Consider the following 57,671-nt stretch of genomic DNA (forward strand, 5'->3'; position numbering starts at 1 on the left):
AAGATAATAAAGGCAGCGGGTGTCGCCCCATTTCACTACGAATCAAGTCAGTACGAAGCCAAGCATAGTGCCATAACCAAGCAGGGATCGAGCTATTTAAGAAAGACGTTATATCAGATTATTGTGCCGGTCATAAGATACAACAAGGTCTTCAAGGATGACTATGACCTTAAACGCTCACAGGGAAAAAGTCATCGCTGTGCGCAGGGACATTGCATCAGGAAGCTGTTGAGGGTCATCTATCATCTGGTAACGACAAATCAGCAGTTTGATGCATCGTTACTGAGATAGAAAGAAAATGAAACCGCATTCAAAAAAGTCTATTCCATAGGCTGTTTTCGTCATGTCCAAAAATACAAATCATATTCACATTTCAAAGATCTTACATATTGATGAGCTACCATAATCAAATCATTTAACATTTTAAAACTTTTTCATCAAATGACTTGATTTTTATATAGTTAGCTCCTCGTTTATTGATTCGTTCATGCTATGCGTACTGTTGATTTTCTGAAAAACATCTATCCAATGAATATATAGAATGAATTGCTTTTAATTAAAATGGATATCATACATATCAAAGGAGCTAAAATTTAGAAATAATAAGGTTAAAAAGATATTCTGTTTACTGATCAGGATTGCCGTATCACCCTGTTTGATTCCGTCTTTCTTAATATCATCGCCCCGCATACATATATTTCGTAGAGTATTCTACTCTAAGTATTACGTATTCCTTAAAAATAAACAATAATATATATATTTAGTATATAAAATAAAGCATCGTTTGTCAAGAAGGGGCAACTCTAATAAGCGCATATTATCTGAACTTTTTGAGGATTAATAGTATTGTTTCTTTATCACCGTCAAAATAATAGTCGAAAGGAGGGAACTTTCATGCCAAGAAAAGGAGAAAATATTTATAAAAGAAAAGACGGAAGATGGGAAGCTCGATATATTAAAAGTCATGATATCTCAGGAAGAGCAAAATATGGGTATGTTTACGGAAAATCTTATCGGGAAGCAAAGCAAAAACAACATAATGCGCTGGCGAAGCTAGAGGATTCCCTTGATACTGGAAATAATCAAGTCTTTTTATACAAGAGTGATGTCAAAGCGTTATCCGTTTGCTGGCTTACTTCAATAGAACCACAGATTAAACAATCTACATTCAATAAATATAATAATTTGCTGGCTTCTTATATAGTGCCATATTTAGGAGACATTGTCTTCGCGATTAAGGGAGAGAGCTTCCGGGGAAAGCGACTGGAAACCATCTCCCTGCGGATGACCGCTGCTGTGGCCACCGCCCATGCCGAAAGCAGAAACAAAGATTAATTCACATTTCAAGTGAGGGTTGGCTACGCTTTCTTAACTTGGATTGGTTATTTTCAGTGGACTAAAATTGGTTGTTTTCGATGGACCCGGAGTGGTTGATTTCGCCGGACCCGAACACCTATGCTAGTAGCTAAATGGGTCTTTCCTACACCACTAGGACCTAAGAACACTATGTTCTCTGCTTTATCTAAAAATCCTAAGCTTTCAAGCTCCAAGATCTGTTGTTTGTTTATAGAAGGTTGAAATTCAAAATCAAAATCTTTTATCTCTTTCATAAACGGAAATGCTCCAACCTTAACCATGGATCTTATTGCATTTTCTTTTCTATGATCGATTTCAACGTTTGTTAGTTTCAACAATCCTTCTGTAAAGCTTATATTATTAGCTGTGACTTGATCTATGATCTCATCTAGTCTTCTAGATATCTCAAAGAGCTTCAATTGTTCTAAATTTGTTCTAAGTTGCATATAAACACTTGTCATTTATATAGTTCTCCAATCTGCTTTAAATTTTGTTCTGCTATTTTTTTGATCTTATCATCATCAGTATCAAAGGACATTTTTAATGTTTCGATATAATGATCGATATGATAATTTCTTTTTGTTGATGAACATACTTTATTCGGTTTTCAAAGTACAAGTGAAAGGCTTCCGTTTTCGTGGTTCGGAATTAACCCCTTCACTTGTTTGAAATGGGAGAGCGTTTTTGGGGGGTGTTTTTTCAAAATTTCTTAAATTTTTTTCTGAACGCAAAAAAGCCGCCTATTTTCCTCTTAATGAGGTCAATAGACGGCTTTTTACTTTTCGTTATTATTTAAATGTATTCTATTTTAATTTTTCTTTTCTTAGATGATAGTACCTTGCAAAGAACATCATCTACTACGTCAGTGTATCTGCCTTGTGCTATCAGGCTGTTTTTCAAACGGATAAGTGATTGCAAAACTCTCCTGTATTCTTCATCGGAAAGATATAAATGATATTTCTGTTCTTTCAATACAACCACCTCCTGTTGCTACAATTATATAATAGGAAAAGGCATAGAGGTAGTGTGCGATTGTCGCTCGCCACCCCTAAATGAACAAATTAACAGGGTAACGACCGCCTTGTCCATTAGCAAGAATTTTGCTCGAATTTTTCTGCCATTAGCAGAGAGGGCATTTTCATTAGCAAAACACCGATTTTTTTGCTAATTTTTATTAGCAAGCCGTCCACCTGAAAGGCGGACGACATTAGTCCTAATTTCCATTAGCTGACGGAAGATTTGCTAATGAAAATCAATGAATTTCACGATTTTTCTCTTTTACCGAAAAAATGAAAAAACGCCGGAAACCCTTGATTTTACTGGGTTTTCCGGCGGAGTTTTTGGCGTTCCCGAGGTGATTCGAACACCCGACCTACCGCTTAGGAGGCGGTCGCTCTATCCAGCTGAGCTACGGAAACATCTTTGAAATCTATTCAATTTTAGGCTTAGATTAACTCGTTGTCAATCACTTTTCCCCAAAAGGCGGTCGTTATAACATATTCTTAGGAGGCGGTCGCTCTATCCAACTGAGCTATAGCGACATTTGGAAAATCTATATTTAATTTTACTTGCTACCTTTTCCTTTGTCCTCCGAAGTATATGTTATAGCACTTTCTTAGGAGGCAGTTGCATTATCCAGCTGTGCTACGTGGACATTTCAACTTTTAACATGCTTTATTCTAACATGTTATATACTTGAATTCAATCATTGAATAGACATTCGATACTGATTCCATCTTTTCAGCAATATTTCAATATAATAAATCGTCATTTTTTCATACCACTCACCTGTTTTTAAATCTACTAAGCAATATAAATGATTTTCTCTCTTTAATAAACCCAAATCATAATAATATAAAGCTGCCTGTATCTCAATAGACATCAATAAAACCTCCTATTTCATTTTTATGAAGCAGGAGGTTTTTTATGAATAAAATACAAATAAATGAATTCATCTCATACAAAAACAATACTATAAGTTATCATATAGCATCATAGTTTATAATGCTTTATCTACCCTTTCTCCATTTTCCTTTACAATTCTGCCAGGAATACCAATAACTGTACAATTAGCTGGCACATCTTTTAATACTACTGAAGAAGCCCCAATAATGCTATTATCACCAATCGTGACATCCCCAATGACTTTGGCCCCAGCTGATACCATGACATTATTTTTTAAAGTCGGATGTCTTTTAACTTTATGTTCACCAGTTCCAACTCCCCCTAATGTCACACCCTGATATAAAGTACAATCATCTCCAATGATTGTTGTTTCACCAATAACGACTCCCATTCCATGATCAATAAAGAAACGTTTTCCAATAGTTGCTCCAGGATGAATTTCAATCCCTGTTAAAAAACGCGCAATTTGACTCAATAGACGTGCAATGAGCTTGAAGTGACATTTCCATAAAAAATGATAAATACGATATAAAAACATAGCATGTAATCCAGGATAGTTCACAATGACATTCAAAGGATGTCGTGCTGCCGGATCCATTTCTAATATTCTACCAATTAATGTTTTTTCCATATTCTTCACCTTCTCTTTTTCTTTATATTTAACCATAAAATACCCCTATACACAAATCATATTATCATTTTTATATTATCATATGTGAATTTAATCTATTTGTATTGACTTTTATCATATTAAAAAAAAGTTTCTCTACTTGAGAGAAACACGTTTTTCTATCTGAAAAATATCTTTTTTATAAATCAGAATATATAAAATAATAGCCAATAATATTGCTGCCACAGCATCCAATATAGAATGCTGTTTAATAAACATCGTTGATAAAGTAATCATAATAGCTGAAAGAGATGCAAATATTTTTATACCTTTAGATTGTTTAAAATCTGGACACAATATCAAAGCCAATGCACATCCAATAGAATTATAGACATGAATACTAGGAAATACATTTTGACTCTTATCAGCATGATAAATAAACTGAACAAGATTCATAGATAAAGAATTCTGTTCAATCACAGGACGATGATCAAAACTTGTTGGATATATTGTAAAAATAATCAAACAGATGGTCATTCCTATAAACAAAAATGCAACACATTTATAAAAATCACGACGATGTGTAAAAAACAAATAGGCAATTGTCCCTGCTACAAAAAGGAACCAGTAAATATAAGGATAAATAAACCATGAAACAAAAGGTATACATGCATCTATACTTGTATAAACATCATGAAAAGAAATATCCCTTAACTGTAATCCAAAATACCATGGTAAATAAAGAATAAAATATGTAAATACCCATGCATGACGATAACGATATAACAAATTCTTCATTAATTAAATCCAAACAGCTTTCTAGAAATAGCATATCCTGTTGTAATCATTTTCTTACCAACATGTCCATCCATTTCCATCATAGAACCTAAAAATGTATGTTTAACAGCTTTATAAAGTTCAGGATTTTTATTTTTTAAATACTGCCATAATTCATTTTTCTTTTGTAAATGTTCAGGTGTTCCTGATTTAATCAGTAAAACTGTTGATACAGTTGTAATCATCGTTAAATATTTCACCATATAGTTTCTCAGTTTACGACTCTTTAATTTCATCACATCACAACAATCAATCATCATCTTATTGACTTTAATCTGTTGATCAATACGTGAAATCATCACTTTTTCATTAACAGACTGATCTTCCCTACCAATATAGTAACGATATAAATCAACATTTAAATAATACAGTGTATTGACATAAGGTAAAGGCTGATAAACAAATAAATTATCAACATAAAATGTATGTTTTGGCAATTGTAAATTACAATTTCTTAATAACTGTGTACGATAAATAACACTATGCATTAATAAATTCTGTTGTGGGTAAAAATGTTTTAAATCATACCATCTGAATGTTCTATTTTGTGGCAATGCATTTGTATATTTAATCACACTAGATTTATTGGCACTTGGTTTTTCATATACATAATTTGCAATGAACATATCGACATCTTGATCTTTTTGATGTAACTGTTTAATTGTTTCTATCACTTTAACAAGTGAAGACTGGTCAAACCAATCATCACTATCCAAAACTTTAAAATAAAGTCCTGTTGCATTTTTTAAACCTGTATTTACAGCTTGACCATGTCCCCCATTTTCCTGATGTATACATTTGATTGTATCAGGATATAAAGAGGCATAGTCATCACCAATCTGGGCTGTTCTATCTTTAGAACCATCATCAACAATAATAATTTCTACATCATCTTTTAAAATTAAACATGATTCAATCGCTTTATCCATATAATCTTGTGAGTTATAACATGGAATCGCAATACTTAAATATTTCATAACATCCTCCTACAATGTTTTAACAAGTTTTAAAGCTTCTTCTACAATGCCATCAATATTATAATATTTATATTGTGCTAAACGCCCTAACAAGTAAAAGTGAGAAAATGGTTTGACATAATCCACATATTTTTGATACATCATTAAGTTTTCTGGAGATAAAATAGCATAATAAGGAACTTGAGTTTCATCACGATATATTTCTGGATATTCTTTAACAATAGTTGTTCCAGAAATCTCTTGACCTGTTAAATATTTAAATTCTGTAATACGTGTAAAATCTTCACTGACGGTATAATTGACAACACCATGACTTTGATAGTGATCTTCAGGATAATGTTCATACTCAAAGCGTAATGAACGATATGGCAATCTTCCTAAACAATGATCAAAGAAATCATCAATTGCACCTGTAAAAATAATTTTTCCCTGCCACAGTTGTCCCTGATAATAAACCTGATGTGTTTGCATATCAAAAGATAAATCTTCCTTGGCATCCTTATTTAATTCAATTTCTATGTTTTCATGATTCAACATATTTTCAAATAACTTTGTATATCCTTCTAATGGCATTCCCTGATATTGATCTTGAAAATAACGATTATCATAAGAAATCAAAACCGGTACTCTGGCAGTGACGCTTTGATCAACTTCTTCAGGTTTTTGATTCCATTGTTTCATTGTATATTTCAAAAAGATATTTTCATAAACATACTGTGCCACTTCCTGAATTCCTGAAGATGGATTCTTCTGTAATTCTAAAATAGGAACTCTTGCATTTTCACCATAAGCATCAATCAATTCCTGTTTTAAACGTTCACCTTTTTCTTGGCCAAAAACAATCATTAATGTATTCAAGTTAAATGGAATTGGAATAATCTTTCCATAAACATTTCCAACAACTTCATGACGGTAATCATACCATTTTGTAAAACGTGATAAAAAATCATAAACGTCTTTATTATTTGTATGAAAGATATGAGGTCCATATTTATGAACCAGAACACCATATTCATCATATTCATCATAACAATTTCCACCTATATGATCTCTTTTTTCAATAATCTTGACTTTTTCACCACGCTGGGCTAAAACTCTCGCCACAACACTTCCAGCAAAACCACTTCCGATAATTAATGTATCCATTTTTTCACCTCATTTTATTTATCATAACATAAACCTAGACATGATTCAATTTGTTGAAGGGATAGCTTCGAAAAAGGAATAAAAGATTCTACATGACGAGGATCTCCAATAGCTTTTTCCATCCAGATGACATCATGCCATTGTTTGGCTTTATATCCCGCACGATGAAAACATCCCACATACTGAAACTGTAATGATTCATGAAATCTTTCACTTTTGACATTGGGATGAGTAATACAGGCATAGACATTTTGAATATGCATGCACTTTAACAGTGCCAATAAAACCTGATAAAGTTTTTTTCCAATCGCCTGTCCATGATAATGCTGATCTAAATAAATAGATAATTCACTCCCCCATTGATAAGCAGCTCGACTATGAAAAGAAGAGGCATAAGCATAACCAACAATCTGACCTTGAACTTCTGCAACTAAATAAGGATATGAATCTAATGTTTGACAAATACGATTTGTCATATCTTCTAAAGAAGGAACATCATATTCAAAAGTAATATTGGTCGATAGAACATAAGGGGCATAAATATCTAAAATAGCACGCGCATCTTCTTTTTTAGCCACTCTTATATTTACAGACATTCTTTTCTCCCCTCTAAAAGCTTTAAATATTCTTTTTCATGAATAATTCTTAAATCTTGTCCCTGTTTCATTAACTGTAAAGCTTTCTGAACTTTTTTATTGTCTTTGCCAAAACGTACTTTATGATAACCTTTACCACCAATAACCAGATAATTGGTTTGGGTACTGACCTGATTGGTTGATAAGGCACAGACTTCTTTTGTTTTTTCTTCCAATAATTCTCGAGGCATAGATAATTTACCAGTAAAACAGATTGATTGATGATACAACAAAGCATCTTCTTTTTGATTCATTTCTAATAATTGCGTTGCTGATTCAGCTGACATAATATTTCGATAATAGTTTTCCTTCATCTCACCAAATTCTAAATGATACTTCTGATGCAAAGCATATAAACTGTCTACATCTTCACGTTCCATCATTTGAATCAACAGATAAGCACAAGCTTTCGCATCTTCTAAAGCATGATGAGCCTGAAATGCAAAACCATTCATTTGAGATAGATCTTTAAGATTATATTTTTGAAGATTTGGATAAACAAGATGTGCCAAAACATTTGTACAGGACATAAGTAATCGTGGATATGGAATATGATTCTGTTTCAAGGCTGCCCTTAAATTCATCATATCACCTTGAATATCATGAGAAACAACAATCGTATTTTCAAAATAATGATGAATGTCTTTCCATACTTCTACAAATGTTTTTTCTTTATACAATGATTGAGGTCTAATTTGATGTATTTTATAGCGATAGCTATCAAAACTTAAATTTTTAGGTTTCACTAAGGCATAATATGTTGAAATGACTTCTTGATTTTGAATTTCTACAATACCAATGGCACATAAACTCGCGGGATCCTGATTTAAAACTTCAATATCAAAAACAGTTATTTTTTCACTCATGCTATACCTACTGCTTTTTTAGCCAACTGATCGGCCATCTCATTATAGAAGTCCCCACTATGTGCCAAAACTTTTATAAAGCGAATATCAATCTTTTGACGACTGGCATCAATAAATGACTGATAAGCCTTTGTTCCAGGGCGATTGGCCTGCCATTGATGATTGGCCCATTTTTCTATACCTTCATAATCATAATAGATACAAATCATAGGATAGCAATGTTCAATCGCATAACAGATTGCCTGATGTGCACCCGCAATTTCACCAGCCACATTACGCATACTGACATAATCAGGATGGCTGCCTTTACCATTGACTTTCAAAATCACTTTTTGGCCTTCAAGTAAGATACAACCATAACCATATTCTCGTGTCTTTTGATTATAACTGCCATCTACATATGCAATCAGTCCATAACCATCAAAAGATTGAGGCTGTTCATCTAAATACGCCTGAGCTTCATTGAATGTAGGAAATGATTTATATACTGCTCCCTTGAAACCATTCACCATTGACTGACATTCTTCCCATGTCGAAAAAATACCAGTTTTTCTTCCTTTTTTCACTGCATAATATTTTGCCATCTTTTTAACCTCCGCTCCCTATTATAATCATATTCATGACATTTGGCTAGTAAAAAATATGATTCCTATGATATAATCATGATAAAGAGAGAAGGTTATGAAAAATGAAAATAGAAAACAGATTTTTAAAATATGTCAGTTTCCCAACACAATCTGATCCATATTCAACCACTTCACCTTCTTCTGCCAATCAAAAAGAATTTGCTCAATTTTTAATAGAAGAAATGCGTATTTTAGGATTGGTTGATGTGGAAATGAGTGAATATGGTGTTGTTTATGGAAAGATTCCATCTAACAATGATCATCAAGGTGATGTTATAGGCTTTATTGCCCATATGGATACTTCCCCTGATGCCAGTGGTGAACATATTCATCCCCAAATCATTCGTCATTACAAAGGACAAGACATTCCTTTTCAAAATGACCGTTTATTATCCCCAAGAGAATTCCCTGATTTGAATAAAGTGATTGGACATGATCTGATTACAACTGATGGAACAACACTTTTAGGTGGTGATGATAAGGCTGGAATTGCGATTATTATGAGTATGGCGGAATATATGTATAAACATCCTGAATTTAAACATAATGATATTATGATTGCCTTTACTCCTGATGAAGAAGTCGGACGTGGCACTGAACATTTTGATCTTGATATTTTTCAGGCTGACTATGCCTATACAATTGATGGTGGCGATATTAATGAATTTCACTTTGAAAACTTTAATGCCTATCAGGTACTTGTTGAAATCAATGGAAAAAGCATTCACCCTGGTAGTGCCAAAGACAAAATGGTGAATTCACAGGAAGTGGCTATGGAATTTCACCACATGTTACCATCTGGGCAGAAACCTCAATTCACTGAAGGATATGAAGGATTCCATCATTTAACACATATGCAGGGAAATTGTGAACAGACACGATTAGAATATATTGTACGTAACCATGATTATTTAAAACTGAAACAACAGCTTAATGATTTTTCGCGTATCCAAGCTTATTTGAATAGTTTTTATGGCTATGAAGCTATTCATATCACGATGCATGAACAATATCTCAATATGAAAGATGTTATCAAAGATCATCCTCATATTGTAGAACAGGTTGAAATCGCTATGCAGGATATTGGCTTACAGCCTCGTATTACACCTATTCGTGGTGGAACAGATGGTGCCCGTCTTTCATTTTCAGGACTTCCTTGTCCTAACCTTGGAACAGGTGGCTTCTATTGTCATGGTCCTTATGAATTTGTTTCTATTCATATGATGAAAAAAGGTGTTGAACTTTTATTAAGACTAATCCGTAATAATGTCTATGCGAAAGAAGATATTCCATTTTAGGTTTATCTTCTTTTTGATTAATGGTAAAATAAAAATAAGGAGTGTTCATTATGAAATGTTTATTTATCATTAATCCCAGTGCCGGCACAAAGACAATTCAAAAAAAACTGGATCAGATCATTGGTCAAATGATTTTAAAAAAGCTGGTTTCTACAATTGATGTCTTCTATACGGAAAAGAAAGATGATGCTTATCAGTATTGTTTAAAATTAAAAGATGATGATTATGATTTTGTGGTCAGTGTTGGTGGTGATGGCACAGTCAATGAAATCATTAATGGTTTTATTGAAAACCATTTACAGACTCCTCTTGCGATATTACCAGGAGGAACAGTGAATGACTTTGCCAACCATTTACATTTACCTCATGATACTGATGATTTTATTCAAATGATTGAAGATTTTCAGACAATGAAAGTAGATATTGGAAAAGTGAATGAACATTATTTTGCAAATGTGATTGCTGGAGGCATGTTTAGTGATATTAGTTTTCAAGTTTCAAAAGCTGATAAAGAAAGATTTGGTCCTTTAGCTTATTATATCAGTGGTATAAGACAATTACCTACCCAACTGCATACTTCATTGCATTTAAAAATCACTGCTGATGATCAAACTTTTGAAGAAGATGCCAAACTGTTTATTATTACAAACACTTCACAGGTAGGTGGCTTTAAAGACATTACACCTCATGCGAATGTTCAAGATGGTCAATTAGATTTATTAATTATTAAAAACTGTTCTACTACGGATTTAATTTCTTTATTTAAAGATTATAAATTAAACAGTCATGAAAAGAGTCCTTTTATTACTTATGTACAAGCTAAAGAATTAACTATTGAATGTGATAAGGATATTATATACGATGTTGATGGAGAAAAAGGAACAACCTTTCCAATTCATGTCAGTGTTAAAAAACAATCCTTATGTGTCATCATTCCACATCATTTCAATTATCAAGGAGAATCATTATGACAACACGTTATCAGGTACAACTCACTCAAGACGATGATATCAAAAGTGCTTATGAATTATTACTTTGGGATCATAGTCACATATATTTTCAAGACTATTCCATTGCATTTCAGGATATCCAGGAAATCAATATTTCCATGTGCTCTATGATGCAAATGTTAAACATTTTAAGCATCTATATGAATTACTATGTGGATATCAATATCATCACACCCAAAGAAGAATATGCTTTTCAAATCATGAATCATGATACCCTTCTTTCATTTTTCAAGACAGTTTCATCTTTTCCTATCCCAATCAATGATCCTTTGCATATTCTTCAATTATATACAGATATGCCAGATAACTATGCACGTACCAAATATTTAGATCGTCATTTTAAAAAATGGGCACAACAATATCATCTGGATAACCCTCGTGGAAAATGTATTCCCACACAGTTTTCTTTTCATAGAAAATCATAAAGTCAAAACAGATCTGATATATTATTTTTATAGATATCCTTGAGGATATCTTTTTTTATCAAATAAAAAACAATAAGATAGAATACCTTATTGTTAAAAGTGAAATCAATCCTATTATTGATATGGATTTTTAGGGATAATAACAGCACCTATTAAATAAGCAAATAGACCTGTACCCCAACTTAAAATAAGCGCAACTGCAACTAATCTGACAATTGTAGGATCAATGTCAAAATATTCAGCAATTCCACCACAGACACCACATACCATGACATCGCGTTTTGATCTATATAATTTTTTACTCATTTGATTTCCTCCATTTTCTTATTCTATACTTTATAACCGGAAAAATATGCTGTCAAGTCTTAAAAACAAGAAAAAGGGGATGAACTCCCTTATCTTTCGTTAGCCATTTTTGCAAGTGCTAATGCACCACAAACACCTGCATTATCTCCTAATCCTGGATATACAACATAATCCTGAATAGCATCTGTTGTAATTTCATCTTTTTGAACATAACCATTTAATCTTTCTTGAAGATATTTATGAATCATTGGGAATAATTGTTTTTGATGCATAACTCCTCCACCTAAAATAATCTTCTTTGGTGAAATTGTTAAAACATAAATTGCTAATGCCTGAGCAATATACCATGCTTCTAAATCCCATGCAGGGTGATCTTCAGGTAATTCACTTCCCTTTATTCCCCATCTTTCTTCAATGGCTGGTCCTGCTGCTAAACCTTCAAAGCAAGTTCCATGATATGGACATTTTCCTTTATAAGTATCGTCTTCTCTTTGTTCTAGAATCATGTGTCCCATTTCTGGATGTAGTAAACCATGAACAAGGTTTCCTTCCACAATGGCTCCTCCACCAATTCCAGTTCCAATTGTTAAATATAAAGCACTATCTAATCCTTTGGCTGCACCAAAATATGCTTCACCAAGTGCTGCACCATTCACATCTGTATCAAAACCAATTGGCAAATCTGGATAATGTTCCTGTAAAGCTCCTACAATATTATAGTTTGTCCATCCTGGTTTAGGTGTTGTTGTAATATATCCATATGTTGGACTCTTTAAATCAGGATCAATAGGTCCAAAACATCCTAATCCTAAAGCTTCAATGTCCTTTCCATCAAAAAATTTAAAAATATTTTCAACTGTTTCTTGTGGTGTTGTTGTTGGAAAAGAATCTCTTTCTAAAACATTTCCATTTTCATCTCCAATAGCAACAACAAACTTTGTTCCACCGGCTTCAATTGCACCTAATCTCATTTTCTTCCTCCTTATTATCTTCTTTTATTTTATCACAACTTGTTTCTATTCAAAAGTTATTTCTTCATTGTAAGTGATAATTGTAATGACTGTGAAGATTCTGTTTCCTTTAACATACTTTCTAAATACTGTTGATAAAAACTTAAATCTTCATTTTGTAAATATTGATAACCATCGCTAGAGCGAAGTTCATCTACATATTGATTGATGTTACCAGTAAAATAGTAACGATTGGCTTTCACTAATACATCTTGAATCGCTGTTCTTTTTTGAGTATCTGATATTCCCTGTAAAGATTTACCAAATTTATTTGCAGAAACTGTATCAAAATACTCATCTGCATTGACTGAAATTGATAATGACTGGGTATGATAGTTCATTTGATCCTGATTCAATTCAATAATGCCATATTGAAGTGGAGCATCCAATAATGATGAAGACGCAATATCATAGATTCCTTGAATCGTTTTGATATTTTGACAATGTATATGTCCACTTAATACAAATGGAACATGATATTGAGAAAACAGTTTTGCAATCTTCTCATGATCATTAATGGTAAATCCATTATTTAACAATTCATTGTGAATTGCTAAATTATGATGCATCGCAACGAGTGGCGTTTTGCCATCTTTTTGAATATCCTGAAGCTGCTTTTCTAACCATTGCATAGTTGAATCTGTAAAAAATCCACTTGCTCCTAGCATCATTTCTGTTTGTTCATGTGCATTCGAATCCATCATCAACAAGGCAAAATCAGGATTCAAATCAATACGATAACTCAAAGATTCATCATGTTTCGAAGTTGCCAGACGATAACCTAGATTTTGATAAATATCCTGAAAATCCTTAGCATTAATATTATCCACATCAAAATAATCATCTTGACCATAACCTTTTGTATAGATATTATCAATATCATGATTTCCTGGTATAACAGCAACCTGAATGTTCTTTTCTCTTAATTGTTCTAGTTTTTGAGCTAACTTCTGATGACTGCCTTTTTCCCCATTAAAGCTTAAATCACCTGTCAAAACAACAAGATCAGGCTTTTCCTGGATAACCGCCTGTACAAAAGCATCTACAATCTCATCGCCATAAGTGACCATCTTGCCATCACCATATAACATGGAATCTTCAAACCATTCACAATCCTGATAATAATCCTTTAAAAAATAATGTATATCACTTGCGACAATGATTTTTAAATCTTCTTTTTCACTTAATGTTTTTGATTGACATCCCATCAGACAAAGACAAAAAATAAGACAATAAATAATCTTTTTCATAACACATCTAAAAAGAATGGATAGCTAAGCTATTCATTCTTGATTATCCCTATTATTTTTGACAAGCATCATATGCCATATCAAAAATCTTTTGTGCATTGAAATTCTTAAAATCATCATCGCTAATTAAAATGACTGGTTTATCAGGGTTGTCTGCTTTGATTTTTTCATATGATCCTTTTAATTGAGGTTCTACAAGAATAACATCAGCAAGATTACTTGAATATTCTACTGCATGTTCTGAAGCGGACCAAACTGTTGCGTCAACTCTCTTTCTTGAAGCAGCATCTTTTAATTTTGAAGCAAACAAAGTAGATGTTACACCAGCCAAACAACACAATAAGATTTTCATGATTATATTCCTCCTTTTTAGTTCCCTACTATTATTTTATCACATTTTGATATTGACTTCTATTTCTTTTCACTATCCATTATAAATTTATTTGCATCTTCTAAAGAGGCATAGCCATAAGCTTTTACTGTATTCATTAATATTTTTTCAATTAAATTTTCATTCTTTTGAACCATATCCAAAACCATTTGACCATATAAATATAATGTTTCATCACTATAAGTCATTAATTCACCTCTTAAATAAGTTTCAAATGAGGTATCATCTTTTTCATCTTCCAAAGAATGAGTGAAACGGGCTTGAGATAATAAATAAGGATATTGATCATTCATATCTTCACGCATTGATACTTCAATATCACATAAAGCATTAATAAAGTCTTTCTTTTGTTGATCAACAGCAGGTAACTGATCTCGAATCGTATTAAAATATTCTGGATCCGTACTTTCCATCATATAGGCATATTTTTCCATGACTGGATTTCTCCCTATTTGTTGAGCTAGTTTTAAATCTTGTAGACAAGCTTTTTGAACATTTTGATAAAAAGCTTCAAACTGACTTTTTCTTTGTAGATAAAATGTTTCAAAATCATCCTGACAACTGGCACGGCCATCAATATGATGAACCTGTTGAAAAAAATCCCATTCTAATTGTACAATTTCATCAACCATTTTCTATCCCTCCATAACATGTTTCATGCGTATACAATCATCTTGAATATGTGACATGACTTCCATTGTGTGATTGTCTAAAAAATCATCATCACTTGTCGATAAGCCTTGTCGATGAAGTTCACCAATGACTAACTGACATATTTTTTCAATCAGCACAACTTTTTGATCATCAGTATTAATAATATTGTTCTTTTGAGGCCAATGTTGCTTTTGAGATGGCAATTGAACCAATTGTAAAAGCAGTGGTGTGACTGCCTGTAAACATGTACAATCTTTTAATCCATAATAACTCCATTTATAATAAGGCTTATATTTTTTATTCAGTAAATAGAGAAGAGATAATGTCTGATCTATAAACTCATTCAATGCCAGCGTCGCAGCAACTTCATCTTCTCTTTGCATACATCTGGCATAATTATATTGACCAGATTGTGCCATTTTAGCTAAACAACGGGCTATTTTTTTAATACGGATATCTTCTGGATAATAACTTAAATATTGTCTGATTTGAGTCACTTGACCATAATTGTCTTCAAAAATACGTCCATTTGTACAAGCTAAAAGAGCATTTTCATCAGCATATAACCAATCATCTAAAGTTTGTGGTATATGTCTTAAAAACTGTTTAAAAAAGCTTTCAGTTTCAAAAACACCGACTCTTCCATTTCCATGAGCTGAGGTTAATCTTTGAATACCCATGAATTCTTGTGGTAGCTTTTGATAACTGGCCTGTATTTGTTTATAATACTGCTGATAAATATCATGAGGAAGCAAAATACAAAAACCAGGTCCAAAATCATGGTCATGAGAAATCTCATCATCATAGCCCAGACAATCTGATCCCATCCCCAATAATCCAACCGCCATATATGGTTTAATTTCTGAAAACTCTTCTTCTATCATGTTTCTGCCATATTGTTGATAAAAAGCTTCACACAAATCTAAACCTTTGATTGTTTTCATTTCTTTTTGAATTCTGTCAATATTCTTTTGAATTGTCTGATAATCTTTATTTTGTCCATAGACACTCTCTATGAAATGTAAGACACGCTGATAAATATCTAAAGCTTTTACATAATCTTTTTGCATATAATGGCTTTGCGCTAAAGTCGCTAACGAAGCAAAGTAGTGTGGATCATGAGGTCCATATTGTTGAAAAAGAGAGATCGCCTGATGTAAACATTTTTGAGCTTCATCATTTTGATTGATACTGAGATACATTTGTGAAAGATTTGTATAAGTAATGGCTTCTTCAATTCTATAATCATCCAGTTGTTCAACTATCGCCAATGCTTTCTTTTGCATGTCAATAGCTTGCTGATAATCACCCATTTCCTGATATAACAGGCTTAAATTATTATAAAAGGCACTATAAAGTTCATCCTGTGGTTCTAATTCATGATGATAAATCTTTTCTGTCTTTTGATAAAGCGATAAAGCTTCCTGATATTTTCCCTGTACACGATAAAAAGTCGCTATATTGATATATGATGTAGCACCATCAATCGTTTCTTCAAGTCCACACATGTCAAGAATTTTAAATATCTGTAAAGCAATCTGATTTCCAGATTGAAATTGTGAAGTAACACGAAAGTAACCTATCATTTCATTAAGCAAAAACAAAATCGTTGCATTATCCTGTCTTTGAACAGCAAGATTGACTTGTTCAACTAAAAAAGCATAAGCTTCATCCAATTCATTATTGGCATACATTTTATCTAATTGTTTCTGTAATTCCTGTATAGTCATGAATATTCTCCTTTAAAAATAAATAGACACATGGGTGTCTATTTATGATTGAGTGCATCTTTCATACCTTTTAAAACAACTTCTCTTGCTGTGATGGCATCTTTTTTATCTAATGGTGGAATACCTTCCAATGGATAATCAATACCTAAGTTCTTATATTTAGCAACACCCATAGTATGATATGGTAAAACATCTAGAGCTTTGACATGTTTAAGGGTTGCGATAAATTGACCTAAACGATATAAATATTCATCATTTTGTGTAATTGTTGGAACAACAACATGTCTGATCCATAAATCAATACCCTTATCATCTACATATTTAGCAAATTTTAATATCATATCATTAGGTTGTGCAGTTAACTTTTTGTGTTCTTCAGGATCAATATGTTTAATATCTAACATAATTAAATTTGTTGAAGCTAACAAACGATCTAATTTCTTTAAGTATTCAGGATTTTCATGAAAAGTAATCCCTGACGTATCTAGACATGTGTGAATATTTTCTTCACGACATCTTTCAAATAATTCTATCAAGAAATCTAATTGCATCATGGGTTCTCCACCTGTACAAGTGATTCCTCCATTTTTATAAAACTCTTTCTTTGTATTAAATTCTTTGAGAATTTCATCAACTGTCATCTGTGTTCCCGTATTTGGTTTCCATGTATCAGGGTTATGACAGTATAAACAACGCATTGGACAACCTTGAAAAAAGACTACAAAACGGATTCCAGGACCATCAACAGTTCCACAACTTTCTAAAGAATGAATATATCCTTTCATTATCTCACCAACTTTCTTTATTATTTTAACATATTTTCTATAAAATATCATTTCATATGTTTTATTTTTCAAACAAAAAGTAACAAAATGTAACATTATCGTAAGCGTAGAATAAAATTTGTTAACTTAAACAATGATAATATAACTACTTTTAAACATGTAAATAATATACTCATCATTATCAGTTAAAAAAATAATATTTAATTCTATTAAATAGGATTAAATATTATTTCAATTTTACTGATGAGTTTAAATAAGCAATATCTTCAATAACAACAATCTTATTATCTTCAAAAATAATATATAGTATTTCTAAATTTCTATTTGGTATTTTTACAACTCTACAATTTTTATTACTAACTCCATGACGATTATATAGTGGATACATATATGGAAATTTTTCGATATTGTCTTTTATATGTTCCAATATATCAGATATAACTATATGATTTTCCTGAGCAAATATAAATATACTTTCATTATATTTGATATTATACATACTATAATCCTTCTTTTTTTAATATAGCAATCATTTCTTCATGAGTATAACTTTTTCTCTTATCTAATACAATTTCTTCTGCCTCTTTTACATGCTTTTTTATATATTCATTAGATTTATAATAATCGATTAATTCATTTAAAATATTCTTTGGAACTATGCAAACGTCATTTAAACTTGGAAAATCTTTTATATCTATTTTTTGATTTAAATCCATTACAATCACTCCTTTTTTTAATTATACCATTTATATACCAAATTTAAAACATTCTTATCCATATATTATATTTATAAGGGTAGGTCAAATGACCTACCTATTATTTCCAAACAGAATAGATAGCATCTCATTGATTCTATTAATATGTTGGTTATCTAATAAAACAAAGAAATTATTTTCGAAACGATCAACACAGAATATCATGACATATAAGATTTCTAGCCTTGTTAATACTTAGGTATTATCTTCGCTATCATATTTTACGATAATGGCAGAGCCAACTAAAGGATTTTAGAATGCATTACTTTCCAAATCTAATACATGAAATGTGATAGAAAATCTTTTTAGTAAAAACTCATTATCAACAATTATTTCAAACTTATAATCTTTAAAACCATACATATGAAACATAAGTAATCATACCACCTATTAAATTCCTCATTGTTTCATAATCAATCATTTCCTTTTCATAAGGAAGACTTCAAAACATTTTTTAGTCCACTTAAAGATAAAATTTTCTTTACAATATCAAATATTCAATCAGTTTCATCATACCACATAATATCATCACATATATAGGATCCATCTTTTTATACTGTAATAATATCATTCCAATTGCAAATATGATCATCATATCAATGCGCATAGATGATAAAGTATGGACTGTATTTTCTCCAAAAAAAGCACTGACTAATATAGACACACCCGCAGTTGCAATCATCGCAATAACAGCTGGTCTTAACGTTTCTAATATACCCTGTAACATTGATAATTTTCTATATTTTAAATAGAAATAAGCTAACAAAGAAACAATGATGCATGATGGGAGTATACATCCAATGGTTGCAAATATAGCTCCCCATATACCAGCAATTTTTTGACCAACAAATGTAGCAGAATTAATCGCAATAGGACCAGGTGTCATTTGAGAAATTGTGACCAAATCAGTAAACTCACTCAGTGATAACCAAGGATGTAATGTCACCACCTGATTTTGAATCAATGGCAAGGCTGCATATCCACCACCAAAACTAAACAATCCCACCTGTAAAAAGCTCAAAAAAAGTTCCAGCAAAATCATCCATGATCACTTCCTTTATGATAAAACGTTCTGACAACCCCTATAGCAATACAAATCAATATCACATAAATCACATTGACATTAAAGAAACATGTGACAACAAATGCAATCATCATAATAGCATTGTTCATCCAACTCTTTGTTTTGATAAGATCTTTTGACATATCATAAACAACAGAACAAATCACTGCACCTACACCTGCCTGCATTCCATCCAATATCAATTTAACATAAATATTGGATTGAAATATTTCATAAAACACAGAAATGGCGGATATAATGATAAATGGCGGAATAATTGTTCCTAATATAGAAACCAATAATCCTGGTATACCTGCTATTTTATATCCAACAACAATGGCTCCATTCACCGCAATAGCCCCTGGTGATGATTGTGCTATAGCCACTAAATCTAACATTTCATCTTGATCAATCCAATGAAGTGTATCTACAAACTTCTTTTTCATCAATGTCACAATGACATATCCTCCACCAAAAGTAAAGGCACTTAAATAAAGTGTAGATACAAATAATTGTATTAATTTATTATTCTTCATCTCATCACTTCTTTCTTGAACTTCATTAAAGCAAACGATCAGTTTGATTTTCTATAACTTGTAAATATAAGAATCAGCTCATTACAATAAATGATTTTTTATTCATTATATATAATTTTCATAAATAATCATTTTCCTATGTCTATTGACATCATAGAAATTTGTTTTATTGATGCAATTCAAAAATCCCACTAAAAATAAGTTTCATTCATTCTTTTATAACATCAAAAAAGGTGCTTAACTCAGCACCTTTTTCATCCTCATTACATTGCTTCGTGGAATGTACGAGAAATAACATCATCTTGTTGTTCTTTTGTTAATTTAACAAAGTTAACAGCATATCCAGAAACACGAATAGTTAATTGTGGATATTTTTCAGGATGTTTTTGAGCATCAATTAATGTATCTCTGTTTAAAACATTAACATTTAAATGATGTCCTCCTTTTGAAGCATATGCATCTAACATTCCAACTAAATTTTCAACTTGTTGTTCACTTGCAGCCATGATTTTCTCCTCCTTTAAAATTCATCATCGTCATCCATTGGTAAATTTGGAATTTTACAAGCAGTATCACCACTATCACAATCCATCTTTGACACAACAGTGACTTCTTCCATTTCAATATGAGCATCTTCATTCACTTTGACATTAACATGTCCTGAACCAGAGCTCATGCGACCATCTAACATTTTGACTAGTTCATCAATTTCTTTTTGAGTGGCCATGTTTTCACTTCTTTCTATTAATCAAGATTTCCGTTTTTAATTGATTCGATATCTAAGTCACCAGCGAAAACTTGGTCGTCTTTTCCTAAAGCACCAGGGATGACAGTAAATGTATTTGAAATACCATCTTGTGCATCTTTGAATGGTAATTTAGCAACTGATGATAATGAAGAAATAGCACCATGAGAATCTCTACCATGCATTGGGTTAGCACCTGGAGCAAATGGTTGACCAGCTTTTCTACCATCAGGAGTATTACCTGTAGCTTTACCATATACAACGTTAGAAGTAATTGTTAAGATTGAAGTTGTAGGATAAGAATTTCTATAAGTATGATGAGAACGTACCATTGCCATGAAAGTTTCAACTAACCAAGTTGCAATTTCATCAACTCTGTCATCATCGTTACCATATTTAGGGAAATCTCCTTCTACTTCGTAATCAACAACAACTCCATCTTCATCTCTAATACATTTAACTTTAGCATATTTAATAGCTGATAAAGAGTCAGCAACGACTGATAATCCAGCAATACCTGTTGCGAAATAACGTTTAACTTCTCTATCATGTAATGCCATTTGAATTCTTTCATAAGCATATTTATCATGCATATAATGAATGATATTTAACGCATTAACATAGACACCAGCTAACCAAGACATCATATCTACAAATTTAGCTTTAACATCTTCGTAATCTAAGTAATCACCTTCAACTGGTCTATATTTTGGTCCAACTTGTTTCTTAGTTTTTTCATCTACACCACCGTTGATAGCGTATAATAAACATTTAGCTAAGTTAGCACGTGCACCAAAGAATTGCATTTCTTTTCCAACTCTCATTGAAGATACACAACATGCAATTGCATAGTCGTCACCATGAGTTACTCTCATTAAGTCATCGTTTTCATATTGAATTGATGAAGTTTCAATTGAAGTTTTTGCACAGAATGCTTTGAAGTTTTCTGGTAAACGAGTTGACCATAAAACTGTCATATTTGGTTCAGGAGCTGTTCCTAAGTTAGATAATGTATGTAAATATCTAAATGAAGTCTTAGTAACCATATGACGTCCGTCAACACCAACACCACCGATTGATTCAGTTACCCAAGTTGGATCTCCTGCGAAAATTGAGTTATATTCTGGAGTTCTTGCGAATTTAACAATTCTTAATTTCATAATGAAATGATCAATAAATTCTTGGACTTCTTCTTCAGTGAATAATCCTTTCTTTAAATCTCTTTCTACATAGATATCAATAAATGTAGAAGTACGTCCTAAAGACATTGCTGCACCATTTTGTTCTTTAACTGCACCTAAATATCCAAAGTATAACCATTGAATAGCTTCTTGGCAGTTAGTTGCTGGTTTAGAAATATCAAAACCATATTTTGCAGCCATTTCTTTTAATTCACTTAAAGCTCTAATTTGTTCACTTAATTCTTCACGTAATTGAATAACTTTAGAAGTCATTCTCTTTTCAGTTGTCGCAAATTGATTTTTCTTATCTTCAATTAATTTATCTACACCATAAAGTGCAACTCTACGGTAGTCACCAATAATACGTCCACGTCCATATCCATCTGGTAAACCAGTGATAATATGTGAAGAACGACAAGCTCTAATTTCTGGAGTATAAACATCAAATACACCTTGGTTATGTGTTTTTCTGTATTCTCTGAAAATATAAGAAACTTCTGGATCCACTTTATATCCATTTGTTTCACAAGCTTGTTCAGCAATACGGATACCACCAAATGGTTGTAAAGATCTTTTGAAAGGTTTATCAGTTTGAACACCAACAATTTTTTCTTTAGATCTGTCTAAATAACCAGCATCATGTGAAGTTAATGTTGATACAACTTTTGTATCCATATCTAAAACTCCACCAGCTTCTCTTTCTTGCTTAGTTAAATCCATAACTTGTGCCCATAAATCTTTTGTGTTTTGAGTAGGACCAGCCAAGAAAGAATCATCACCATCATATGGTGTGTAGTTTAATTGAATGAAATCTCTTAAATTCACTTCCTTGTTCCATTTCCCTGCTTGGAAACCATCCCAAGCATCATTCCATTTTTCTTTAAATGTCATTTTCTAAACCCCCTGTTTGTTTATTTCTCATTCATTATAGCACTAATATACTATTGAAACAATAAAATAACTTGTTTTTTTTCGCAATTTTCTGCCATAAAATGAGTCGCTGGAACTTGACAACTACAATATAACAGATTCTTTTTTTTAATGCTATTTATATGCTTCAAAAATTGATTTTTTTTACAAAATCTTTACAAAAAAAAGATATACAGGTTATCCTATATATCTCTTCATATCAGCTTCTATATTTTCTGACTGTCTACCAAAAATCATTGATAAACTGTCTTTTCCTTCAACAATTCCACTTGCTCCTAAAGATCTGATTTTTTCAATATCGACAAGCTGTTGATTATCCAATACAACTGTAACTTTAGAAGCACTGCTACGTACTTCTTTAATATTGTTTTTCCCACCAAGGGCTTGTAATAATTCTTCAATTGGTAATGTTGATTTCATTTCCTGATCTAAACGTTTATTCTTAATAAAATGAATAAATCCAAAATAAAGTAAAATCAAAGCCAAAATAATCGCAATCACAACAAAAATATATTCAACATCCATATTTTCACATCCTTTTTTAATTGAAGTATTTCTTTTTTATAGTATACTATAAGAAGATAAAAAAAGAAAGGAGCAATGTCATGGAACAAATCAAAAAACTCTGTCGTGAACAACCATTGATTTGTATCATTTGTATTCTGGCATTGATTAGCTGTTTTGCTATTTTAAGTGCTACGCCTATGATTTCTAATAAAGTTGGAAATCCTGAAACATTATGGTTAAAACAAGGCGCTTTTTATATAATTTCTGCAGTTATGGTTTTTATTATATATAAAATAGGGAAAGATCAGATTTATGATAAAATCTGGATCATCTATTGGATATTGATGGTTCTCTTAATTATTTTGGCTATCGAGCATTTCATTTATACAAGATTATGGCCTGGTCATCATATTATTCCTCTGGTCAATACGGCTGGGGGTGCAACCTCATGGTTTAACTTTCCTTTTTTAAGTATACAACCATCAGAATTTATGAAAATTGCCATCGTTATCGCCTTAGCGAGAATCACAAAAGAGCATAATGATTATTATCTCATTCATACGACAGAAACAGAAATCAAATATATCTGGAAATGTATGAAAGTCGTCATTCCCCCTGCTTTACTTGTTTTACTTCAAAATGATACGGGTGTTGTTTTGATTTTATTAGTTGGTGCTGCTTTTGTTATTTTTTCCAGTGGTCTTAGAAAGCAATGGTTCATTTTTGGTTTTGGCTTGATTGGTATTATATTGTTGATAGGAGTCTATCTCTTTGTTTATCAACCTGAGATTTTTGAAAAGCTTTTAAGTTCCCATCAAGTTGATCGTTTTTATGGATGGCTTGATCCTGAAGGCACATACAACAAAGAAGGATATCAATTGTTTAATTCTTTACTTTCTTATGGAAGTGCCGGATGGTTTGGACATGGTTTCCAATCTGTCATTAAAGTCTTTCCAGAAGCGCAGACCGATTTTATCTTTGCTGTTATTTTAACAAATTATGGTTTTGTTGGTGGTTTGATTACCGTTGGGGCTATTGTTGCTTTTGATATCATCATTTTAAAGATTGGGCTTGATTCTACCAATCAGCAAGATAAGTTCATGACCATTGGTATCATTGGCATGCTGTTGTTTCAGCAGATATGGAATATGGGTATGATTTTAGGTCTATTACCTATTACAGGTATTACATTGCCATTTATTTCTTATGGTGGGTCTTCACTTTTATCTTACATGATTGCAGTTGCATTATTTATTGATATCAACACTCAAAATAATATTATGAAAAACAGATCTGTGATTCAATAACAGACCTGTTTTTTTGTTATAACAATCTTTTGTTTTGTAACTGGATGAACAAATCCAACCATATAACTATCTAAATCAAAATTGCCCTGACCATCACCATATAGACAATCACCAATCAAAGGATGATTGATAGCTGCCATATGAACTCTAATCTGATGTGTTCTCCCTGTTTCAAGTTTCATTTCTAATAGGGTTCTATCATGTTTTATAGCTTTGACAGTATAGTGCGTACAAGAATCTTTCCCACGTTTATCAATCATACGCTTCATTTGGAATTCCTCTTTATAAATAGGCAAACGAATCGTTCCACCCTCTTTGACTATCCCTTTGACATGAGCACGATAACGTCTATCAATATGCTGGAGATCTTTCATGATTTTATCATGAATATAACGATATTTTGCAACAATCATTAATCCGCTGGTATCTTTATCTAAACGATTAACAAGATGAATGGTTGAATTCAAATGAATTTGCTGATAATAAAAAGTTAAAGCATTCGCTAAAGTATAATAGGGATGCTGACGAGTTGGAATCGAAGGCAATCCCTTAGGCTTATCAACAACCAATAAATAATCATCTTCATAGACAATCTTTAATGGTATTTCAACTGGTACCATATGATTGTCTTCTGGTGGATAAATAATGGTTAAGGTTTCCCCAACCTGCAATAGATATCGAACTGTCTGATGTTTTCCATCTACCAGAATTTCTCCCTTCATTTTAATAGCTTTGATTGCTTTTTGACTGATTCCATGACGTAAAAGAAACTCACCAATAACACAAGGTTCATCTATAATCCAATATTGTTTCATGAATTCAGATATGCCCTTTTTAAACGCTGTGTAAAAGACACATTTCTATATTGTAAAAAACGTGCTTTTTTGGAAGACATTTTGACACAGATACAATCCTTATCTTTTAAATCAATAACCAGATGATCAACGCCAAGAATAGCCCCTTGATAACTTTGTGACTGAAAACGAATTGTATGCGATTGATCAAGAATCAAAGAAGAGCCTAGTGAGCGATAAGCATTATGGTGAATACCTGCAATTTCACTTAACTGCATCAATCCTGTACAAGTATGAATAACAGCGCCTCCTAAAGATTTATTATAGGCTGTTGACCCTACTGGGGTTGATACACATAGACCATTTCCTCTAAAAGTTTCAAAATATTCATCATTAATATAAACATCCATAACCTGAGAACGACGATTATTTTCAATTCTCACTTCATTTAAAGCAAAATATGTTCCTTCTAAGCAAGACACTTCCAACAAATGACGTTCATAAATACGATGCTGTCCATTTTTAATATCCAAAACAAGCTGTAGATATTCATCACGCTGATAATCAGTTAAAAATCCCAACGTTCCTGTATGAATTCCAATGAAAGCAACACGATCAATCGCATCTATATATTTATGCACACTATAAAGCATTGTTCCATCGCCACCTACGCTAATCACGATATCTGGTTCTTTTTCATTATATGTCAAAAACGTATTTAACTGTTCTTTTAATTTTTCACTGAGTGTGATAGATTCCTGATCTTGTTTACATACAATTGCATATGTTTTCATAACTTCACCACCTATGATTTATATTATATAAAAATTGCAATAGAATGCAATACAAGATAAAATAAGGTGAGGTGATTTCAATGCAACAATTAGAAATAGAATATAAAATTCTTTTAACTCAAGATATCTTCCATCAAATTCTTCATGATTATCAAAATAAGATAACAAAAGATTATATCCAAATCAACGATTATTTCACTCATCCTATTTTATCTCAAAAAAAATATATGTTACGTATTCGTACTAAAAACAATCAGTACGAACTCACTTTAAAAAGACCTTATCAAAATCATCGTTTAGAAACCAATCTGTCTTTAACAGAAACAGAAAAAAATTTATTTTTGCAATATCGTTTAAAAAACGAAATCACGGATATTTTAGAAAATGATGGCATTAAGATCAATGAATTACAACATCCCTTTTCATTAACAACCCATCGCTATGATATTCAATTACCTGAAGGTGTTTTATCTTTAGATGAAAATACTTATTTAGATCAACATGATTATGAACTAGAATTTGAAGTCAATGATGAAACCCAAGGATTCTCACAATTTTTAAAAATCATTGAGCCTTATCATTTACACTATCAACACAATTGTCCAAGTAAAGTTGCACGTGCTTTTGAAGCATATAAAAACAGTCATAAGTGACTGTTTTTATAATTGCTGAAGTATGTTTTCAACTAATTTTTGACTGACGATTTCATAATCTTTTTCATGTGGGGCAGGCGCATAAGCAAAAGAAACATCTTTTGCTATCGTTGAAGCATCTTCAACCCAATCTTTACAGGAACTATGTACCTGTTGCACTTTTGTTTTCTGTAAGATTTCTAAAACATTTGAAGCATTCACACCACTACCAACTAAGATTTCTATATCTTGTCCATAACACTGTTGAAGCTTTTCTAAAAGTTCAAGAGCATCTATCGCTTTTGCTTTTAAACCACTTGTTAAAAGACGATCAACACCTAATTGAATTAATATTTCAATAGCCTGAAAAGGATCATCCACACAGTCAAAAGCACGATGAAAAACAGCTTCCTTATGATAGGCATGGATGAGCTCAACAAATTCTTGAGTACGTTTTTCATCAATATGTCCTGATGCATCTAAAAATCCAAATGCCAAGCCCTCTGCTCCATTTTCTAACATGATCTTTGCATCCTGTTTCATCACTTCATATTCTTCTTCATCATAACAAAAACCAGCACCCCTAGGGCGAATCATTGTTATGACTTTTAAACCTGTATTTTGCTTTGTCATTTTCAATGTAGCCAATGTAGGTGTCAAACCACCTAATGATAAAGCACTATTCAATTCAATGCGTGTTGCTCCAGCCTTCCATGCCGCTAAAGCATCACTATAACTTCCACAACAAATTTCTACTATTGGTTTCATACAATCTCCTCTACTTTTCTTTCAATGGGGCCATGCGTGTTTGCATATATTCATCAAGCCATTGTTGACTGGCAGGTTGATAGGTACAATGATTTCCTTCTCTTTTTACCAGATAAACAGTTGGTTTTAAATGTGGTAAACAAACGACAAAAGAAAATGCTTCAATATTACTTGCCACACCAAACTCGCCATCCTTATTCATTGCCACAACAGATAAATCCCCTGCATGCCCTCGTCTTTTGATTAATTTTTGTTCAAGTTCAAAAACAGCTTTTTCACAAGCTTTTTGTGGATGCATTCCCTGTGCCATGAGTCTGACGATTTCATAAGAAATACATCCTTTCATTAAATCTTCACCTAAGCCTGTCGCTGAAGCTCCTCCAATTTGTGAATCTACATAAAAACCCGAACCTATAATAGGTGAATCACCAACTCGCCCTTTTTTCTTCATAAACAATCCACTCGTTGATGTCGCTGCTGTCATCTTACCAGAATCATCTAAACACACCATCCCAACTGTATCATGACCAGCATATGGCTGGAGTTTTGATTGCTCTTCTTTGATGCGATTTTTATAATGAATCTTAGCACGATCCGTAAGCATATTCTTTCTTTCAAAACCTTCCTGACTGGCAAAACTTTCAGCCCCTTGACCAACCAGCATGCAATTGACTGTTTCATGTGATAAACGTCTGGCAATTGATATAGGATTTGCAAAATCTTGAAGAGAAGCCACTGCTCCAACACTTAAAGTATCTCCATTCATGTATGCTGCATCTAATTCTACTTCCATGGCTTCATTAGGTAATCCACCATATCCCACTGACTTATAATAAGGAAAATCTTCCACTTCTTTAATAGCTGTTTCAATAGCGTCACCAGCATCACCTTGACTATCTAATATTTTTTCAGCTTTTTCAATCCCTTCCTTAGCCATACGCCAAGTTGCAATAATCCCCCACATGTTTATCTCCTTTCTTTCATATATCGTATTTCAAATTCTTGTTGACTTATAGGTCTATCATAATAATAACCCTGTCCATAATGACAACCAAGTGACTTAACAAAATCATGATATTCTTTTGTTTCTATTCCTTCAACAACTGTAGAAATAGATAAAATTTTTGTCAATTTAATAATTTCTTCCAAAATAATTTGAGCTTTCTTATTTTTTCCATCTAATATTTCTTGTAAAAATATTCTGTCTATCTTTAATTCATCAATATCAATCTTTCCTAAAATATTTAAAGATGAATAACCACTTCCAAAATCATCCATTGAAACTTTAAATCCTATTTGATGTAGCTGTTCTATCTTTTCATTGACTGCATCTACATTATTAATGACCAAATCTTCTAATATTTCTAAAGTCAGCAAATGAGCTGGTACTTGATACTTTTGAACAATCGCATTTAATCGTTCGACATAATCAGATTCATAAAACAATAATTTAGATTGATTGACAGAAATACCGATAGGCTCTATGCCTTGATCCATCCATTTTCTAATTTGTAGACACGCCTGTTCAAACATATACATATCTAATTTCATACAAAAGCCACTTTTTTCAAAAATAGGAATAAATTGATTAGGATACAATTGCTGGTTATCTTGTGTGGTCCAACGGACTAAAGCTTCACTACTTTGTAATTGACCAGTTTCCATATCAACTTTTGGCTGTAAATATAATTGAAATTCTCCATCTTTTAAAGCCTGTTCCATATGACTTTCAATATAATTATCCATTATTTCCTGTTCATGTAATTCAATATCATAAAACCAAATATTAGAAAGTATCGTTTCCTTTGATTTTGCTAAAGCAAACATAACTCTGACCATTAAATCTTCAAAACAATTATCCACAATCAGCTCTTCACTTGATATCGCCACACCACAATGAATCTTCAAATGATAATTTGTGTGTAATAAATCCATATATTCAATAATCTCTTCCATCATTTGATTAAGGCGTGTCAATAAAACGGATTCCTCTGTTTCACATAGAAAAACATAAAATTGGTCTGCTGTATCACGGCAAAAAAATTCTCCATCATGTAGATGGTTTTCAATCACTTTCTTTTCATGACATAACAACTGATCTCCCAAATCATGTCCAAAAATTTCATTAAAAAACTTAAATTGATGAATATTTAAAACAGCCACACTACAACATTTATTATCCATAAAGTATCGTTCACCCAAAGTCATAAAATAAGAAAAATTATACGCTCCTGTTAAATGATCAAAATAAGCGACTTTCTGTAACTCACGATTGTTTTTTAAAATAATACGATATCCATAAATCAATAATCCTACAACTAACAATATGATACTTAAAAATATCAAACCTACCATTCTCATATTCCTATCAGCAAACAAGTGAGAATTTTCCAACATATTAACACATAAAAGATTCCAATCTTTTAATCCAATGGGTTTTAATAGAGCATGATATTGTGCATTTTCATATTCAAATGAAAATGTTATATCTTGATGATCTTTTAAATGTTCTTTCATTTGCTGATAATCTTGTTTTTGCAAAAAAGGTTGTTGAAATATTGAAGTCTGATGAAAAATATCATATTGAGAGTTAACTAAAACTTGACCAGATTCATCAACAAGATAAGCATACGTATCCCCACCTAAAATACCACTTCCTTGCCCAGCATCCATCAGCAATTCTACTGTTTGTGTGGCGATTAAAGCTCCCACAATCTGTTTGTTTTGATAAACTGGGACTCCATAAGCATAAATCATTTCATGAGTTAATTGACTTTGAAAAATATCAGATACAGTACGTTGATTAGCCAAAGTATCATAAACAACTCTTTGAATTTCTTCTTGAAAATCTGTTAGAGGCTTATTGACCAATACCTCTTGATTTAAATTGGCAACAACTCCCCTTTCATTCAAATCAAAATACATCATCGTTATAAAATCATTTTGTTCATTAGTTTCTTCTAAAACCTGTGGAAATTCTTGATTGTTTGTTATATTTTCCAGCTGTAAAACACTAGCAAAAGAATCTAAAAATTGAAAATCATTATCTATTTGTTTTTGTATTATATGAATGTATTTATCAACAGTATTATCAACTTGGTCAATCATATTATTTCTGACAATATGATTTAAATAAATACGCAAAAAAATACTCATAGTCAAAAGCAGCACTACAATAACAGAAGAAATTATGATCATTTTTTTCATTTTTTTCTCAAGTTCCCCTTTTATCATCATTTTTTCCTCCATTGTTTCTCATTTCTCTATGATATTATATCACTTTCTTGACAACTATAAAACATTCTCTCACAAAATAAAAATCGCCTCTATCTCAGTATAGAAACGACTCATTATCTTTTATTCACAACCATCATCACATTTGTGATCCTGATAATATTGTTCCTTAATATCAGTAAATTGTGGACAGAAGTCACTATTATTACACTCTTGTAAACGACGCAGTTCACGAGGAATAAAAGCACGAATTTCTTCAGCATTATAACCGACCTGAAAACGTCTTTCATCAATAATAATAGGTCTTTTTAAAATAGATGGATTTTCTTGAATAAAATGAATTAATTCATTAATAGACATATCATCTAAATCTATTTTATTTTCTTTAATAATCTTTGATCTTTTAGAAATAATGTCATCTGTTCCATTTTCACTTCTTTCTAAAAGTTCTTTTAACTCAGTTTCACGTAATAATGTAGAAAAAATATTTTTTTCAACATAAGGAATCTGATGTTCTTTCAGCCATGCTTTGACTTTTCTACATGAAGCACAACTTGGTGCTGTATAAATTCTAATCATTACATCATCTCCTCTTGTTTACTCATTATACATCATTTTCAACAATTATGAAATTATTTTTTATGATTCTATTGATTTTACATCTTTGTCGTTCTATAATGACTTTACAGCAATGAAAGAATGGAGTAGTTATCTATTCATGTTAAGAAAGCTTGTGGGTGATGCAAACAAGCCATGAACGATAATGAATTGGGATTCTGGAGCTAAAAATGGCATGAGTCATTTTTCGTGAGTCGCGTTAAGACAAGAGTGCATATCAATGATATGAATAAAGGTGGTACCGCGTATTTATACGTCCTTTTTTAAGGACGTTTTTTTATTTTAAAGGAGGTCGTTATGATGAAAAGAATGTTAAGTGGAATCAAACCAACTGGTCGTGTGACTTTAGGTAATTATATTGGAGCTATCAAACCTTTTGTTTCTTATCAGGATGAATATGAAATGTTTATTTTTATTGCTAATCTTCATTCTATGACTATTTATCAAAAGCCTGCTGATTTACGTAAAAACACGAAAGATTTAATTGCATTGTATATTGCTGCTGGATTAGATCCTGAAAAAGTAACTTTATTTTTACAGTCAGATGTTTTAGAACATGCTCAACTTGGTTGGTATTTAGGATGTATGGTGTCTATGGGAGAACTTTCACGTATGACACAATACAAAGATAAGAAAGCCAAAAATGAAGTCATTGGTGCTGGTATATTTAATTATCCTTCATTAATGAATGCTGATATTTTAATGTATGATCCTGATTTTGTACCGGTTGGTGAAGATCAGAAACAACACGTAGAATTATGTCGTGATATTGCTGAAAGATTTAATTCACGTTATAGCGAAACTTTCAAAATTCCAGAACCATTAGTGACTAAAGTAGGGGGACGTATTATGGATTTACAAAATCCTACAAAGAAGATGTCCAAATCTGATGAACTAGGAAAAGGAACCATTTATATCTTAGACGATATCAATATTTCTAAAAAGAAAATCAAATCTGCCGTGACGGATAGCGATGGTCATATTCATTATGATCCTGAAAATAAACCAGGTATTTCTAACTTATTGGAAATTTATTCAATATTAGCAAATCGTCCTATTGAAGATCTTGAAAAACAATATGATGGTAAAGGATATGGAGAATTTAAAAATGATTTAGCTGAAGTTTTAGGAGAAGAACTTGAGAAGATACAAAATCGTTATCATGAAATTATGAGTGGTTCTTATTTAGATGACATTTTAGAAGAAGGTGCCAAGAAAGCACGCATCATCGCAAGAAAGAAACTAGCCAAAGTGGAAAGAAAAATTGGAATTACAATTAAAAAGAAATAAAACAGAAAGCAAACTTCTTATGAATATGAAGTTTGCTTTTTAACCTTTTTGAACCAATTCTTTATACAATAATTCATGCAAGGATGTATATCCTTTTTCAATCTTATGTTTTAAAGCCAAATATTTTTCACTGGGATTTTCTCCCTCAATATGAAATTGTTGGCATATTTCCAAAAAGACATCATAACGGATCACAAAAATCTCATCAATAACTTCTTCTAGACACATTTTCTTTAAACGCTCATTTCTTGTTAAACCAAATTCTTTATCATAAGCTTCATCTTTGATCTGATATTGAAAAAAAGTTATCGGTTCTTGTTTTAATATGTCATTAATCTGTTGTCTTTGTTGCCATGAAAAAGTTCCTCTACGTACAATTGTATGATTTTTAATATCCACAACAAAGCAATAATGACCATCACCAACAATAAAAATACCATCTGTTCCACTGAATTGATAAAACTTCGCATATAAAAAATCATGTAACTGTTTTGTTGAAACATGATAAAGAGGTGCATTTTCTATTTCTTCATAAGAATCATCGTCCTGCCACTCATATGGTTCTAATAATTCTTCATCATCATAAACAAAATTCACTAACAAAATATTCAACCCCCTGTAATGTATCATATGTTTATTATACCTAAAAAGACCATTCTATAATCATCATAAAAAGAAAAAGACTCACTGTTGCAGTAAGTCTAAAAATGGGTATGTCAATATATGTTGTTTCATTTATTTGTCACGCTTTATTGCTTTGGCATGATTTCTCCAACCATGAAATCAATCGTTAATGTTGTATGATTCAATGAATATTTTATTTTACGTAAAACTCTACTCATAACACTTTTGGCATCGTCATTATGACATGCAGGCAAAAGAACAACAAACTGATTCACATTTAACCTGCATACAACATCGCCAATACGAAGACCACTGAGTAAAGCATCCTGAACTTTCGTCATCATTCTTTCAATAGCTTTTTGGGAATGTTGATCCTCAATCTGTGAATGATCAAGAATTGTGATTAAACATAACTGAGAACAAATTCCTAATCTTCCCATCATTCTTGATTGCATAGTATATATTTCTCTAAATGTTCCATACTCACAAAGAAAAGCCCCATAAGCTTCATCACGTGAAAGCTCCTGTTGAATTTCCATAATATCTAAATCTTCATCATGACTTTCTTTTTTAATCATCTCATATAATTTCAGCATTGACTTAGATGGTTTAACGCCCAAAGTCTGATACAATAAATCAGTTGTTGCTTTATATATCTCTTTTGCTTTTTTATACTGCTGTTGAAAATATAAAGAACGAATCCAGATTTCATAAATAGACTCTTCTCAATTATCAATCTCAATAGCACGCTTAGCTATTGTTTCCATCTTCTCATAATCCTGCTTATCTTCCAACAGCTTTGCATACTCAACAACCTTATCCATATAAAGTGAATGATAATAAACACGTTTAGATAAAGTATTATGATCTTCTTTAATTTCTACCAAATACTTCCCTGTATATTCATTAAGAAACTTTTCAAAATATTCTGGTTTTGAAGAATCTCTTAAATATTTTTCATACTTTTCAAATTCAACTGTATCTATTCTTAAATGATATGCCAAATTAATCGCATACGATCCTTTTCCAGTTATAATAAAATCTGTAAATCCAAACTCTTTTTTTAATAAGGCTCTTAATCTATATATTAAATTTTTTAATGCTCCTATAGGATTATCAACATCATCTAAATACCATAACATTTCAATCAGTTCATTAGAAGGCACTGTTCGCTGATAATGAGATAGAAGATAAGCAAATAATTTCACAAGTTTTTCAGATTTCATCGTGTCACTATCAATTGTACAATTATGATATGAAAACGAAAATTTACGAAACATTGTTATATGAACATAATCGTTCATTGACATATAACCCCGCTCCCTATATAATCTGTGTTTTCATTTTTATTTTAATAGTTTTCTTTAAATTTGACAAGAATTTTAGAATATAATAACACAATTCAAAAAAGCGCTTACATTTTTGACAAAGTTGATGTCTTTTTTTGTTATTTTTTCTATGAAATATTCAAAAAAAATAATCACTTTTACATATAATCAAAGATCAATAAATATATAGTTTTATACAAAAAAGCCAACTCAATGAGTTGACTTTGCTTCACATGAAATTAAGCTTTACCAATGCATCCGAATAATTCCATTTTTTCTTTAACACAAGTTTTAATAGCTTCAGCACCTGGAGCTAATAATTTACGAGGATCGAATCCTTTACCTTCTAAATCTTTACCAGCTTCAATATATTTACGAGTAGCTTCTTGGAAATATAATTGACATTCAGTATTAACGTTGATTTTAGAAACTCCTAATGTGATAGCTTTTTTAATCATATCAGCAGGAATTCCTGTACCACCATGTAATACTAATGGTAAAGTTCCTGTTTCTTGTTGAATAGCATCTAATGCATCAAAATCTAAACCTTCCCAGTTAGCAGGATATTTACCATGAATATTTCCAATACCTGCTGCTAAGAAATCTACACCTAAATCAGCAATCATTTTACATTCTTTAGGGTCAGCAACTTCACCTTTACCGATAACTCCGTCTTCTTCTCCACCAATTGAACCAACTTCTGCTTCAACTGATACACCTTTTGAATGACATAAAGCTACGATTTCTTTTGTTTTTTCAATATTTTCTTCGATTCCATAATGAGAACCATCAAACATAATTGAAGAGAAACCAGCTTCTAATGCAGCTTTAGCTCCTTCATAACTACCATGATCTAAGTGTAAAGCAACTGGTACAGTAATATTTAAAGATTCAACCATTGCTTTCACCATTGCAGAAACTGTTTTATATCCAGTCATGTATTTAGCAGCTCCTTCAGAAACTCCTAAAATAACTGGTGCTTTTAATTCTTCCGCAGTTAATAAAATTGATTTAGTCCATTCTAAGTTGTTGATATTAAATTGACCAACAGCATAGTGACCTGCTTTTGCTTTATCAAGCATTTCTTTAGCTGAAACTAATCCCATAATTCAAATCTCCTTTACATTTTTTTTACACATATATCATACACTGATTTTATGAAAATTTCCATAAATATTCTCTTTTTTATCATTCTTTTATTGCTTTTTCTAATTGTTCTAAAGCTTGTTTTAATGTTGAACGTGGACAAGCGACATTAAATCTTTCAAATCCTTCTCCACCTGTTCCAAAAATATAACCTTCATCCAGCCATAAATGTGCTTTTTCCAACATAAATGTTTCTAATTCATCTTTATTCATACCTAAGCTTCGCATATCTACCCAGACCAGATACAATCCCTGTGGATCAATCACCTTAATTTCTGGTAGTCTTTCAGCAAAGAATTCTTTCATATAAGCTATATTTCCAGATAAATAATCTACCAGTTCATCAACCCACTGAGCTCCATATGTATAAGCTGCTTCACAAGCTTCTAATCCAAAAATATTAGGATCACTCATACCTGAAGCATTTTTTTCTTTTTGAAATTTTTCACGTAGATCTTCATTTTTAATAATAATATTAGATGTCTGTAGAGCCGCCAAGTTAAATGTTTTAGATGGTGCTGTACAAATAATACTGAATTCAGCAAATGATGGATCTACATTATAGAAAGGAACATGTTCATTTCCCTCATAAATAAAGTCCATATGAATTTCATCACTAATCACATAAACATGATGTTTTTGACAAATTTTACCTATCTGATACAATTCATCACGTGTCCAGACTTTACCAATGGGATTATGTGGATTACATAAGATAAACATCTTGACATCATGATCAACGATCTGTTTTTCAAACACTTCAAAATCACATTCATAATGATCATCCTGAAATACAAGTGGGCATTCTACAACCATTCTTTCATTTAAATTGATAGATGCATCAAAAGGATAATAAACAGGTTTCATAACCATAATGGCATCACCTTTTTGTGTATAAGCTCTTACCGCTAATTTTAAAGCACCTACAACACCTGAAGTTGTGACAATCCATTCTTTTTGAATATCAAAATGATGGCGTGTCTTCATCCAGTTAATGACAGACTGATAATAACTTTCAGTTGGTGTAGCATATCCAAAAACGCCATGACTGGCACGCTTAACCAAAGCTTCTTTGACTTCTGGAAGAGTTTCAAAGTCCATATCTGCTACCCACATTGGAATCATATGTGAATCTTGCATTTTTTCACCATCATATTTCACACTGTTTGTTCCTTTTCTTTCAATCACTTTATCAAAATCATACATCTTCTCTTAATACCTCTTTTCCTTCAAATTCTGCTTTTGAAAAATGAAATAATGCTATTCCTAATGCCATTGACAAATTTAATGAATCAATTTCCTCATGATGAGGAATAAAAACACTTTGACCATAATTTAAATATGTATCATCCAAACCATGACTTTCATTACCAAAAATCAAACTATGACATTGATGAGAATGAACCTGATGAATATTTTTAGCCCCTTTCAACATAAAAGGATAGAATTCATGATCAGAAAATGCATGATAATATTCTTCAAACGACTCATAGTAAGCAACATTCAAATGAAAGATAGCACCCATTGACGCTCTAATGACTTTCGGGTCAAAAATATCAACAGCTGGTTTAATAATAGCTAAGTTTTTATATCCAAATCCTAACATTGTACGCATAATTGTTCCCATATTTCCCATATCCATGGGATGTTCCAAAACAACATGATGAGCCTGTTGTAAGGGGGATGTATAGATTTTAAAAACGCCAATCGCATAACAATTATTTTTAGGACTTAATTTTTCAATCGTACGATCATGTACATCAATCGGAATATGATATTGTTGGCATAATTCTTGAATCATAGGATATCCCCTATTTTGATGAATGGATGAATGAACAACCACTCTGACGACATCCTGTGGTCTATGCTTTAACAGTTCAATCGTTGGAAAAACACCTAAAGTATAAGACTGATCATTTCCTTTTTTATATAATTTCATATTCCCTTTCTTTTTCCTTCCTGATAATTTGTGCCTGCTGATAATAAGACAAAGCAAAGCGATGATTCTTTTCTACATAACGTCCAAGTTCATATAATTGGCTTAACAATAAGCAAGCATCATAACTATTTAATCGTGCTGACTGATGTAAATAATCTAATGCTTTCTTTTGATTTTTATCCACAACAATACCATCAAAGTAAATCATAGCCAGTTCATAGGCACAATCTTCCTGCAACAGATAATATCCATATATAAAATAATGCATGGCTTCTTTTAAATCCAAATCCACACCTATACCTAACTTCAATAACAGTCCAACCTTATACATACATTCTTTTTGAAAATGCTTTGCTCCTAATAAATAAGATTGAAAAGCTTCAGAATATTCTCTCTGTTTTTCTAATAAAATTCCTTTATAAAGATATGCTTCTTTTTGTTGACTTTGTGATAAATACTGGATTGCTTTTTGATCATCTTGAGTCACATAGCGTCCATACATATAAAACAGCCCCAACCTTAAAGCTGATAAGCTGTCAACATTTTGTTTGTAGTAATTGAATGCCTGTGCAATATCCTGTTCAACACCATATCCATGTTCATACATATAACCGATATAATAACAACATTCATGATATCCATGCTGATATAAATAAGAAAAGATTTCAAAAGCTTTCTCATAATCCTGTTTGATTCCAAAACCTAAAAAATAAGTTCTTGCCAGAACATAGAGATGTGAATCATTATTTTGTTGATAAGCTGTTTTTAAAAATTCTTCAACATCAGGTATTTCAAAATAATAACCTATTTCATCAATCACTTGAGAAAATACACTCACCATAAATAAAGCTTCTTCTTCACTTAATGAAGCAAATTCACATAAATAGCGAACATATCGAGAGATTTCAAAATCCTCATCAAATATAATAGCTTCAAAAACACCCATTTTCATTCCTAAAACAACCAAATAACATTCATCCATCATATCTGGTGCTTCATCATTTAAAACTTCCTCAAAACGTTCAATCTGAAACCTTAATCCATCTCCATAGCGATTAAAGACATCTATAACCTTTTCAATAATCTGAATATTCATTTATTCACTTTGATTAATCTGATGAATTGATTGTAATTCTTTTTTCGCATTATCTCGTAGTGCTTCAAAATGTGCTTTATCAAAATGAGCACCCTGATCAATAAAATCAATCAATTCATTATATTTTTCTACAATCACTTCATATAAAGATTCTTTAATCACATAATCCAATTCATTATGAGCCTGTTGTGTGATTTGATTAATAGACTTATATTGTTCTTTAAACATGGCATCATAATCAATGACCGTTTTTTTCTTTTTAAATAATCCCATAAACTTCTCCTTTCATCACTCTTAACATTATTCTACTTGATTTCTTAAAAAAATAAAGCCCTTTTTTGATTTTCATCATTTTGATAAAAAAGTTCAACTTTTTTTCATTATCCATATAAATCATGAACTTTATTTTCAAAATTCTATAAATAATTTCCCTTTTTTAGATTTTATGAGATAATTTCATTGAGGTGAAAATATGGATGATTTATTACAATTAGAAAAGGACTTATCTTTTCAGTCTTTCGATCATGAAGATGCCTATATTTTAGGACAGATGCTTGTTGAAAAAGTGAAACAAGATCATCTCAAAAACATTCGTATCCGTATTGTTTTGCATCATGATATTGTTTTTCAATACCTGATGAATGGAAAAACAGGTGATGAATGGCTGAATCGTAAACAAAAAACAGTTGAAACATTTGGTCATTCCTCATATTATATCTGGGCTCAGAATGAACAAACACATCAATATAACCATTATCTCCAAGATTCCCAGTTTGCGATATGTGGTGGTGGTTTTCCATTAATGGTCCAAAATCAAAGAATAGGATGTTGTATTGTTTCAGGATTAGAACATGATCAAGATCATCAAATCATCGTCCATTGTCTACAAAAATTAAAAAGAAAGAAGGAGCAATCATGAAATTAGGAATTTTAGGAACCGGAATGATTGTCAAAGATTTAATGACAACTTACTCAAAGTTCGATATTAAAAAAACATATTTACTGGCAACGACACAAACTCAACAAGAAGCTGAAGAATTATGTCAAAAGTTTCACTTAGATCAAATCTTTTATGACTATGATCAATTATTAGACAGTGATATTGATACAGTCTATATAGCATTACCTAATCATTTGCATTATGGTTTTGCGAAAAAAGCGATATTAAAAGGAAAGCATGTGATTATCGAAAAGCCTATTTGTGCCAATGCCCATGAATTACAGGATTTAATTGCTTTAAGTCATGAACATCATATCATCATTTTAGAAGCTATGAATATCCATTATTTACCAGCCTATCAATCTTTAAAAACACATTTATCCAAATTAGGACAAATCAAAATCTTAAACTTTAATTATAGTCAGTATTCATCACGTTATGACGCTTTTAAAGAAGGTCGTATTTTACCTGCTTTTGATTATCATAAAGCTGGTGGTGCTTTAATGGATTTAAATGTTTATAACTTACATGCTATTATAGGGTTGATGGGACAGCCTGAAAATCAGCACTACTTTGCTAATATTGAAAAAGGTATTGATACAAGTGGTATTATGGTTTTAGAGTATCCTCATTTAAAAGCGATTTCTATTGGAGCTAAAGACTGTAAAGCGCCTATTACTTCAACTCTTCAGGGAGATCAGGGCGTTATTGTGATTGATAAACCTATGAATCAGATGACTGAATATACATTCATTGATAATAAAGGACATCAGACAAAATATGAATTCCCTCAAGATCAGCATCGTTTATATTATGAATTTGAAGAATTTATCAGAATCATTAATGAAAAAGATTTTGAAAAAGCACAAGCCATGATAGGATTAAGTTTACAGGTTGCTCAAGTTATGGAAAAAGGTAGGCAACAGGAAGGAGTTATTTTTGACAATGATCAACAATAAATTAGTATTAGGTTATATTGGAAATGGGAAAAGTGCCAATCGTTACCATATTCCATTTGTTTTACAAAGACAGAACAAATTTATGATGAAAAAGATTTTTGATATTCACGTTCGTCATGATATATGGAAGGCCATTGATGGTGTAGAATATTGTGAAGATGTCAATGCATTACTACAAGATCCTGACATTGATATGATTGTTGTGTGTACAACACATCATTTTCATTACAATTATGCCAAAATGGTACTAGAAGCAGGTAAGCACTGTTTAGTAGAAAAACCATTTATGGAAAATTCAAAGCAGGCAAGAGAAATCTTTGATTTAGCGAATCAAAAAGGACTTTATTGTTCTGCATATCAAAACAGACGTTATGACAGTGATTTTTTAACTGTTCAAAAAGTCATTGAAAGTGGAAAATTAGGTGATTTATTAGAATTAGAAATGCATTTTGATTATTATCGTCCTGAAGTTCCAGAAAATGTTGATCACTTTGATCCGGCCCATTCTTACTTATATGGTCATGGATGTCATACTTTAGATCAAGTGATTTCTTATTTTGGTCGACCTGCTCATGTTCATTATGATGTCAGACAATTGCTTGGTGAAGGAAGAATGAATGATTATTTTGATTTAGATCTTTATTATGGGACTTTAAAAGTTTCTGTCAAATCAAGTTATTTTAGAATCAAAGAAAGACCAAGTTTTATTGTTTATGGAAAAAAAGGAATGTTTGTCAAACAAACAAAAGATCGTCAGGAAGAACATCTGAAATTATTCTATATGCCTGATCATGAAGATTTTGGAAAGGATACTCCTGCACATTATGGTGTATTAACATATGCAGATGATCAAGGTCAATATCACGAAGAAAAAGTTCCTAGTGTTGATGGTGATTATGCGAGAGTTTATGATGGTATCTATGATTGTATAGTCAATGGAAAACCGCAAATCATTACACATGAACAAACCCTTTTACAAATGGAAATGTTAGAAAAAGGAGTTCAAAATTTAAAATAAAAGAGATTTCCTATTGTGAAATCTCTTTTTATGATTGTCTATTGTCTATAGACTTTTTCTGCTTTTTATACAACAAGGAATAAAGAATACTCAAAACATATTGAAAAGATATCTGCGAATAAAATGTAGCTATTTTTTCATTTTTTTCTTTATGAGGAATCAATATATGATAGCGACTGTATTTAAATAGAATATCATCATGATTAGAGGTAATTGTGATGATAGGCACATGATTATATAATAATATTCTAAGCGATTCACGATAAACATCCTGCTTAGAATAAGTGATAAATAAGGCCACATCTTGAGGTGTAGCAGCCTTAGAAAAAGAAACTTCTTCTTTATTTTCTGTTGCGATATAAAAGAATTTCCCTATTTTGATGAGTTTATTAGTAAAACCCATAGCAGTAATCTTGGAATCTCCAGTCGCATAAATAAAGACTCTTTGACTACGATCAAGTAAATCCACAATTTTTTCGAGTTCATCTATATCTAACTGACTATTAATCAAGTCAATACTTTCCTTATAGACATGCGCTAAGCTATTAATAATCTGCCATGTCGGTTCATCACTTTGAAAAGGAAATGAAAAATCAATATCCTGCCTGACATATTTTAAAGACTCCATATAACGCATAAAGTCTATTTTAAAATCACGAAAGCCTTTATAGCCTAGTTTTCTACATAGTCTAATAATACTTGCATTCGAAGAAAAAGTTACCTGTGCCAATTCTTTAATCGTCATGAGGATGACAGCCTGTGGATTTTCTTTGATGTAATGGACAATCTCTAATTCATTTTTTGTAAATAAAGTTTCATTGTCTAACAAATCAATGATATTCATAGCCTTCACTCCCTTTTTCCCATTATAACATGCCTCTTTTCTTTTTGATAAGTCCTTTCAAAATAATAAACATGTTTTATTCATTCGCATACATTCTTAGGACGCTTTGTATTTTCAAATATATATAAACATGATATAATGCACAAAAAAGGAGGAAGTTTATGCATCATCTTGCTTGTCCTAAATGTCATGAACCACTTATTCTCGATGGTAAAAGTTATCGTTGTCAAAATGGTCATTGTTATGATCTTGCGAAACAAAAATATATCAATCTCTTATTAAATCCAGATAAAGCCACAAATAATCCTGGTGATAATAAAGAAAGTCTTCTATGTCGTCAACATCATTTAAATAAAGGTTACTATGATGGTATTTTAAATGAAGTTATGCACTGTCTAACAAAATATACATCTTCTCCACGTCAATTATTAGATTTAGGATGTGGTGAAGGCTATTATACATATCGTATCAAAGAACTATTAAATGATGATTCAACGATTTATGGTTTAGATATTTCTAAAATTGGTATTCAAATGGCTACAAAATATACTAAAGATATTTATTGGATTGTAGGTAATTCTAAAAACATTCCTATTGATGATCATTCTTTGGATGTTATAACAGCTTTATTTACGGTTGTTAATGCACAGGAAATAGAACGTTGTCTAAAGAAAAATGGCTATATCATTCATGTTACAGCTAATCCTTATCATCTTGTGGAATTCAAAGAACTGATTTATGATGAAATTAAAATCAAATCTGATCAGCATATACGTTTACCTTTTTCAGTTGTTGAAAGTTATGATTATAAACAGACCATTCATTTACAGACAAAAGAAGATACACTCAATCTTTTACAAATGACACCACATTTTTATCATATTAAAAAAGAACGTCGTCATGTTTTAGATACTTTAGGTGAATTTGATGTGACTATTGATATTCGTATAACAGTTTATCAAGTCTCATGAAATATCAGATTCGTCACTCTTATTTAACACTCTTTATTGATTCACCTATATCCATCATTGATTTATTTCAACAGTTTCATTTATCTAAAAAAACAATTCATCTTATGAAACAAAATAAATCATATCTTGTCAACAATCGTTATGTTTCACCTTCAACAGTATTAGTCAAAGGTGATCAATTGACATTCAAAGCTTTTCAAGAAGATGATGGGATGTATCCACCCGTATATGAAGATTTAGATATTGTTTATGAAGATGAGTTTTTATTGATTGTGAATAAACCACCTTTTCTTCAAGTCTTTCCAGCTAAACCAGATGATACAAATTCTTTGGCGCACCGTGTCAGTGGTTATTATCATCAACAGGGTTATAATCTTCCCGTTCGCTTTATTCATCGTTTAGACTATGAAACAAGTGGATTAATGATTTTTGTGAAATGTGCATTTGTACAGCCTTTATTAGATTATCAATTGTCTATGAAAGACATTCATCGTCATTATTTGGCTATTGTTGAGGGAAATTTTCATGATCATCAATGGCATACCATTGATAAACCGATTGGTAAAGACCGTCACCATCAACAACGCATGATTGTGCATCCTCATGGTAAAAAGGCATGTACACATTATCGTTGCCTTTCCAGCAAGAATCATCTTTCTTTGATAGAATGTGTTTTAGATAGTGGCAGAAAACACCAGATTAGAGTCCATATGTCTGCTATTGGACATCCTATTTTATCAGATCAACTTTATGGTCACTCTTCTGCCCTGTTGAATCATCAAGCGTTGCACGCTTATCAAATAGAATGCATTCATCCTATTACCAAAGAAAAACTGACCTTCACTTGTCAGCCTCCATCAGATATGTTGAAACTTATAAAAAAAATGGATCCTCAATTTTGAGGATTCTTTTTTATACTGACCATTTTCATAACATTCTTTTCATTTATATCAAATAAAATATGAGCATCTATTTCACGACGTATACCACAATCAGAAAACACAATCCATTCTCCATCACAACTATGTTTATACCCTGTGATACAAACCCAATGCCAATTAGCATCTTCAAGTTCTTTGGCCTGATGAGATAAAATCAGTAAGCTTACTGGATTACCTTCATCTATACTCTTTTCAACAAAGTTCATAGCCTGCCAATAACTTTTAGACTGTTTCATGTAAACAGGTTTCAAGAACACCTGCTTTTCTTGCATCATCTGACAAAATGTTCTTGCAAATTTATATAAAAATGGATAACCCATTTTTCCTGGAGTAAAGCGTTGAAACATCTGATTCATAATTTCTAAAAATTCTGACTTTGACATTTGTGTGATAGATAAATAATATGTATAAAGATGACTTGCTAAAACACTGGCACAACCAGCCTTTTTGGCCCAATCATCTAAAAACCAGTCCTGATTACCACCATAGCCAATACATTGACCGTTTTCATAAATATGAATCATATCCAATTCTTTTTTCATATTTGATCCTCCTCGACATTATTGTAACATACCCACAAAATATTGTATAATGATTCCAATGTCTTAAAGATGGGAGGAATTTTTTTGGCAACAAATTTCACTGAAATCATTAAAAATCAATCTGTACTTTCAAATAAACAAAAAATCAATATTATTATTCAATTAAGTATTCCAACGATTTTATCACAAGTTTCTTCTATTTTAATGCAATATATTGATGCTGCCATGGTTGGACATCTCGGTCCTGATGCTTCAGCTTCAATTGGAATTGTATCAACCAGCAGTTGGCTTTTAAGTGGTCTATGTAGTGCTATGGCAACCAGTTTTGCGGTTCAGGTGGCACAACTCATTGGAGCAAGTCAATATGAAAAAGCACGTCGTACTTTCAAAACCGCGCTTATCACATCCCTCATTTTTTCTTGTATATTATTAATCATCGGTGTGCTTGTCAATCAAAGTTTATTAACATGGTTAGGTGCTGATCCAGCTATTTTTGATAATGCTTCTGCCTATTTTCTTGTTTTCACATTAAGTTTACCTATTTTACAATTAAATAGTTTATGCAGTTCCATGTTACAATGTAGTGGTAATATGAAAATACCGAGTTTACTCAATGCTTCCATGTGTGGATTAGATGTGATTTATAATCTTATTTTCATTCATTACTTTGGTGTTGTGGGAGCAGCCATTGGAACAGCGCTTGCCCAGTTGACAGTCTGTTTTATCAATCTCTGGTATACAACTTGTCATTCTTCTCTATTAAAATTCCAAAATCATGAAAAGTTCTATCTTGAAAAAGAAACATTGAAAAATGCTTTTCAGATTGGAACACCCTTAGCTTTTGAACATATAGCCATTTGTGGTGCCATGGTGATGTCTACAAAGATTATTGCCCCTTTAGGAACAATTGCAATTGCTGCTCATTCCTTTGCGATCACTGCTGAAAGCTTATGTTATATGCCTGGATATGGACTGGAAGCTGCCGCAACCACATTAGTTGGTCAATGCATGGGTGCTCAAAGAAAAGAACTTGCAAAGTCCTTTTCCAATTTAACTGTTGCCTTTGGTGCTATCATCATGGGAATCATTGCGATTGTTATGTTTGTCATTTCACCATTTGTTTTTCAAATCTTAACTCCAGATGCGCAGACCCAACAGCTGGCTACAGAAGTTTTACGAATTGAACTTTTTGCCGAACCACTCTATGGTGTTTCCATTGTAGCTTCTGGTGCCTTGCGTGGAGCTGGAGATACACTTATACCAAGCTTACTCAATCTTTTGAGTATTTGGGGTGTTCGTTTATCTCTATCCGTTCTTTTTGTTCAAACTATGGGATTACATGGAGTTTGGCTGGCTATGTGCATTGAATTATGTGTCAGAGGTTTATTGCTTCTCTATCGTCAACAACGTGGTCAATGGTTAGAAAAATCACTATAAAAGACATCATAAATCATATTTTATTCTTTCTGTTTTGTAAAAAAGAAAAAGTTGCTATAAAGCAACTTATTTCCTGTTTGTATTCTTACGGGAAAACGAATACGATTATAGATATTTGGGACATGCTTATCATATCATAAATTTTATAAAAATGTTTTCATATTATGAAAATTATCTATCACGAAAATAAATTTCTATCGTAAAATAAACCTCATCTTCCTGACTTCTTCCTTCAACAATATAACGATGACCATTTTCAGCCATAAAAAGTTTAACTTTTTCTAATGGTCTAATTTCTTTACGATATTGAATATTCAAATCACTGATATAACACTGATGATGTTTATCAAAATCAATGAAATCCAATGCCCACTCAACATAGCGTGTATTGTTCATATGCTGATTAATATCGACATCACTATATAGAACTTTTCTTTCTGTCATATATTGGAATTCCATATCTTTTTGAATAGCTGGTGGTAATTCTAATAAATGCTCCAAAGGCGCTTCTGGAAAGGTAATCCCTATTTTTTGTGGTGAAACCATTCTTCTTTTTTGAATATCTAATAATGTCCAAACAGAAGAACATGTGCCAATCAGACGATTATCTTTTTTAATATAATAATATCTTGGAAAACTCACATATGTTCCTTTCGAAATCGTTGTTGATAATTCAATACGATCTTGATAATGAATAGGTTCATCTAAATGAAGATACTGTTTAGCCACAACCCATCCATATTTTGACATCATATCATAATTCCATACACCTAACTTCATAGCGCTCTCTGTTGCAATTTGAGCAAAACGATTTAAAAGATGATGAAAGAAATATTCTCCCATATCATCAACTTCATTAATTTCAATAACACGTGTTTCATAACTCTTTAAATCTTCCATATTTTCACTTCCCTAGTGTCTATTATAATAAAAATTCATAAAGATTTCACATATTTTCATTTTTTTCTAGGCGAAAAGCAAAATTATATGTATAATAGAGAAGTATGAAAGGAAGTTTAATTTATGCAGGAAATTTTTTCATTAGTTCTATCGTTTGTTTTAATAATTATTTTTCTTTGGTTTACATATTCTATCGCTAACATTATTGTTACGTTTTTTCGTTGTCGTAAACAAGATCATTCTTTACAGCTTTGTTTAAATACTGGTGGTCTTATTTTTTATGTAATTTTAACTATCATTTATTTGATTGCGGTTATTGGTGGTATTATTGCTGTTGTATATGGAATCATCACTTCTCGTTCATCATTTTTCCATAATGGATTAAATGCAGCAGCACTATTAACAGTTGTTTATGCTTATTTTCTTTCAACAATTGTGTTAGTAGGTCGTAAAAACTTAATGGTAGGAAGAATGCTGATAGATTATCGTAAACTGAAAAAAGTGAATTTCACTTATAACAATAAAGTTACATTTGTTTATGCTCAAAAAGATTATAGTTTCCCAACACGTTTTGTTGATAAGACAAAATTAAGAAAAATGATTTCTCGATAAAATAAAAACACGAAGCTCGTGTTTTTATTTTTGTATTTCAAACTGACTATAATATAAATGGTGATAAAAGCCATGCTTTTTCAATAACTCTTCATGTTTTCCCTGTTCAATAATTTGTCCATGATTCATGACAAGAATCTGATCAGCTTTTTGGATAGTTGATAAACGATGTGCAACAATAAAGGTTGTACGTCCTTCCATCATTAAATCAAACGCTTCTTGAATTTGCTTTTCAGTACGTGTATCAATTGAACTTGTCGCTTCATCTAAAATCAACATTGGTGGTTTAACTAACATAATACGCGCAATGCATAATAACTGTTTTTGCCCTTGTGATAGATTTCCACCTTCTTCGCTAATCATTGTATCATAGCCATCTTTTAACTGAATAATAAATTTATGTGCATGAGCTTTTTGGGCTGCTTCTATAATTTCCTGATCAGTTGCCTCTTTTTTCCCATAAGCAATATTATCCTTAATACTTCCTTGAAATAACCAAGAATCTTGTAAAACCATTCCATATAGACTTCTGACATAATCACTGCTCATATCCTGAATATCAATGCCATCAATGCATATTTGACCATGTTGTGGCTGATAAAATTTCATTAATAAATTAATAAAAGTTGTTTTTCCACATCCTGTTGGTCCTACAATTGCAATGGTTTGCCCTGGTTTTGCTTCCACATTGAAATCTTCTATGAATGGTTCATCATCTCGATAAGAAAAACTGAGGTGTTGAATCTGGACATGTCCTTGAATATGCGAAAGTGTTTTCGTTGGACCCTGTTTAGGACTTGAATCTATATCTAATAAATGAAAAACTCTTGAAGCACAAGCCAATGCTGTTTGTAATTCGGTAAAGACATTAGAAATTTCATTAAAAGGTTTTGTATACTGATTGGCATAACTTAAAAAACTTGATAAAGCTCCTACACTCATAGAGCCACCAATCACATATAAAGATCCTGCAATACAGACACTGGCATAAACAATATTGTTGACAACTCTTGTACTCGGATTGGCTAATGCTCCTAAAAACTGTGATTTAACACCACTGATATAAACACGCTGATTGATTTCTTCAAAACGCTCCTGATTTGTTTGTTCATAACCATAAGCCTTGACAACTTTAACACCGCCAATCATTTCTTCTACATAAGCACCAAGTTCTCCTCTTAAAGCCAGTTGTTCTTGAAAATACTTATATGTCTTATTGGCAATAATTGTTGCTACAACCAATGATAAAGGTGTTAAAACAATCACAATCAATGCAACTGTTGTTTGAATATATAACATAAAACAAATCGTTCCAATAATAGTCGCAATCCCATTAAATAAATGTGTAAATCCCTGTAAAAGACCATCACCAATTAAATCTATATCATTAACCATACGACTTAACAGATCACCATGAGCATGACTATCAATATAACTTAAAGGCAATGTTTCATATTTTTCAAATAATTGATCACGTAAATCTTTTGTAATCGCATATGTCATACGATTAGATAATCTCACTACCAGCCAATCAAAAATTTCCGCAATCAGAACACTTCCCAATATCCAAAGCATTTTTTGAAATAACAAATCAAACGCCACAAGTCCCTGTCCAATAATATGATCAACAGCCTGTCCAATAAAAACAGGTGTCAACAATGTAAAAACAATCTGTCCTGATGAACATAATAAAGCACAATATAAATATTTCATATACGGGCGACAAAATGATAATAAACGCTTCATTGTTTTGATATCCATTTATGCCACCTCCTTAGACATTTGTGATGTGACAATTTGTTGATATATTTCACAAGTTTTCATCAACTCATCATGTTTTCCCATTCCCACTAATTCACCATGACTCAAAACAAGAATCTTATCAGCATGCATAATTGCACTGACACGTTGAGAAACAATAATTGTTGTTTGAGGAAGTGTGGCAATGGCTTTTCTTAAAGCAGCATCAGTCGCAAAATCCAATGCACTGGCACTATCATCTAATATAAGAAGTTCAGGATTTCTCACCAATGCTCTGGCAATCGTTAAACGTTGTTTTTGTCCACCAGAAAGATTATATCCACCTTGTGTAATATGACTATAAATGCCATCTTTCCACTCATCTACAAATGATGCCTGTGCCAAATGCAAGGCCTGTTTGACTTCATCATCGCTAGCATTTTCTTTAGCCAAACAGATATTTTCTTTAATCGTTCCTGTAAAGAGCGTAGCCTGTTGTGGAACCAAGCCAATCATCTGTCTTAAAGAAAATAAAGAATAATCTTGAATAGGTCTGTTCTTGATATAAATTTGTCCTTGCGTCGCTTCATAGAAACGAGGAATCAGATGGATGAGAGTTGATTTTCCCGAACCAGTCCCACCAATGATTCCAATTGTTTCTCCCTGATGAATAGAAAAAGATAGATCATGCAATGCATGGCTACCCTGATATGAAAAACTGACATGATCAAATGTCACCAATGGACCTTCTTGATTATCAATAAGACATTTTCCATCCTGAATAGCTGGTTGAATAGCTAAAACTTCCTGTACACGTTTATAACAAGCTGTTGCTTTATTATAAATGACTATCACATTAGCAAATGCAAACATTGATAATAGAATTTGATTCATGTAATTGATTAATGCTATTACTTCTCCCTGGGTTAAATGTCCCGCATTGACCTGTAAACCACCTGCATACAAAATGACCAAAATAGCACAGTTGACAATCACACTGGTACTTGGATTTAAAAGTGCAGAAAGTTTTCCAACCTGTATTTGCATGTTTTTTTGTTTTTGAGTTGCCTGTTGAAAACGTTCTTTTTCTTGTTTCTGTTTAGAAAAAGCGCGAATCACACGAATACCTGCTAAATTCTCACGACAAATCAATGATACATGATCCAGTTGTTTTTGAATTTTTAAATAAAGGGGCAGGGATTTTGACATCACTCCATATATTGCTAAAGCGAGTATTGGTGCTGCACAAATAAAAATCAAAGCAATCGGTACTGAAATACGAAAAGCCATGACTAATGAACCTAAAATTAAAAATGGTGAACGTGATGCCAAACGAATCGTCATCGCAACTGCCAACTGTAATTGATTCGTATCATTAGTGATACGTGTCATTAATGATGGAATTCCAATTTCATCTATATTTTCATAATCATAAGCATGAATCGCTTTAAACATATCATTTCTTAAATAAGTTCCAAATCCCTGAGATGTTTTTGAGGCAAAATACTGACACACCAAAGCACAAGCATATCCTAATAAAGCTAATACTAATAATAAAAGGCCTCGCTGTAAAATGTATTGTTGATCTTGATGTAAGATTCCATAATCAATAATATCTGCCACAACAATAGGTACAATCAATTCAAAAAAAGCTTCTATCAATTTAAAGAAGAAACCAATAACAGCTTCTTTACGATACGGTTTTAAATATTTCATCCACATGCTTTTATCATTCCTTTTCTTGATTTATTATAACGAAAATTGTATTATATGTATAATATATATAAAATATAATTGGTATACTTTTAGGATATGGTGATTCAATGGATATTAAACAGATGATTTATTTTAAAACAATTGTAGAAGAAGGAACAATTTCTAAAGCAGCGAAAACTTTACATATGGCACAACCCCCTTTATCTATGCAACTGAAACAATTAGAAGAAGAACTCGGTGTGACTTTATTAAAACGTGGACATCGAAAAATAGAATTGACTCAAGCTGGAAAAGTCCTTTATAAAAGAAGCTTGCAGATGATTTCTTTAAACGAGATGACATTTCATGAAATCCAGGATATGCAAAATGAAGTTTTAAGAATTGGGATCACATCTTCTAATTCCAATGTTCTTCCAAGTTGTTTAGCTCAAAATCAAAATCTAGCCCATGTTTCTTTTCGTATCTATGAAGGAAGCACTTATGAAATCATAGACTTATTAATGGCACATCATATTGATTTAGGTATTGTGCGTACCCCTTTTGATCAAAGCCAACTGCATTGTCAGGCGTTTTTAAAGGATCCTATGGTCGCCGTTGGTATTCCTGAACTTTTACATTCCAACATGACACATATGTCAGACTATCAAAATAAACCATTAATTATTCATCAGCGTTATTTATCACTTATTACTGATTATTGCCTGAATCTTCATTTTCATCCTTATATTAAAATTACATGTGATGATTCAAGGACATCTTTACAATGGGCTCAAGCTGGTTTGGGTATTGCGATTGTGCCACAAAATATCCTTACTTTCTATCCAGACTCCAAACTGAACCATGTAATCCTTGAAGATGAAGTTTTAAAAACAGATTTAACATTGATTACACGTCCTCATGAAGTCTTAAATACGTCTTTGCAGACACTTATTGAATTATTTGCGAATCAGCAGAAAGGATAATATTTATGCAACTATCTCAATTCCCTCAATTTGAAATTATCATTTTACATCTATTGAAACAACAAGATTTTTCTGGTGAACACATTTATCAGATTTTAAATAAACACTTTCAAATTATTGAAGGAGATATTCTCATTTCACTTTTCTTTCTTCAAGATACACATCTTATTTCAAGCTATTCATTAGAAAACATTGTTTTCTATCATATTGAAGATCCTGGTCTTGTCAGATATACAACATTAAAAAGAGAATATCAAAATATTCATCAATCTATGGAGGCATTATTTCAAAATGAAAAAACAAAAATTCAATAATAAAAATACCAAAAAATATTATCATCAATTATATACAACATTTCCATTACACAATGTCCAAGAAAAAAAGTTTCTCACATTCTTCAAAACAAGATTACATGAATATGAGCGACAATATCCTGATTGTTCCTATCAGGATTATATATATCATTTTGGACTACCTGAAGATATTGTCATTGATTTTTATCATCACTACGATCATCATTATGCTATTACACATATGAAATCTCGTAAAATTCTTCAATATGCTTCTATCATTCTTGTTCCTTTAATAATGGCATGTATTATCTATGTCCTTTATACAACTTATCTTTATTATCAAAATTATATAGAAAGCTATCCTCTTTATCAGGAGGAAATTATCTATGACTATGGTGATATCCCCATGTATGAATAAATACAGGGATATTTTTTTATTTCATATCATTAGAACACAAAAAAAGCCATTGATTTGTCAATGACTTTCATTAAGAAACATGATCTCTTATTTGTTTATCTAAATCAATATTAGGTAATGTAAATCCTCTACCTTTAACACTATGTATTTCACTACCAATAATAAATGCAGTTGGATCAATTTCCATAACCAAATCATTAATAACAGGATACTCTCTGTTATTGACAACACATAATACTGCTTTTTGCTGATCATGGAAATATCCTGTTGTGACATTGACAAAAGTACAACCACGATCTATTTCTTTAAAGATAGCTTCAGCAATTTCTTCATGATGAGCAGAAATCACAAGTACCTGAAGATTTCTTTCCCCAAAGATTGTCACTTTATCTAATACAATAGCTGTAATAAACACTGTGATAATTCCATATAAAATACCTTCAAAGCTCGTAAAGAATGATTGTCCCAGTAAAACAACAACATCAAATAAATAAACACAGACTCCAAGTGAAATATGAAGCTTTTTATTCATAATGATGGGTGGTATATCCATTCCTCCTGTACTATACCCTACTCTAAATACAATTCCACATCCCAGTCCAGTAAATAATCCAGCATAGATGGCTGATAATAACATATCTGAAGTTAAATGCTGAAGTTGTGGAATGGCTTCAAACATTGCTAAAAAGAATGGAAAAATCAAAGAACTCAATATTGTTCCAGCAGCAAACTTCTTACCCAAAACAATAAATCCAAGCAATAACATCACCATATTAATGACAAATACAACAGTTGCATAATTGACTGGAATAAATTCACAAATAATCAAAGCAATCCCTGTTGCTCCTGCAACAATTAAGTTAGATGGAACAGCAAATACAGCGACACCAAAAGCCAGAATTAAATTGCCTAATAACACAAGCAATGTATCACGTACAAGATGTTTTGCCTGATGCATTAGTCATCCTCCTTTACCATTGATTTTAAATAGGCATAAATGCATTCATCCAAATCCCCATCTAAAATAGCTTTAGGATTATTAGATTCATAACCACTACGATTATCTTTGACCATAGAATATGGATGTAAAACATAAGAACGAATCTGACTTCCCCACTCGATAGCCTTTTGTTCCCCTTTAATTTCATTAAGCTCAGAAGCCTGTTTTTCTAACATGAGCTGATATAATTTAGATTTCAGCATAATCATAGCTTGTTCACGGTTTTGAATCTGTGAACGCTGTGATTGACAAGTTACCACAATGTTTGTTGGTAAGTGCGTAATACGAATTGCTGAATCTGTTTTATTAATGTGCTGACCTCCAGCTCCAGAAGCACGATAAGTATCAATACGGATATCATGAGGATCAATCTCAATTTCAATATCATTGTCAAATTCTGGCATGACATCCACAGAAGCAAATGATGTATGACGACGTTTTGACGCATCAAATGGCGAAATACGCACCAGACGATGAACACCTTTTTCAGCTTTTAGATGTCCATAGGCATTATATCCCACAATACGCAAACTGACTGACTTCAATCCTGCTTCTTCTCCATCCAAGTAATCAAGGACTTCAATTTTCCAACCTTTTTTATCAGCATATCTTTGATACATACGCATCAACATGGATGCCCAATCCTGTGATTCTGTTCCTCCAGCACCTGGATGAATTTCCAATAACGCATTATGATGATCATATTCACCTGAAAATAAAAGCGTTTTTTCAAAATCATCCATTTCTTTTTCAAATGTTAAATAATCTTCATCCAAAACAGCTTTAAAGTCTTCATCATCACTCTCTTTGACATATTGATAAGTTTCTTCTAATTCATTTAAAGCTGTTATTAAATGATCATATGTATCAGCTTTCTTTTTCATTTCATTTAATTGATCATATATTTTTCTAGCATGGTCTTGATCATTCCAGAAGTTTTCATCCATTGTTTGAACTGTTAAACCTTCAATTTCTCTTTTTAAACCATCAATATCAATCGAAATAAAGAGTTCATTGAGTAAAGAACGGGCTTTTTCAAGCCCATTCTTCATTTCATATAATTCCATTAATCTGCTTTAAACTCCAATTCTATCTGAACAGCTGGAATTTGTTTTTCCTGTTCACTACCAGGTGCAATACCCATATGAACAATATTTCGTGTAATATCTTGAGAAATTGATTTTGTCATTTCTTCAAACATGTAGAAGGCTTCTTCAGTATATTCTTGAAGTGGATCTCTTTGGGCATAAGCACGTAAATAAATACCATTTCTTAATTTTTGCATAGCATCAATATGATTAATCCATGTATGATCAATAACCCCTAATAAAACTCTTCTTTCATAATCCAATTTCACTTCTGCTGGTAAATCTTTATTAAATCTATTTTGATATTGTAAATAAATCACTTCAGATAAACTTATTGATAATTTCTTTGCATCATGTTCAACTGCTTCTTTATTTTTAGCTGTTAACGTAGCTAATAACATATAGTTTTTAGAAATATAGTTTAATGCTCCATCAACATCCACATTATCTTTTTTACCATCATGTTTTGTAAATTGACGTACTGTATGTTCTACAGCCTGATCAAACATACCTCTTACAATAGGTCCTAAATCTGTTTGTGACATAATATCATCACGTTCTTTGTACATAATTTCACGTTGTTGACGCATCACATCATCATATTGTAATAATTGTTTACGAATATCAAAGTTCTGACCTTCAACACGTTTTTGTGCATTTTCAATAGATTTTGTGACCATCTTACTTTCAATCGCTTCATCTTCTAAGAAAGATCCCATTCTATCTTTCATCTTTTCATTTGCGAATCTTTGCATCAATTCATCTTCAAATGATACAAAGAACAATGAACATCCAGGATCTCCCTGACGACCAGAACGACCTCTTAACTGGTTATCAATACGTCTAGACTCATGTCTTTCACTTCCAATAACCATTAATCCTCCAATTTCAGGAACACCTTCACCAAGTTTAATGTCAGTCCCACGACCAGCCATGTTCGTTGCGATAGTTACAGCTCCCATAACTCCAGCTTTTTCAATAATCAAAGCTTCTTTCGCATGGTTTTTCGCATTTAAGACGTTATGTTTAATACCACGTTTATTTAACATTTTACTTAATAATTCTGATGTTTCTACTGAAACTGTCCCTAATAAGATCGGTTGTCCATAACTATGTCTTTTTTCAACTTCGTCACAAATCGCTTTATATTTAGCAGCCTGTTTAGCGAAAACCAAATCTGATTTATCATCTCTAATAACTGGTTTATTCGTTGGAATTTCTACAACACGCATATTGTAGATTGTTCTGAATTCTTCTTCTTCTGTTTTTGCAGTTCCTGTCATCCCCGCTAATTTATTGAATAAACGGAAGAAATTTTGGTAAGTAATTGTCGCTAATGTCACTGTTTCCTCTTTAATCGGAACTCCTTCTTTAGCTTCAAGTGCCTGATGCAACCCATCACTATATGCACGACCTGGCATCACACGACCAGTAAACTGATCAATAATCATAATGCTGGCATTTCTGATATCATGGCTTCCATCTTCAGTTGCAATCATATATTCTACATTCAAACTCATTGTATAGTTAGCTTTTAATGCCTGATTGATATGATGCACCAAAGCTGTATGCTCAGGATCATATAAATTTTTAATCTTAAAAGCTTTTTCTGCTTTAGAAATACCTTCAGCAGTTAAAGCAACAGTTTTACTTTCAATATCAACTTCATAATCTTTATCTTCACGTAAAGATTTGACAAACTTATCAGCTTGAATATATAAAGCTGCGGTATTTTTCTTACCACCAGAAATAATCAATGGTGTTCTTGATTCATCAATTAAGATAGAGTCAACTTCATCAACCAATGCAAAATTTAATGGTCTTAAAACTTTATCTTCTAATCTTGTCACCATATTATCTCTTAGATAGTCAAATCCAAGTTCAGCATTTGTTGTATACGTAATATCACAAGCATGTTGTGCACGTTTTTCTTCTTTAGATAACTCTCTTTTATTTAACCCAACAGTTAAACCTAAAAATTCATACACTTTTCCATTGTCTGTTTTATCACGTTCAGCTAAATAATCATTAACTGTCACAACATGAACACCTTGTCCAGTTAAAGCATTTAAATAAACTGGGAAAATAGATGTTAATGTTTTTCCTTCTCCAGTTTTCATTTCTGCAATATCACCATTATGAAGTGAAATAGCTCCCATAAGCTGAACTTTAAATGCTTTTAATCC

General features: G+C 31.9%; 65 protein-coding genes, 1 tRNA gene and 1 other annotated feature (1 of these 67 running past the window's edge). Of the genes, 18 read left to right on the forward strand and 48 right to left on the reverse strand.

Annotation, left to right across the window (positions count from 1 at the left end):
• Both B5E79_RS01925 and B5E79_RS01930 read left to right on the forward strand, forming a co-directional pair.
• A partial coding sequence (locus B5E79_RS01925; protein WP_143746758.1) for a transposase occupies nucleotides 1-291 on the forward strand: 291 nt, incomplete at its 5' end.
• Nucleotides 292-894: 603 nt separating this feature from the next.
• Nucleotides 895-1,335 (forward strand): tyrosine-type recombinase/integrase, encoded by a 441-nt coding sequence (locus B5E79_RS01930; RefSeq protein WP_087296765.1) that lies wholly within the window; start codon nucleotides 895-897, stop codon nucleotides 1,333-1,335.
• Between the two features lie 53 nt (nucleotides 1,336-1,388).
• Here B5E79_RS01930 and B5E79_RS01935 read toward each other — a convergent pair whose 3' ends face one another.
• The 11 genes from B5E79_RS01935 to B5E79_RS01980 all read right to left on the reverse strand — a co-directional run bounded on the left by B5E79_RS01935 (nucleotide 1,389) and on the right by B5E79_RS01980 (nucleotide 8,916).
• The gene (locus tag B5E79_RS01935) at nucleotides 1,389-1,817 is read right to left on the reverse strand and encodes an ATP-binding protein (protein WP_087296766.1); all 429 of its coding nucleotides are present in this window, start codon (nucleotides 1,815-1,817) and stop codon (nucleotides 1,389-1,391) included.
• 331 nt (nucleotides 1,818-2,148) lie between these two features.
• Nucleotides 2,149-2,328, reverse strand: coding sequence for a hypothetical protein (locus tag B5E79_RS01940; RefSeq protein ID WP_087296767.1), 180 nt, complete (start codon nucleotides 2,326-2,328; stop codon nucleotides 2,149-2,151).
• Between the two features lie 369 nt (nucleotides 2,329-2,697).
• Nucleotides 2,698-2,774 (reverse strand) — tRNA-Arg (locus tag B5E79_RS01945).
• A 287-nt stretch (nucleotides 2,775-3,061) separates the two neighbouring features.
• Nucleotides 3,062-3,238: a hypothetical protein gene (locus tag B5E79_RS13565; protein WP_164483490.1), complete on the reverse strand. Its 177-nt coding sequence runs from the start codon at nucleotides 3,236-3,238 to the stop codon at nucleotides 3,062-3,064.
• A gap of 117 nt (nucleotides 3,239-3,355) precedes the next feature.
• On the reverse strand, nucleotides 3,356-3,892 hold the full coding sequence (epsC, locus tag B5E79_RS01950) for a serine O-acetyltransferase EpsC (protein ID WP_087245056.1): 537 nt from the start codon (nucleotides 3,890-3,892) through the stop codon (nucleotides 3,356-3,358).
• A 135-nt stretch (nucleotides 3,893-4,027) separates the two neighbouring features.
• Nucleotides 4,028-4,669: a phosphatase PAP2 family protein gene (locus B5E79_RS01955; protein ID WP_087296768.1), complete on the reverse strand. Its 642-nt coding sequence runs from the start codon at nucleotides 4,667-4,669 to the stop codon at nucleotides 4,028-4,030.
• Complete coding sequence (locus B5E79_RS01960; RefSeq protein WP_087296769.1) at nucleotides 4,669-5,685, reverse strand: glycosyltransferase family 2 protein; 1,017 nt, start codon at nucleotides 5,683-5,685, stop codon at nucleotides 4,669-4,671. The genes B5E79_RS01955 and B5E79_RS01960 overlap by 1 nt, the downstream gene beginning before the upstream one ends.
• Nucleotides 5,686-5,694: 9 nt before the next feature.
• Entirely contained in the window at nucleotides 5,695-6,831 is a 1,137-nt protein-coding gene (gene glf / locus B5E79_RS01965; protein ID WP_087296770.1) for a UDP-galactopyranose mutase, read from the reverse strand.
• Nucleotides 6,832-6,845: 14 nt separating this feature from the next.
• Nucleotides 6,846-7,427, reverse strand: coding sequence for a GNAT family N-acetyltransferase (locus tag B5E79_RS01970; RefSeq protein WP_087296771.1), 582 nt, complete (start codon nucleotides 7,425-7,427; stop codon nucleotides 6,846-6,848).
• Nucleotides 7,418-8,332: an exonuclease domain-containing protein gene (locus B5E79_RS01975; RefSeq protein WP_087245021.1), complete on the reverse strand. Its 915-nt coding sequence runs from the start codon at nucleotides 8,330-8,332 to the stop codon at nucleotides 7,418-7,420. The genes B5E79_RS01970 and B5E79_RS01975 overlap by 10 nt, the downstream gene beginning before the upstream one ends.
• Nucleotides 8,329-8,916 (reverse strand): ribonuclease H1 domain-containing protein, encoded by a 588-nt coding sequence (locus B5E79_RS01980; RefSeq protein ID WP_087296772.1) that lies wholly within the window; start codon nucleotides 8,914-8,916, stop codon nucleotides 8,329-8,331. Before B5E79_RS01980 ends, B5E79_RS01975 begins: the two co-directional genes overlap by 4 nt.
• A gap of 104 nt (nucleotides 8,917-9,020) precedes the next feature.
• On the opposite strand from B5E79_RS01980, the gene pepT reads away from it, so the two are divergent.
• The 3 genes from pepT to B5E79_RS01995 are packed head-to-tail and all read left to right on the forward strand — an operon-like array spanning nucleotide 9,021 to nucleotide 11,691.
• Nucleotides 9,021-10,256 (forward strand): peptidase T, encoded by a 1,236-nt coding sequence (gene pepT / locus B5E79_RS01985; RefSeq protein ID WP_087296773.1) that lies wholly within the window; start codon nucleotides 9,021-9,023, stop codon nucleotides 10,254-10,256.
• Between the two features lie 50 nt (nucleotides 10,257-10,306).
• Nucleotides 10,307-11,227: a diacylglycerol/lipid kinase family protein gene (locus tag B5E79_RS01990; RefSeq protein ID WP_087296774.1), complete on the forward strand. Its 921-nt coding sequence runs from the start codon at nucleotides 10,307-10,309 to the stop codon at nucleotides 11,225-11,227.
• Nucleotides 11,224-11,691, forward strand: coding sequence for a hypothetical protein (locus B5E79_RS01995; RefSeq protein WP_087296775.1), 468 nt, complete (start codon nucleotides 11,224-11,226; stop codon nucleotides 11,689-11,691). The genes B5E79_RS01990 and B5E79_RS01995 overlap by 4 nt, the downstream gene beginning before the upstream one ends.
• 114 nt (nucleotides 11,692-11,805) lie before the next feature.
• On the opposite strand, the gene B5E79_RS02000 is transcribed toward B5E79_RS01995, so the two are convergent.
• The 15 genes from B5E79_RS02000 to B5E79_RS02070 form a co-directional block, all read right to left on the reverse strand.
• Nucleotides 11,806-11,997, reverse strand: coding sequence for a PspC domain-containing protein (locus tag B5E79_RS02000; protein ID WP_087245026.1), 192 nt, complete (start codon nucleotides 11,995-11,997; stop codon nucleotides 11,806-11,808).
• Between the two features lie 89 nt (nucleotides 11,998-12,086).
• Complete coding sequence (locus B5E79_RS02005; protein ID WP_087296776.1) at nucleotides 12,087-12,968, reverse strand: ROK family protein; 882 nt, start codon at nucleotides 12,966-12,968, stop codon at nucleotides 12,087-12,089.
• A gap of 56 nt (nucleotides 12,969-13,024) precedes the next feature.
• Nucleotides 13,025-14,257 (reverse strand): metallophosphoesterase, encoded by a 1,233-nt coding sequence (locus tag B5E79_RS02010; protein WP_087296777.1) that lies wholly within the window; start codon nucleotides 14,255-14,257, stop codon nucleotides 13,025-13,027.
• Nucleotides 14,258-14,309: 52 nt separating this feature from the next.
• Nucleotides 14,310-14,609, reverse strand: coding sequence for a PTS sugar transporter subunit IIB (locus tag B5E79_RS02015; protein ID WP_087245029.1), 300 nt, complete (start codon nucleotides 14,607-14,609; stop codon nucleotides 14,310-14,312).
• Nucleotides 14,610-14,668: 59 nt separating this feature from the next.
• Nucleotides 14,669-15,280 (reverse strand): DUF4125 family protein, encoded by a 612-nt coding sequence (locus tag B5E79_RS02020; RefSeq protein ID WP_087245030.1) that lies wholly within the window; start codon nucleotides 15,278-15,280, stop codon nucleotides 14,669-14,671.
• A 3-nt stretch (nucleotides 15,281-15,283) separates the two neighbouring features.
• Nucleotides 15,284-17,032 carry a DUF4037 domain-containing protein gene (locus tag B5E79_RS02025; protein ID WP_087296778.1) on the reverse strand — a complete coding sequence of 583 codons (1,749 nt, stop codon included), beginning with the start codon at nucleotides 17,030-17,032 and terminating at the stop codon, nucleotides 15,284-15,286.
• 38 nt (nucleotides 17,033-17,070) lie between these two features.
• Nucleotides 17,071-17,817: a pyruvate formate-lyase-activating protein gene (gene pflA / locus B5E79_RS02030; protein ID WP_206393093.1), complete on the reverse strand. Its 747-nt coding sequence runs from the start codon at nucleotides 17,815-17,817 to the stop codon at nucleotides 17,071-17,073.
• Between the two features lie 226 nt (nucleotides 17,818-18,043).
• Complete coding sequence (locus tag B5E79_RS02035; RefSeq protein ID WP_087245032.1) at nucleotides 18,044-18,316, reverse strand: hypothetical protein; 273 nt, start codon at nucleotides 18,314-18,316, stop codon at nucleotides 18,044-18,046.
• 1 nt (nucleotide 18,317) lies between these two features.
• The gene (locus B5E79_RS02040) at nucleotides 18,318-18,533 is read right to left on the reverse strand and encodes a hypothetical protein (RefSeq protein WP_087245033.1); all 216 of its coding nucleotides are present in this window, start codon (nucleotides 18,531-18,533) and stop codon (nucleotides 18,318-18,320) included.
• 520 nt (nucleotides 18,534-19,053) lie between these two features.
• Entirely contained in the window at nucleotides 19,054-19,614 is a 561-nt protein-coding gene (locus B5E79_RS02045; RefSeq protein ID WP_087296779.1) for a chromate transporter, read from the reverse strand.
• Complete coding sequence (locus B5E79_RS02050) at nucleotides 19,611-20,171, reverse strand: chromate transporter (RefSeq protein WP_087296780.1); 561 nt, start codon at nucleotides 20,169-20,171, stop codon at nucleotides 19,611-19,613. Before B5E79_RS02050 ends, B5E79_RS02045 begins: the two co-directional genes overlap by 4 nt.
• 263 nt (nucleotides 20,172-20,434) lie before the next feature.
• Nucleotides 20,435-20,677, reverse strand: a complete 243-nt coding sequence (grcA3, locus tag B5E79_RS02055) for an autonomous glycyl radical cofactor GrcA3 (protein ID WP_087296781.1) — start codon at nucleotides 20,675-20,677, stop codon at nucleotides 20,435-20,437.
• 14 nt (nucleotides 20,678-20,691) lie between these two features.
• Nucleotides 20,692-20,898 (reverse strand): hypothetical protein, encoded by a 207-nt coding sequence (locus B5E79_RS02060; RefSeq protein WP_087245037.1) that lies wholly within the window; start codon nucleotides 20,896-20,898, stop codon nucleotides 20,692-20,694.
• A gap of 17 nt (nucleotides 20,899-20,915) precedes the next feature.
• The gene (gene pflB, locus B5E79_RS02065; protein WP_087245038.1) at nucleotides 20,916-22,988 is read right to left on the reverse strand and encodes a formate C-acetyltransferase; all 2,073 of its coding nucleotides are present in this window, start codon (nucleotides 22,986-22,988) and stop codon (nucleotides 20,916-20,918) included.
• A 216-nt stretch (nucleotides 22,989-23,204) separates the two neighbouring features.
• The gene (locus B5E79_RS02070) at nucleotides 23,205-23,552 is read right to left on the reverse strand and encodes a PTS sugar transporter subunit IIB (protein WP_087245039.1); all 348 of its coding nucleotides are present in this window, start codon (nucleotides 23,550-23,552) and stop codon (nucleotides 23,205-23,207) included.
• An 80-nt stretch (nucleotides 23,553-23,632) separates the two neighbouring features.
• On the opposite strand from B5E79_RS02070, the gene B5E79_RS02075 reads away from it, so the two are divergent.
• On the forward strand, nucleotides 23,633-24,841 hold the full coding sequence (locus B5E79_RS02075) for an FtsW/RodA/SpoVE family cell cycle protein (RefSeq protein WP_087296782.1): 1,209 nt from the start codon (nucleotides 23,633-23,635) through the stop codon (nucleotides 24,839-24,841).
• Here the strand turns inward: B5E79_RS02075 and B5E79_RS02080 are convergent.
• Both B5E79_RS02080 and B5E79_RS02085 read right to left on the reverse strand, forming a co-directional pair.
• Nucleotides 24,835-25,656 (reverse strand): RluA family pseudouridine synthase, encoded by an 822-nt coding sequence (locus tag B5E79_RS02080; RefSeq protein WP_087296783.1) that lies wholly within the window; start codon nucleotides 25,654-25,656, stop codon nucleotides 24,835-24,837. The genes B5E79_RS02075 and B5E79_RS02080 overlap by 7 nt on opposite strands.
• A complete protein-coding gene (locus tag B5E79_RS02085; RefSeq protein WP_087296784.1) occupies nucleotides 25,653-26,429 on the reverse strand; it encodes an NAD kinase in 777 nt (258 codons plus the stop codon). The genes B5E79_RS02080 and B5E79_RS02085 overlap by 4 nt, the downstream gene beginning before the upstream one ends.
• An 80-nt stretch (nucleotides 26,430-26,509) precedes the next feature.
• Here B5E79_RS02085 and B5E79_RS02090 point away from each other — a divergent pair, with 80 nt between their 5' ends.
• Entirely contained in the window at nucleotides 26,510-27,082 is a 573-nt protein-coding gene (locus B5E79_RS02090) for a CYTH domain-containing protein (RefSeq protein ID WP_087296785.1), read from the forward strand.
• Between the two features lie 6 nt (nucleotides 27,083-27,088).
• Here the strand turns inward: B5E79_RS02090 and B5E79_RS02095 are convergent, their stop codons facing one another.
• The 4 genes from B5E79_RS02095 to spx form a co-directional block, all read right to left on the reverse strand.
• A complete protein-coding gene (locus B5E79_RS02095; RefSeq protein ID WP_087296786.1) occupies nucleotides 27,089-27,829 on the reverse strand; it encodes a copper homeostasis protein CutC in 741 nt (246 codons plus the stop codon).
• A gap of 10 nt (nucleotides 27,830-27,839) precedes the next feature.
• The gene (locus tag B5E79_RS02100; protein WP_087296787.1) at nucleotides 27,840-28,793 is read right to left on the reverse strand and encodes a glycosylasparaginase; all 954 of its coding nucleotides are present in this window, start codon (nucleotides 28,791-28,793) and stop codon (nucleotides 27,840-27,842) included.
• Nucleotides 28,794-28,795: 2 nt separating this feature from the next.
• The gene (locus tag B5E79_RS02105) at nucleotides 28,796-31,066 is read right to left on the reverse strand and encodes a GGDEF and EAL domain-containing protein (RefSeq protein ID WP_158095452.1); all 2,271 of its coding nucleotides are present in this window, start codon (nucleotides 31,064-31,066) and stop codon (nucleotides 28,796-28,798) included.
• 120 nt (nucleotides 31,067-31,186) lie between these two features.
• Complete coding sequence (gene spx / locus B5E79_RS02110; protein ID WP_087245049.1) at nucleotides 31,187-31,642, reverse strand: transcriptional regulator Spx; 456 nt, start codon at nucleotides 31,640-31,642, stop codon at nucleotides 31,187-31,189.
• Between the two features lie 103 nt (nucleotides 31,643-31,745).
• Nucleotides 31,746-31,945 (forward strand) — a binding site (T-box leader).
• Nucleotides 31,946-31,981: 36 nt separating this feature from the next.
• Between spx and trpS the strand changes: the two genes are divergently transcribed.
• A complete protein-coding gene (gene trpS / locus B5E79_RS02115; protein ID WP_087296789.1) occupies nucleotides 31,982-32,971 on the forward strand; it encodes a tryptophan--tRNA ligase in 990 nt (329 codons plus the stop codon).
• 39 nt (nucleotides 32,972-33,010) lie between these two features.
• Here trpS and B5E79_RS02120 read toward each other — a convergent pair whose 3' ends face one another.
• From B5E79_RS02120 to B5E79_RS02155, 8 genes are all read right to left on the reverse strand, one after another.
• On the reverse strand, nucleotides 33,011-33,568 hold the full coding sequence (locus B5E79_RS02120; RefSeq protein WP_241147431.1) for a hypothetical protein: 558 nt from the start codon (nucleotides 33,566-33,568) through the stop codon (nucleotides 33,011-33,013).
• A 152-nt stretch (nucleotides 33,569-33,720) separates the two neighbouring features.
• Complete coding sequence (locus tag B5E79_RS02125) at nucleotides 33,721-34,173, reverse strand: GGDEF domain-containing protein (RefSeq protein ID WP_158095453.1); 453 nt, start codon at nucleotides 34,171-34,173, stop codon at nucleotides 33,721-33,723.
• A 147-nt stretch (nucleotides 34,174-34,320) separates the two neighbouring features.
• Nucleotides 34,321-34,905, reverse strand: a complete 585-nt coding sequence (locus tag B5E79_RS02130) for an AfsR/SARP family transcriptional regulator (protein ID WP_087296791.1) — start codon at nucleotides 34,903-34,905, stop codon at nucleotides 34,321-34,323.
• Nucleotides 34,906-35,162: 257 nt separating this feature from the next.
• Nucleotides 35,163-36,029 carry a class II fructose-1,6-bisphosphate aldolase gene (gene fba, locus B5E79_RS02135; RefSeq protein ID WP_087245053.1) on the reverse strand — a complete coding sequence of 289 codons (867 nt, stop codon included), beginning with the start codon at nucleotides 36,027-36,029 and terminating at the stop codon, nucleotides 35,163-35,165.
• Nucleotides 36,030-36,111: 82 nt separating this feature from the next.
• On the reverse strand, nucleotides 36,112-37,275 hold the full coding sequence (locus B5E79_RS02140) for a MalY/PatB family protein (protein ID WP_087296792.1): 1,164 nt from the start codon (nucleotides 37,273-37,275) through the stop codon (nucleotides 36,112-36,114).
• Entirely contained in the window at nucleotides 37,268-38,008 is a 741-nt protein-coding gene (locus B5E79_RS02145) for a TrmH family RNA methyltransferase (RefSeq protein WP_087296793.1), read from the reverse strand. The genes B5E79_RS02140 and B5E79_RS02145 overlap by 8 nt, the downstream gene beginning before the upstream one ends.
• On the reverse strand, nucleotides 37,995-39,104 hold the full coding sequence (locus B5E79_RS02150; protein ID WP_087296794.1) for a tetratricopeptide repeat protein: 1,110 nt from the start codon (nucleotides 39,102-39,104) through the stop codon (nucleotides 37,995-37,997). Before B5E79_RS02150 ends, B5E79_RS02145 begins: the two co-directional genes overlap by 14 nt.
• Nucleotides 39,105-39,377: a hypothetical protein gene (locus B5E79_RS02155; RefSeq protein ID WP_087244150.1), complete on the reverse strand. Its 273-nt coding sequence runs from the start codon at nucleotides 39,375-39,377 to the stop codon at nucleotides 39,105-39,107.
• Nucleotides 39,378-39,576: 199 nt separating this feature from the next.
• Here B5E79_RS02155 and B5E79_RS02160 point away from each other — a divergent pair, with 199 nt between their 5' ends.
• From B5E79_RS02160 to B5E79_RS02170, 3 genes are read left to right on the forward strand one after another with little or no spacing between them, the layout of a single operon-like run.
• A complete protein-coding gene (locus B5E79_RS02160; RefSeq protein ID WP_087296795.1) occupies nucleotides 39,577-40,023 on the forward strand; it encodes a heme-binding protein in 447 nt (148 codons plus the stop codon).
• Nucleotides 40,020-41,003, forward strand: coding sequence for a Gfo/Idh/MocA family protein (locus B5E79_RS02165; protein ID WP_087296796.1), 984 nt, complete (start codon nucleotides 40,020-40,022; stop codon nucleotides 41,001-41,003). Before B5E79_RS02160 ends, B5E79_RS02165 begins: the two co-directional genes overlap by 4 nt.
• Entirely contained in the window at nucleotides 40,990-42,021 is a 1,032-nt protein-coding gene (locus B5E79_RS02170) for a Gfo/Idh/MocA family oxidoreductase (RefSeq protein ID WP_087296797.1), read from the forward strand. The genes B5E79_RS02165 and B5E79_RS02170 overlap by 14 nt, the downstream gene beginning before the upstream one ends.
• Nucleotides 42,022-42,049: 28 nt before the next feature.
• Here the strand turns inward: B5E79_RS02170 and B5E79_RS02175 are convergent, their stop codons facing one another.
• Nucleotides 42,050-42,865 (reverse strand): MurR/RpiR family transcriptional regulator, encoded by an 816-nt coding sequence (locus B5E79_RS02175; RefSeq protein WP_087296798.1) that lies wholly within the window; start codon nucleotides 42,863-42,865, stop codon nucleotides 42,050-42,052.
• Between the two features lie 161 nt (nucleotides 42,866-43,026).
• Between B5E79_RS02175 and B5E79_RS02180 the strand changes: the two genes are divergently transcribed.
• Both B5E79_RS02180 and B5E79_RS02185 read left to right on the forward strand, forming a co-directional pair.
• Nucleotides 43,027-43,836: a methyltransferase domain-containing protein gene (locus B5E79_RS02180; protein ID WP_087296799.1), complete on the forward strand. Its 810-nt coding sequence runs from the start codon at nucleotides 43,027-43,029 to the stop codon at nucleotides 43,834-43,836.
• Entirely contained in the window at nucleotides 43,833-44,738 is a 906-nt protein-coding gene (locus B5E79_RS02185) for an RluA family pseudouridine synthase (protein WP_087296800.1), read from the forward strand. Before B5E79_RS02180 ends, B5E79_RS02185 begins: the two co-directional genes overlap by 4 nt.
• Here B5E79_RS02185 and B5E79_RS02190 read toward each other — a convergent pair.
• Nucleotides 44,729-45,319 (reverse strand): hypothetical protein, encoded by a 591-nt coding sequence (locus B5E79_RS02190; protein ID WP_087296801.1) that lies wholly within the window; start codon nucleotides 45,317-45,319, stop codon nucleotides 44,729-44,731. The genes B5E79_RS02185 and B5E79_RS02190 overlap by 10 nt on opposite strands.
• An 84-nt stretch (nucleotides 45,320-45,403) precedes the next feature.
• Between B5E79_RS02190 and B5E79_RS02195 the strand changes: the two genes are divergently transcribed.
• Nucleotides 45,404-46,756 carry an MATE family efflux transporter gene (locus B5E79_RS02195; protein ID WP_206393096.1) on the forward strand — a complete coding sequence of 451 codons (1,353 nt, stop codon included), beginning with the start codon at nucleotides 45,404-45,406 and terminating at the stop codon, nucleotides 46,754-46,756.
• Nucleotides 46,757-46,927: 171 nt separating this feature from the next.
• On the opposite strand, the gene B5E79_RS02200 is transcribed toward B5E79_RS02195, so the two are convergent.
• Nucleotides 46,928-47,656, reverse strand: coding sequence for an acyl-[acyl-carrier-protein] thioesterase (locus B5E79_RS02200; RefSeq protein WP_087296803.1), 729 nt, complete (start codon nucleotides 47,654-47,656; stop codon nucleotides 46,928-46,930).
• Nucleotides 47,657-47,779: 123 nt separating this feature from the next.
• Between B5E79_RS02200 and B5E79_RS02205 the strand changes: the two genes are divergently transcribed.
• Complete coding sequence (locus B5E79_RS02205; RefSeq protein ID WP_087296804.1) at nucleotides 47,780-48,268, forward strand: hypothetical protein; 489 nt, start codon at nucleotides 47,780-47,782, stop codon at nucleotides 48,266-48,268.
• Between the two features lie 24 nt (nucleotides 48,269-48,292).
• Here the strand turns inward: B5E79_RS02205 and B5E79_RS02210 are convergent, their stop codons facing one another.
• Nucleotides 48,293-50,029 (reverse strand): ABC transporter ATP-binding protein, encoded by a 1,737-nt coding sequence (locus B5E79_RS02210; protein WP_087296805.1) that lies wholly within the window; start codon nucleotides 50,027-50,029, stop codon nucleotides 48,293-48,295.
• The gene (locus B5E79_RS02215) at nucleotides 50,030-51,724 is read right to left on the reverse strand and encodes an ABC transporter ATP-binding protein (RefSeq protein WP_343286448.1); all 1,695 of its coding nucleotides are present in this window, start codon (nucleotides 51,722-51,724) and stop codon (nucleotides 50,030-50,032) included.
• A gap of 107 nt (nucleotides 51,725-51,831) precedes the next feature.
• Between B5E79_RS02215 and B5E79_RS02220 the strand changes: the two genes are divergently transcribed.
• From B5E79_RS02220 to B5E79_RS02230, 3 genes are read left to right on the forward strand one after another with little or no spacing between them, the layout of a single operon-like run.
• Complete coding sequence (locus B5E79_RS02220) at nucleotides 51,832-52,686, forward strand: LysR family transcriptional regulator (RefSeq protein ID WP_087296807.1); 855 nt, start codon at nucleotides 51,832-51,834, stop codon at nucleotides 52,684-52,686.
• A 5-nt stretch (nucleotides 52,687-52,691) separates the two neighbouring features.
• Nucleotides 52,692-53,000 (forward strand): hypothetical protein, encoded by a 309-nt coding sequence (locus tag B5E79_RS02225; RefSeq protein WP_087296808.1) that lies wholly within the window; start codon nucleotides 52,692-52,694, stop codon nucleotides 52,998-53,000.
• Nucleotides 52,978-53,397 (forward strand): DUF6120 family protein, encoded by a 420-nt coding sequence (locus B5E79_RS02230; protein ID WP_087244135.1) that lies wholly within the window; start codon nucleotides 52,978-52,980, stop codon nucleotides 53,395-53,397. Before B5E79_RS02225 ends, B5E79_RS02230 begins: the two co-directional genes overlap by 23 nt.
• Before the next feature lie 70 nt (nucleotides 53,398-53,467).
• Here B5E79_RS02230 and B5E79_RS02235 read toward each other — a convergent pair whose 3' ends face one another.
• The 3 genes in view from B5E79_RS02235 to secA are tightly spaced (each overlapping or abutting the next) and all read right to left on the reverse strand, a layout consistent with a single transcriptional unit that may run on beyond the window.
• Nucleotides 53,468-54,355, reverse strand: coding sequence for a YitT family protein (locus B5E79_RS02235; protein ID WP_087244134.1), 888 nt, complete (start codon nucleotides 54,353-54,355; stop codon nucleotides 53,468-53,470).
• Nucleotides 54,355-55,464, reverse strand: a complete 1,110-nt coding sequence (gene prfB / locus B5E79_RS02240; RefSeq protein WP_087296809.1) for a peptide chain release factor 2 — start codon at nucleotides 55,462-55,464, stop codon at nucleotides 54,355-54,357. Before prfB ends, B5E79_RS02235 begins: the two co-directional genes overlap by 1 nt.
• A protein-coding gene (gene secA / locus B5E79_RS02245) for a preprotein translocase subunit SecA (RefSeq protein ID WP_087296810.1) crosses the window boundary here: on the reverse strand, nucleotides 55,464-57,671 show its 3' portion. The gene runs 441 nt beyond the window's last position; 2,208 of the gene's 2,649 nt are visible here — the last part of the coding sequence; its start codon lies off the right edge, out of view — the gene reads right to left on this strand; it ends in the stop codon at nucleotides 55,464-55,466. Before secA ends, prfB begins: the two co-directional genes overlap by 1 nt.

It is taken from the genome of Massilimicrobiota sp. An134 (assembly GCF_002160815.1).
Lineage (GTDB): Bacteria > Bacillota_I > Bacilli_A > Erysipelotrichales > Coprobacillaceae > Allocoprobacillus > Allocoprobacillus merdigallinarum.

Excerpts from the sequence above, each read along its gene's own strand:
- B5E79_RS01930 (WP_087296765.1), top strand. The coding sequence starts at position 895 with ATGCCAAGAAAAGGAGAAAATATTTATAAAAGAAAAGACGGAAGATGG.
- B5E79_RS01935 (WP_087296766.1), bottom strand. The coding sequence starts at position 1,817 with ATGACAAGTGTTTATATGCAACTTAGAACAAATTTAGAACAATTGAAG.
- B5E79_RS13565 (WP_164483490.1), bottom strand. The coding sequence starts at position 3,238 with ATGTCTATTGAGATACAGGCAGCTTTATATTATTATGATTTGGGTTTA.
- epsC (WP_087245056.1), bottom strand. The coding sequence starts at position 3,892 with ATGGAAAAAACATTAATTGGTAGAATATTAGAAATGGATCCGGCAGCA.
- B5E79_RS01955 (WP_087296768.1), bottom strand. The coding sequence starts at position 4,669 with ATGAAGAATTTGTTATATCGTTATCGTCATGCATGGGTATTTACATAT.
- B5E79_RS01960 (WP_087296769.1), bottom strand. The coding sequence starts at position 5,685 with ATGAAATATTTAAGTATTGCGATTCCATGTTATAACTCACAAGATTAT.
- glf (WP_087296770.1), bottom strand. The coding sequence starts at position 6,831 with ATGGATACATTAATTATCGGAAGTGGTTTTGCTGGAAGTGTTGTGGCG.
- B5E79_RS01970 (WP_087296771.1), bottom strand. The coding sequence starts at position 7,427 with ATGTCTGTAAATATAAGAGTGGCTAAAAAAGAAGATGCGCGTGCTATT.
- B5E79_RS01975 (WP_087245021.1), bottom strand. The coding sequence starts at position 8,332 with ATGAGTGAAAAAATAACTGTTTTTGATATTGAAGTTTTAAATCAGGAT.
- B5E79_RS01980 (WP_087296772.1), bottom strand. The coding sequence starts at position 8,916 with ATGGCAAAATATTATGCAGTGAAAAAAGGAAGAAAAACTGGTATTTTT.
- pepT (WP_087296773.1), top strand. The coding sequence starts at position 9,021 with ATGAAAATAGAAAACAGATTTTTAAAATATGTCAGTTTCCCAACACAA.
- B5E79_RS01990 (WP_087296774.1), top strand. The coding sequence starts at position 10,307 with ATGAAATGTTTATTTATCATTAATCCCAGTGCCGGCACAAAGACAATT.
- B5E79_RS01995 (WP_087296775.1), top strand. The coding sequence starts at position 11,224 with ATGACAACACGTTATCAGGTACAACTCACTCAAGACGATGATATCAAA.
- B5E79_RS02000 (WP_087245026.1), bottom strand. The coding sequence starts at position 11,997 with ATGAGTAAAAAATTATATAGATCAAAACGCGATGTCATGGTATGTGGT.
- B5E79_RS02005 (WP_087296776.1), bottom strand. The coding sequence starts at position 12,968 with ATGAGATTAGGTGCAATTGAAGCCGGTGGAACAAAGTTTGTTGTTGCT.
- B5E79_RS02010 (WP_087296777.1), bottom strand. The coding sequence starts at position 14,257 with ATGAAAAAGATTATTTATTGTCTTATTTTTTGTCTTTGTCTGATGGGA.
- B5E79_RS02015 (WP_087245029.1), bottom strand. The coding sequence starts at position 14,609 with ATGAAAATCTTATTGTGTTGTTTGGCTGGTGTAACATCTACTTTGTTT.
- B5E79_RS02020 (WP_087245030.1), bottom strand. The coding sequence starts at position 15,280 with ATGGTTGATGAAATTGTACAATTAGAATGGGATTTTTTTCAACAGGTT.
- B5E79_RS02025 (WP_087296778.1), bottom strand. The coding sequence starts at position 17,032 with ATGACTATACAGGAATTACAGAAACAATTAGATAAAATGTATGCCAAT.
- pflA (WP_206393093.1), bottom strand. The coding sequence starts at position 17,817 with ATGAAAGGATATATTCATTCTTTAGAAAGTTGTGGAACTGTTGATGGT.
- B5E79_RS02035 (WP_087245032.1), bottom strand. The coding sequence starts at position 18,316 with ATGTATAATATCAAATATAATGAAAGTATATTTATATTTGCTCAGGAA.
- B5E79_RS02040 (WP_087245033.1), bottom strand. The coding sequence starts at position 18,533 with ATGGATTTAAATCAAAAAATAGATATAAAAGATTTTCCAAGTTTAAAT.
- B5E79_RS02045 (WP_087296779.1), bottom strand. The coding sequence starts at position 19,614 with ATGATTTTGCTGGAACTTTTTTTGAGCTTTTTACAGGTGGGATTGTTT.
- B5E79_RS02050 (WP_087296780.1), bottom strand. The coding sequence starts at position 20,171 with ATGAAGAATAATAAATTAATACAATTATTTGTATCTACACTTTATTTA.
- grcA3 (WP_087296781.1), bottom strand. The coding sequence starts at position 20,677 with ATGGCTGCAAGTGAACAACAAGTTGAAAATTTAGTTGGAATGTTAGAT.
- B5E79_RS02060 (WP_087245037.1), bottom strand. The coding sequence starts at position 20,898 with ATGGCCACTCAAAAAGAAATTGATGAACTAGTCAAAATGTTAGATGGT.
- pflB (WP_087245038.1), bottom strand. The coding sequence starts at position 22,988 with ATGACATTTAAAGAAAAATGGAATGATGCTTGGGATGGTTTCCAAGCA.
- B5E79_RS02070 (WP_087245039.1), bottom strand. The coding sequence starts at position 23,552 with ATGGATGTTGAATATATTTTTGTTGTGATTGCGATTATTTTGGCTTTG.
- B5E79_RS02075 (WP_087296782.1), top strand. The coding sequence starts at position 23,633 with ATGGAACAAATCAAAAAACTCTGTCGTGAACAACCATTGATTTGTATC.
- B5E79_RS02080 (WP_087296783.1), bottom strand. The coding sequence starts at position 25,656 with ATGAAACAATATTGGATTATAGATGAACCTTGTGTTATTGGTGAGTTT.
- B5E79_RS02085 (WP_087296784.1), bottom strand. The coding sequence starts at position 26,429 with ATGAAAACATATGCAATTGTATGTAAACAAGATCAGGAATCTATCACA.
- B5E79_RS02090 (WP_087296785.1), top strand. The coding sequence starts at position 26,510 with ATGCAACAATTAGAAATAGAATATAAAATTCTTTTAACTCAAGATATC.
- B5E79_RS02095 (WP_087296786.1), bottom strand. The coding sequence starts at position 27,829 with ATGAAACCAATAGTAGAAATTTGTTGTGGAAGTTATAGTGATGCTTTA.
- B5E79_RS02100 (WP_087296787.1), bottom strand. The coding sequence starts at position 28,793 with ATGTGGGGGATTATTGCAACTTGGCGTATGGCTAAGGAAGGGATTGAA.
- B5E79_RS02105 (WP_158095452.1), bottom strand. The coding sequence starts at position 31,066 with ATGATGATAAAAGGGGAACTTGAGAAAAAAATGAAAAAAATGATCATA.
- spx (WP_087245049.1), bottom strand. The coding sequence starts at position 31,642 with ATGATTAGAATTTATACAGCACCAAGTTGTGCTTCATGTAGAAAAGTC.
- trpS (WP_087296789.1), top strand. The coding sequence starts at position 31,982 with ATGAAAAGAATGTTAAGTGGAATCAAACCAACTGGTCGTGTGACTTTA.
- B5E79_RS02125 (WP_158095453.1), bottom strand. The coding sequence starts at position 34,173 with ATGATTAAAAAAGAAAGTCATGATGAAGATTTAGATATTATGGAAATT.
- B5E79_RS02130 (WP_087296791.1), bottom strand. The coding sequence starts at position 34,905 with ATGTCAATGAACGATTATGTTCATATAACAATGTTTCGTAAATTTTCG.
- fba (WP_087245053.1), bottom strand. The coding sequence starts at position 36,029 with ATGGGATTAGTTTCAGCTAAAGAAATGCTTGATAAAGCAAAAGCAGGT.
- B5E79_RS02140 (WP_087296792.1), bottom strand. The coding sequence starts at position 37,275 with ATGTATGATTTTGATAAAGTGATTGAAAGAAAAGGAACAAACAGTGTG.
- B5E79_RS02145 (WP_087296793.1), bottom strand. The coding sequence starts at position 38,008 with ATGAAATTATATAAAAAAGGAAATGATCAGTCTTATACTTTAGGTGTT.
- B5E79_RS02150 (WP_087296794.1), bottom strand. The coding sequence starts at position 39,104 with ATGAATATTCAGATTATTGAAAAGGTTATAGATGTCTTTAATCGCTAT.
- B5E79_RS02155 (WP_087244150.1), bottom strand. The coding sequence starts at position 39,377 with ATGGGATTATTTAAAAAGAAAAAAACGGTCATTGATTATGATGCCATG.
- B5E79_RS02160 (WP_087296795.1), top strand. The coding sequence starts at position 39,577 with ATGGATGATTTATTACAATTAGAAAAGGACTTATCTTTTCAGTCTTTC.
- B5E79_RS02165 (WP_087296796.1), top strand. The coding sequence starts at position 40,020 with ATGAAATTAGGAATTTTAGGAACCGGAATGATTGTCAAAGATTTAATG.
- B5E79_RS02170 (WP_087296797.1), top strand. The coding sequence starts at position 40,990 with ATGATCAACAATAAATTAGTATTAGGTTATATTGGAAATGGGAAAAGT.
- B5E79_RS02175 (WP_087296798.1), bottom strand. The coding sequence starts at position 42,865 with ATGAATATCATTGATTTGTTAGACAATGAAACTTTATTTACAAAAAAT.
- B5E79_RS02180 (WP_087296799.1), top strand. The coding sequence starts at position 43,027 with ATGCATCATCTTGCTTGTCCTAAATGTCATGAACCACTTATTCTCGAT.
- B5E79_RS02185 (WP_087296800.1), top strand. The coding sequence starts at position 43,833 with ATGAAATATCAGATTCGTCACTCTTATTTAACACTCTTTATTGATTCA.
- B5E79_RS02190 (WP_087296801.1), bottom strand. The coding sequence starts at position 45,319 with ATGAAAAAAGAATTGGATATGATTCATATTTATGAAAACGGTCAATGT.
- B5E79_RS02200 (WP_087296803.1), bottom strand. The coding sequence starts at position 47,656 with ATGGAAGATTTAAAGAGTTATGAAACACGTGTTATTGAAATTAATGAA.
- B5E79_RS02205 (WP_087296804.1), top strand. The coding sequence starts at position 47,780 with ATGCAGGAAATTTTTTCATTAGTTCTATCGTTTGTTTTAATAATTATT.
- B5E79_RS02210 (WP_087296805.1), bottom strand. The coding sequence starts at position 50,029 with ATGGATATCAAAACAATGAAGCGTTTATTATCATTTTGTCGCCCGTAT.
- B5E79_RS02215 (WP_343286448.1), bottom strand. The coding sequence starts at position 51,724 with ATGAAATATTTAAAACCGTATCGTAAAGAAGCTGTTATTGGTTTCTTC.
- B5E79_RS02220 (WP_087296807.1), top strand. The coding sequence starts at position 51,832 with ATGGATATTAAACAGATGATTTATTTTAAAACAATTGTAGAAGAAGGA.
- B5E79_RS02225 (WP_087296808.1), top strand. The coding sequence starts at position 52,692 with ATGCAACTATCTCAATTCCCTCAATTTGAAATTATCATTTTACATCTA.
- B5E79_RS02230 (WP_087244135.1), top strand. The coding sequence starts at position 52,978 with ATGAAAAAACAAAAATTCAATAATAAAAATACCAAAAAATATTATCAT.
- B5E79_RS02235 (WP_087244134.1), bottom strand. The coding sequence starts at position 54,355 with ATGCATCAGGCAAAACATCTTGTACGTGATACATTGCTTGTGTTATTA.
- prfB (WP_087296809.1), bottom strand. The coding sequence starts at position 55,464 with ATGGAATTATATGAAATGAAGAATGGGCTTGAAAAAGCCCGTTCTTTA.